Below are 56,593 nucleotides of genomic sequence, written 5' to 3' on the forward strand. Positions count from 1 at the left end.
CCTTCCGAGGGTGCGCGGCCACGGCCTTCTCGTTTCCGAAGCCGTTCGCCCGCACTCCGGTCCGACACCTCGACCGGCTCGACACCCCGACCGTCCCGGACAGCGCCCATCCGCGCCCTTCGCCCGCGCGGACCGTATGCTGACGAACTGTTAGGACTATTGACAGACCAGTGGTCTAGTCCAAACATAAGCATGTCGATCCGACCGGGATGCACTGTGGGGGTGTGACCACCGGCGGCTGAGGCATCGCCCTGCCCTGCTCCGCTCCACCCCCGCCCCGTACGGCACGCGCGCTCGCATCCGCGGCCCGCGTCCGCGCGAGTCGGTGGGCCTCCGCACCCCCGCACTCCCGATATCCGACCCCCCGGCCCGGGACCGCGCGGCCGACCCCACATGGCCGCCTCGCCCGGACCGACAGCACGCCCCCAACGTCCTGCCCCACCAAGTCTGTTGGAGAATCCATGCGCCTTCGCAGAGCAGTCCAGGCCGCGCTGACGGCCTGCGCCACGCTGGCCGCCTCGGCCGGTCTGGTCGCCGCCGGGACGGGCACCGCCCAGGCCGCCACGCCCATTCCCAGCCGGGTCTTCGCCCCCTACTTCGAGTCCTGGATCGGCCAGAGCCCGGCCCAGCTGTCCGCGCAGTCCGGTGCCAAGTACCTGACCATGGCGTTCCTCCAGACCGCCACCAAGGGCTCCTGCACTCCGCTGTGGAACGGCGACGCCTCGAAGCCGGTGTCCACTTCGACCTGGGGCGCCGACATCGCGACCATCCGCGCCAACGGCGGGGACGTGATCCCGTCCTTCGGCGGCTACACCGCCGACAACACCGGCACCGAGATCGCCGACAGCTGCACCGATGTCAACCAGATCGCGGCCGCTTTCGAGAACGTGATCACCACCTACGACGTCAGCCGGATCGACCTCGACATCGAGGACAACTCGCTGACCAACACCGCCGGGATCGACCGCCGCAACAAGGCGATCAAGATCGTGCAGGACTGGGCCGCCGCCAACGGCCGGAACGTCCAGTTCTCCTACACGCTGCCCACCACCACCTCCGGGCTGGCCAGCAGCGGCCTCGCCGTGCTGAAGAACGCGGTCAGCAACAACGCGCGGATCGATGTCGTCAACATGATGACCTTCGACTACTACGACAACGCCACGCACGACATGGCGGCCGACACCCAGACCTCCGCGCAGGGCCTGTACAACCAGCTGGCCAAGCTCTACCCGTCCAAGACCCCCGCCCAGCTGTGGGGTTCGATCGGGATCATCGAGATGATCGGCATCGACGACTTCGGTCCGGCCGAGACCTTCACCGTGGCGAACGCCAACACGGTGTACAACTGGGCGGTGTCCAAGGGCATCAGCACGCTGTCGTTCTGGGCGCTCCAGCGCGACAACGGCGGCTGCGTCGGCAAGGCCGGCGACGACAACTGCTCCGGGATCAACCAGAACACCTGGGACTTCAGCCACATCTTCGCGCCGTTCACCAGCGGCTCGACGGTGAGCAACGACTTCTCGATCTCGGCCAGCCCGGCCTCCGCCACGGTCACCGCCGGCGCTTCCACCTCGGCGACCATCGCGACGGGCGTGACGGCGGGTTCGGCGCAGAGCGTCAACCTGACGGTCAGCGGCGCCCCGGCCGGCGTCACCGCCACCGTCACCCCCGGCAGCGTCACCGCCGGCAACAGCGCCACGCTGAACATCGCCACCACGGCGGCCGCGGCCGCGGGCACCTACCCGCTGACCGTCACCGCCACCGGTGCCTCCGGCAGCCACACCGCGACCTACTCGCTGACCGTCACCGGGGCCGGCCCGACGACCGGCCTGGTCAACGGTGACCTGGAGACCGGCAGCCTGAGCCCGTGGACCTGCCAGAGCGGCGGCGCCGTGGTCTCCACCCCGGTCCACTCCGGCAGCTACGCGCTCCAGGCCGCGGCCACCGCGAGCCAGACCGGTGACTGCTCCCAGACCGTCACGCTGAAGCCCAACACCAGCTACACCCTGAGCGGTTGGGTGCAGGGCAACTACGCCTACGCCGGTGTCAGCGGCGGCGCCACCGCGAGCGTCTGGACCAGCTCCTCCGGCTGGACCAAGCTGTCCGTCCCCTTCACCACCGGCGCCAACGGCACCGTCACCGTGTACCTGCACGGCTGGTACGGCCAGGGCAACGTGTACGGGGATGACTTCTCCATCGCCTGAGTCCGCTTCGGGTGACGAATGACGGATGACAGCTGACAGATTTCAACATCTGTCAGCTGTCATCCGTTTTCTGTTCGCTGTCAGCCGTGCGCTGTCATCCGTTCGCTGTCAGCCGCACTCCGTCACCTGTCCGCCGGCGCCGGTCAGATCCCCGCCGCCCGCATGCGCTCGGGTCGGCACAGTGCCAGGTACGCGACCGTCGCCAGCACCCCGCAGACCAGGACCACCACCGCCAGCAGCACCGCCGACGGCTGCCCGCCGAGGCTGCTCAGCGGCGCGACCACGGCGCCGACCAGGAAGTTGCCCGTCCCGAGCAGCGCCGACGCCGTACCCGCCACCTTCGGCTCGACCATGCCGAGCGCCTGGGCGGCAGTGTTCGGCAGGAGCACCCCGAGACTGCCCATCATCACGAACAGCGGCGGGCAGAACCCGGCCAGCCCGAAGTCCCAGACCGTCGTCAGCAGCACGAGCGCCGCCCCGGCGGCCACGGCCACCGCCAGGCTGCCCAGCATCAGCGCCCGCGGCGTGAAGCGCGGTGCCAGCAGCCGCCCGTTCACCTGGGTCATCACCACGATCGAGAACGAGTTCAGTCCGAACAGCAGACTGTAGGTCTGCGGCGTGACCTGGTACACGTGCTGGAGCACCGTCGACGACCCACTGATGTAGCCGAACAGCGCGCCGAAGGCGAGGGAGCTGGTCAGCGCCAGCCCCAGGAACGGCAGGTCGCGCAGCAGCCTCCCCATCGTCCGCAGGGCCTCGCCCACTCCGCCGCGGTCCCGGGCCTCCGTCGGCAGCGTCTCGCGCAGCACGCCGAACGCGACCAGGGTGAGCAGCAGTCCGAGCGCCGTGAGCACGCCGAAGGTGCCGCGCCACGAGGTGAACCGCATCAGCTGCGCGCCGATGATCGGCGCGAGGATCGGTGCCAGCCCGGATATCAGGGCGATCGAGGCGAGGAAGCGCAGCAGCGCGACCCCCTGGAAGCGGTCCCGGGAGACGGCTCGTCCGATCACCAGTCCGGCGGACCCGGCCGCGCCCTGGACGAAGCGGGCGGCGATCAGCACCGTCAGGTTCGGCGCGAACACGCAGACCAGGCTGGACAGGGTGTAGAGGACGAGCCCCACGAGCAGCGGCGGACGGCGCCCGAAGCGGTCGCTGAGCGGTCCGAACAGCAGCTGACCGGCAGCCACCCCGAACATCGAGAAGGTCAGGGTGAGCTGGACGGCGGCCGGCTTGGCGACCAGATCGTCGGCGATCGCGGGCAGGCCCGGGAGGTAGAGGTCGGTGGTGAGGGGGCCGAGCGCGGTGAGACCGCCGAGGGCGACGATCACCGCCAGGCCGGGGCCGGCCTTCCCGACGACGGGCGTGGCGGCTGGCGAACTGCCGGGTGCGGCGGCGGGCGTGGTGCCGGGCGCGCCGGCGGGTGTGGGGACGGGCGTGACGGCGGGCGTCGCGGTGGCGGGTGCGGTCGCAGCGGTCGACGTGTCGTCGGTGGGGCCGACGGTCGGGCCGGGCATGGCTCTCCTTACGGGCGGGGTGACGTGGGGTTCGTTCGCGCTCCGTCCTATCGCAGCCGGGCCTGGTTCCGACAGCGGGGGTACGTCCCGACCGACAGCGGGGGTACGTTCCGACCGACCGCGGGCGCTCTGGAGGCGCTCGTCCGCCGGCGCGCTCCGGCGCGCACACGACGACGGCCCGCCCGCACCTTCCGGTGCCCGGCGGGCCGTCCGGCTCCTGCCCAGAAGCCGTTCAGTAGTGCTCGGCGGTGCTCAGTGACGCTCAGGAACAGTCAGGAGTCGCCAGGGGTGGCGGCCGGTCGGGCTGACGCCCGGTCGGCGGGTCCGAGGGCGCCCGCCCACCCGGCTCAGTGCTTGGCGACGCGCTCGGTGCGGAGCGCCGCCTGCAGCGCCGCTCCGTCCTGCCACGCGAAGAGCTGGTTGCCGGTCAGCGCCACGTTGTAGTGCCCGCAGGTGCCGGTGGCCTTGCTCGCGACGCCCTCGGGGAACCAGCCGGCCTTGAGTGACTCCGGCACCGGGTGCGCGCCCTTGCCCGGCAGCCCGGCGGTGCAGCCGACGGGCAGCCGGCCCTCGGGGAGGGTGGCGCGCAGCAGGCGGTCGTCTCCCCTGGTGGACATCAGGTACTGCACCCCGGAGGCGTTGTCGGGGAGCCAGGCCGGCATCGAGCGGCGCTCGGCCTTGGCCTGGCTGCCGCTCTGGTAGGAGGCCTGCTCCTGGTGGTGCCCGTCGTACCAGTCGGACACCCGCGGGCCGATTGCCACGGTGGCCACGGCGACGGCCATGCCGGTGCCCGCGACTCCCAGCGCGACCTTGCTCACGATGCCCTTCATGTCCGACTGCCCTCTCCGTGTGTGACCGATGCGGCCGCTGTCCCTGTGCCCGCGCGACACGTCCTGCACCGTGCCGTCGCCGACCCGGTCGGCGCGGTCCGCCGCCCGGTACAACCATCGTGGCCCGTACGGACCCGTCGGATCGTCACCACCAGGTCGCGATCCTGTCTCCAACCCACGGGGTAGCCTCTCCACCTTCAGACGTACGTCTCTCGGCGGAGACCCTGAGGGGCGCGGCCCGCGCGGGCCCGGGTCGTGCCGTTCCGGTGCTCAGGTTGGCGTGCCCGGCTCCGGCACGGCCCCGGCCCCGATCGAGCCTCGCTCAAGCCCGGCGCCGCCGCAGCCCGGCGTGCTGCACCCGGAGCATCCGCCCTCCCCCGTCCTGCCCCGCCCAGCCCGGCCCGGCCCGGCTCGGCCCCGCCCGGAACGCCCCCGTTCGAAGTGTCACCGGCTCGGGGCGCCGATGGTTTCGGGCCGCCGGCGCCTCAGGCCTCCGCCGGCACCGGCCGGGCGAGCGGGAACGGGCGGCCGTCGAGGGTCCAGTGCGGGTCGATCGGGCGCAGCAGCGAGGCGTACACCTGGGCGGCGACGTCGGGGTGGCGGATCTCGCCGGTGGGCGGGCCGGCCGGGATGCCGTGTCCGGCGCAGGCGACCCAGGCCGTGCGCTCCTCGACCGTACGGCCGCCGTGGCCGCCGGCCGCGACGTGCCCGTGGTCGGTGACGACGATGACCGTCCACTGCTCCTCGGCGTGGGTCGCCCGGCCGCGGACGGCGTCCAGGAGGCGGCCGAGGCGCTCGTCGGCGGTGCGCATGGACGCGCGGTACTCCTCGCCGCACCCCAGGAAGTGGGCGGTCTCGTCGACGGCGCCGAGGTAGACGAAGGAGGCCTCGGGGTCGGCGGTGCCGAGAACGTGGACGGCCTCCCGGGTGACCTCCTCGTCCACCGCCTCCCAGGCCTCGGGGGTGTCCTCGGCGGGGGCTATGTAGGAGAGCCGGCCGGGGGCGCGGAACAGCGGGCCGCCGGACTCGTTGATCACCAGCGGGTCCCAGCCCGCCGCGACGAAGGTGCGGCGGCGGTCGCCCCGGGCGAGCCGGGTGGCGAAGTCGGGGAACACGTCGAGCCGGTTGCCGCCCAGGTGGTTGCCCCAGACCCCGTGCTTGGCGGGCTCCACCCCGGTCACGATGGTGGCCCAGCACGGACCGGACATGGTGGGGGTGGTGTCCGCGACGGTGACCGGCACCAGGAACCCGGCCTCGGCGACCTCCCGCAGGCGGGGCATCGGCACCTGCGCCAGGTAGTCGTGGCGGACGCCGTCGATCCCGACGACGAGCACGCGGGGTCGGGGCCACTGGGCAGCGGACATGGTGGGGGTTCCTTTCGGTGGTGCGCTTCCGGCCGCGCCCGCCGAGGGCGCCGCCGACCGCGCCATGCTTCACCGCCCGCCGTACCGGCCGGCGTCCCGCCGTCGAACACCAGGTGTCCGAGGGGTGTCGGAAGGACGCCGACCGGTTGTCGGCCGGCGCCCTTCAGCGGCCGACGAGGCAGCGGACGAAACGGCGGTCGGCCCCGCCGAGTTCGGCGGCCGGTCCGGCGGCGCGCAGCACCACGTCCAGGACCCGGTCCGGGTCGGCGGCGTAGCACTGCGCGAACCACGGAAGGTTGGCCTCGACCACGGCCCAGTGCTCGGCCGGGTCGTACGGGTCGGCGAGCGGGCCGACGTCCAGCGCGACGGCGCTGGGCAGGGTGTCGCCGACGGCGTCGAGCAGGCGGCGGGCGAAGGCGACAGCGCCGTCGGTCGGCGGCGCCGGGTCGAGCCGCCCGAACCTGGCGTAGCGGCTGCCGGTGAGCACCTCTCCGTCGCGGACGAACAGCCGGTACTCGGCGGCGAACGTGACCGGTTCGCTGACCAGGACGGGCGTGTCCGGGCCGATCCGCTCGCCGGTGCGGGGCAGCCGGGAGCCGTCCGGGTAGACGGCGGGCGGGACCGACTTGTCGGCGGGCGGCTTGACGAACGCCGGGTGGCGCAGCGTCCAGGCCTCGGCGAGGGTGGTGAGTTCGATCCGGCGGCGGGTGAACTCCTCGGGGAGGCGGGCGAGCCAGTCGTCCTCGGGTTCGAGCAGGGCGAGGCCGAGCGGCGCGGCGATCCGGGCGCCGGCGAGTGGCCCGCCGTACCAGTGGACGGGCCGCCCGGCGAGCCGCTCGACCGTCGCCGGTCCGTCCAGGACGGCGGTGGTCAGGCCGCGCCTGCCGGCGGCCTCGGCGAGCAGGGTGGTGGTGCCGGTCTGCTGGGCGGAGGTGAGCAGGACCCGCTCGCCGGCGCCCCCGGGCGCCGTCACGGCTGGGGCCGGAACTCGTGGACGACCTCGATCGGGCCGACGATGTGCCGGTTGAACTCGGCCAACTCCTCGGCCGGCACCCAGAGTTCGAGGATGGTCCGGCCGCCGGCCCGCTGTACCGGGTAGCGGGCGAGGAAGGCGGTGTCCACCTTGAAGCGGGTGACGTAGCCGACGCCGGAGGCGGGCACGTTCCAGTCCCGGGCTATCCGGATCGCGTAGTCCTCGTTGAGGACGGGGTAGAAGATCGGCTGCTCGGGCAGGCGGGGCGGCCAGGCGCGCCAGTCGGCGGCCTCGACCAGGGCCAGTTCCTCGGGGCCGGTGGGGCGCCAGAGGGTGGTGGTCGGGGGTGCCTGCCGGGAGGTCGCGCTGTTCATGGCAAGGAACGGTAGCCGGGCCGGGGCGGGCCCGGCCACCGGTTTCCCACTGGTCGGCGGTGCGGACGGGCCGTCAGCGGTACGCGGACTCGCCGGTGATGGCCTCGCCGAGGACCAGGGTGTGGATCTCGCTGGTGCCCTCGTAGGTGAGCACCGACTCCAGGTTGTTGGCGTGCCGCAGCACCGGGTACTCGGTGGTGATGCCGTTGGCGCCCAGGACGGTCCGGGCGCTGCGGGCGATCTCCAGCGCGGTGCGGACGTTGTTGAGCTTGCCGAAGCTGATGTGCGGCGGACGGGCCGCACCCTGCTCCTTGAGCCGGCCGATCCGCAGGGCCACCAAGTAGGCCTTCTCCACCTCCAGCATCATCTCGACCAGCTTCTGCTGGGTCAGCTGGAAGCCCGCGATCGGGCGGTCGAACTGGATCCGGCTCTTGGCGTAGTCCAGAGCGGCGGTGTAGCAGTCGCGGGCCGCGCCGACGGTGCCCCAGAGGATGCCGTAGCGGGCCTCGTTGAGGGAGGAGAGCGGTCCGCGCAGGCCGACGACCCCGGGCAGCACCGCGTCCGCGGGCAGCACCACCTCGTCGAAGGCCAGCTCGCTGGTGACCGAGGCGCGCAGCGAGAGCTTGCCGTGCACGTCGGTGGCGGTCAGGCCGCGGGTGCCGCGCTCGATCAGGAAGCCGCGCACGCCCTCCTCGGTCTGCGCCCAGACCACGGCGACGTCGGCGATGCTGCCGTTGGTGATCCACATCTTGCTGCCGGACAGCACCCAGTCGCCGTTCTCGCCGCCCTTGCGGACCGCCCGGGTGCGCATGTTGGCCGGGTCCGAGCCGAAGTCCGGCTCGGTGAGTCCGAAGCAGCCGATCAGTTCGCCGGCGGCCATGCCGGGCAGCCAGCGCCGCTTCTGCTCCTCGGAGCCGAAGGCGTGGATCGAGCGCATGGCGAGCGAGCCCTGGACGGAGACGAAGCTGCGCAGCCCGGAGTCGGCTGCCTCCAGTTCCATGCAGGCCACCCCGTACGCCACCGCGTCGGCGCCCGCGCAGCCGTAGCCGTCGAGGTGCATGCCGAGCACGCCGAGGGCGCCGAGTTCGGGGGCGAGTTCGCGGGCCGGGAACACGCCGCGCTCGAACCAGTCGGCGAGGTGCGGCCGGACGCGTTCGTCGGTGAACCGGCGGACGGTGTCGCGGATCAGCCGTTCCTCGTCGGAGAGGAGGTCTCCGACGGCGAGCAGGTCGGAGGGGTCGATCCGGGGCGGCTTCGTCATTGAAGCTCCTTGTACTCTCGGCGGGATACCGGGGAGTATTCCGCACCCGCCCGGACGCCGGGCGGGTGCGAGCACGTGAGGATGGCGACACGTTCGGCGGTGCGCGCGTGGTCGTCGGGACAGCCAGACGGGAGCAGGGCATGGCGCGTTGGGCGCTGGTCGTCGAGGAGACGGTGGGCGTGGGCCAGGACCGGACCTGGGGCAACAAGGTGCTCGCCGAGGTGGAGGGCACCCGCGAGGAGGCCGTCGAGGAGCTGAAGCGGCTCGTCCCCTCCTACACCCCGCACCACCCGTTCACCAGTCGGCGGCGGACGCTGCTCCGGGACGGGGACACCTACCTGCTGATCTCGCAGGGGAGCATGCGCGACTACCACTGCGTGTTCAAGGTGTGGGAGCTGCTGTGGGACAGCAAGCGGCCAGAGGTCCAGGAGGAGCGCCTGGCCGAAGGGGGCGGAGAGGGCGTGTGACGGCGGACGGGTGACGGACGCCAGGCAACAGATGACAGATGACAGATAACAGATTTCAAATTCTGTCAGCCGTCATCTGTCATTCGTCAGGCCACCCCGCAGAGCCGCAGCAGCGCCGTCGTCGCCGCACCCCCGACGACCACCGCCGGGAACGGCGCCCGGCGCAGCACGAGCGCGCCCGCGACCAGGACGCCCGCCGGACGGGCCCACCCCGCGAAGCCGTGCCCCTGGGTCAGCGCACCGGTCGCGACCAGGGCCACCAGCAGCACCGTGGCCACGACGGCCAGCAGGTGCCGCAGCCGGTCCGAGAGGACGAGCCGGCCGCCGAGGAGCGGCCCGGCGATCCGGAAGGCGTACGTCCCGGCCGCGAGCAGCAGGACGGCGTAGAGCGGCATCATCGGACCGCCCCTTTCTCCGCGTTCTCCGCGTTCTCCGCGTTCGCACCACTCCGCCCGCCTGCCGCCTTCCGCGCCGCTTCGCCCGGCTCCGGCCGCCCCGCGAACAGCGGACCGACGAGCGCGAACAACACCGGCAGCCCGGCCGGAACGTAGGGCGTGACCACGACCGCGACCACCGCGCCGACCACCGCCGCCGTACGGGTGCGGCGGTCCGACAACGAGGGCAGCACGAGCGCGAGCAGCACGGCGGGGAAGGCCGCGTCCAGGCCGAACGCGTCGGTGTCGCCGATCAGTGCGCCCGCGACCGCGCCGAGCAGCACCGAGACGTTCCACACGACGTACAACGCGATCCCGCAGAGCCAGTACGCCGCCCTGCGCCGCCGTGGCTCATCGTGCCGCAGCGCGAAGGCGGCGGTCTCGTCCGTGAGCAGCTGCGCGCCGAGCAGACGCCGCCACAGCGGGCCGTCGAACACGTCGGCCACGGTGAAGCCGAAGGGCAGCAGGCGGGCGTTGAGCACCAGTCCGGTGGCGACCGCGGCGAGGGCGCCACCGCCGGAGAGCACCACGCCGACCGCCGCGAACTGGGAGCCGCCCGCGAACACGAGGACGGAGAGCGCGATCGGCACCCAGAGGGGAAGCCCGCCGGAGACGCCGATCGCACCGAAGGAGGCGCCGACGAGGGCGTCGGCCAGACAGACCAGAGCGATGTCACGGAGAGTGGCACGCCCCAGTGTTCGAAATAGCGAACGCATGTTCATCAGAGTGAACCCAACGCGCCCGTTCGTCAAGCCGAACGCATGGACCGATCAGGCGAACGAGCGGTCGTCGCGGCCGATCGTGGCAGCATGAACGGCACCGCCCGCACCGGGCGCACGGGAAGGGGCCAGGAGGAAGCGTGAGTGGCGAGCATGAGTGACCGGACCACCCCGACCGCGAGCCCGGGCGGCAGCGGCAACTCCAGCGGCAGCGGCAGCAGCAGCGGTGGCGGCGGTGGCGGTGGCGGTGGCGGTGGCGAGCTGATCGGCCAGATCGCCGCCTCGATCCGGCGCGAACGCGAGCGCGGCGGACTGTCGATGGCCGAGCTGGCCCGGCGCGCGGGCATCGCCAAGTCCACGCTGTCCCAGCTGGAGTCGGGTGCGGGCAACCCCAGCGTGGAGACGCTCTGGGCACTCGGGGTCGCGCTGAACGTGCCGTTCAGCCGCCTGGTCGACCCGCCCCGCCCTACGGTCAAGGTGATCCGGGCCGGCGAGGGTCCGGTGACCCACTCCGAGCACGCGGACTACGCCGCCACCGTGCTCTCCTCCTGCCCGCCCAACGCCCGACGCGACATCTACCGGATCGAGGCGCAGCCGGGCGAGACCAGGGCCTCCGATCCGCACATGCCCGGCACCGTCGAGCACCTGATGATCGGCGCCGGGCGGGCCCTGGTCGGGCCCGCCGAGGCGCCGGTCGAGCTGGGCCCGGGTGACTACGCGAGCTACCCGGGCGACGCCCCGCACGTGTTCCGGGCCCTGGCGCCGGACACCCTCGCGGTGATCGTGATGGAACACATCTGACGATCAGCGAGATCGCTCGAACCCCGCACCCGTTACTTCAACAGGCCGTCCAGGAAAGGGTTTCCGAACACCCGGTGCGGGTCGTGCCGGTCCAGCACGGCGACCGCCTCGTCCCAGCCCGGTCCGCCGCCGGCCCGCAGGCTGTCGGGAATGACCCGGCCGAGCAGGTCGGGATCCGACCACGCGGCGTCGTCGGTGTAGGCCCAGCCCTTGGACCACTCGACCCGCAGGCCCGCCCGGGTGCCGTCGAAGGTCCGCAGCAGCCACTGCTCCAGCTCCCGGGCGAAGCGCTCCAGTCCGGGGGTGCCGGGGAGGGCGAGGACGTCCAGCCAGACCGCCGTGTCCCATTCCGGGCGGTCGGCGCGCGGGCGCAGCGCGGACAGCAGCGGGGGCCGGGCGCCGGGGACTCCGGAGGAGGCCGGGTCGTCCAGACCGGTGACCCGGATCTCCACCGCGCCGTTCACCGGGAACTCACCCCTGGCCTGGTAGGCGGCGAGCAATCCGCGGTAGTGGGAGGCGAATTCACTCACCACCCACTGGAGGTCGGCGCGCCTGGTGAGGATCGCGTAGCCGTTGGCGGTCACCCGCAGGGTGGTCGGGCGCACGTACTGGAGCATGGTGCGCGAGGGGCCCCAGAGGTCGGAGCGCAGTCCGCCCGCGAGCAGGTGGGTGAGCACCTCTCCGCTGAGCAGCCCGCGCAGCAGCCCGCCGGAGAGCAGCACGTCCGTGAGGTCACCGGTGAGTGCCACCTTCGCGACCAGGTACTGGAGTTGGCCGAACAGCGGGGCCGATCCCCAGGTGCCGGAGACGATCTCGCCGACGAGTCGGGCGACCGGTTCCGGGATGCTGTCCGAGAAGGGGTAGTTGTAGGGGTGGTCGACGGCCAGCGAGGCGAGCGGTTTGTTCGGGGTGACGCTCCAGGTCTTGAGCCAGGGGTACTCGGTGTAGGCGAACCAGATCGCCTCGACCCGGCCGTCGCGCTCCACGAAGTCGGCCAGGGTCCGCGGCCCGCCGCCGCCTCCCCCACCGAGGACGCCGCCCAGCACCCCTCCGAGCACTCCGCCGAGTCCTCCGCCGAGTCCTCCGCTGCCCGAGCCGGAGCCCGTACCGCTGCCGCCCGGGCGGGCGAAGAGCTCGCTCGCCGGGATGTCGAGCCGGCTGACGCAGCGCAGTGGCCGGTCGGCGCCGGCGCGTAGCACCACCTCGGTGAGGAAGGCACGGCCCAGGTGCACCAGGAAGGCGGCGCTGTCGGCCTCGGAGCGGTCGAAGTCGCGCAGCGCGTAACGGCCGGTGGCCGGGTCCAGGACGACGGCGGTGAGCCGGACGACCTGGTTGCTGACCGAGCCGTAGCCGTGCCCCTCCGGCCGCACCTCCCCCGCGGCCGGGACGGCGGTGCCGTGGCCGCCGATGGCGAGCACGCCGCCGACGGTGAGCTCGCCGGGGGCCGGGCAGGCGGTCAGGCCCAGGCCGCGGCCGGCCAGGTGCGCGAGCAGGGACTCCATGGTGGCGCCGGTCTGCGCCCGGACGGTGGTGGGCGAGTCGGCGCTGATCGCGGTGAGGTACCGGCTGGTGTCCACGAGCAGCACCCGGGCGCCCTCCCGGGTCCCGGCGGCGACGGTGAGCGGTGCCCAGGTGTGCCGGTAGCCGGAGGCGCGCAGCCGCCAGCCGTTGGCGTGCGCCCAGTCGGCGAGCGCCGGGACTTCTTCGGGTGTGCGGGGCGCGCAGGTCCACAGCTGGTCGGTGCGGATCTCGCCGGACCAGTTCTGGAAGACCCGCTGGTACAGCTCGGTGCCCGCGGGCAGTGCGGGCGGTACGGGGGTGACGGCCTGGGCGCTGTCCGGGCCGATGGTGCCGCGCAGCAGCCAGGCCGCACCGCCCAGTGCCGCCGACGCGCCGAGCAGTTGTCGGCGGGTGAGGCCGCTCGCCGGGGTGGCCGCGCCGCTCGCCGGGGTGGCGCGACCGGTCGATGTCGCGCCGCTCCCCGGGCTGCTCCTCTCGTCCACCGCGCCGGCGACCGTTTCGCCCTTCCGGCCGTGTTCCGTGCTCATCCGTCCGTCCGCCCCTCTGTCCTCGTCCCTCCCCGGGCCGAGCTGCGACGATCCGGGTCCGGCCGGTGTCGACCCGGCCCACTGGGAGCGTATGAAGGTCCATATGACAGTCCGACGTATCTGCTCGGGATCTCACCCCTTCGAGTGAGATCGACTCGATCGGCCGACGGAGTCCCCGACCGCCTGCCTCGGTTCGTCCGCCTCGGTTCGTCCACCTCGGCCCGGCCGGCAGCACCGCCCCCGTTCGGAACGGAATCCTCCGATCCTTGCCCATCCGGTTCGCGGACTCATAGGTTGATCACGCAAACCCCACCCCACCCCACACCGCCCGCCGGAGGCCCTGCCGTACCCTCGCCCTCGCTCGCGGCCTCGTGCCCGCCGCTGACCGTCGCCGTCGCCCAGCCCGTGCGCGCCGCCGCCGGCCGTCCCGACACGGTCTCCGAGAACGTCGCCCGGCACGCCGCCGCGATCCGGGAGGCGGGCACCCGGCTGGTGGTGTTCCCCGAGCTGTCGCTGACCGGTTACGACCTCGCCGCACCGGCAATCGACCCCTCGGACGCCCGGCTCGCACCGCTGCCGGCGGCCTGCGCGGCGACCGGAGCCGTCGCCCTGGTCGGGGCGCCGGTGGCCGAGGCCGAGGCCGACGGACGCGAGCCCATCGCCACGCTGGCGGTCACCGGAGCGGGCGCCGAGGTCGTCCACCGGAAGACGCGCCTGCACGGCGCCGAGGTCGAGCGCTTCGCCCCCGGCGAGAAGCCCGTCGTCCTGGAGCTGGACGGCCTGCGGCTGGGCCTCGCCGTCTGCGCGGACGCCGCCGACCCGGCGCACGCCGAGGAGACCTCCGCGCTCGGCATCGACGCCTACGTCGCCTCCGCCCTCTACGGGCCCGGCGCCGCCCAGGCCGAACGCCGGGACGGCCACTTCCGCGACCGGGCCGCCGCCCACGGGGTCTGGTGCGTGCTCGCGACCTGCGCGGGCGCCACCGGCGAGTACCCGGACAGCTCGGGCGGCTCCGGCGTCTGGGCCCCGGGCAGCGGGCTCGTCGTCCAGGCCGGTACCGCCCCCGGCGAGCTGGTCCGCGCCGAGCTGCCCCGGCGGTAGGCGCCGGGACGGCTCCGGCGGCAGGCACCGGGACACCCCAGCGGCGGACGACGGATGGCGGATGGCGGATGCCCGCCGACGGGCCCGGCCCGGATCCGCCTTCCCCGGCGGAAATACCCGGGCCCCGCGCGCGGCTGTGGTGATCGGAGATCCGTTCCGGGCCGGTCAGGTCCGCACAGGAGGTGCAGCGCGTGATGGGTGGCGAGCAGGAGAAGCCGCAGGAGTACCGGATCGAGCACGACTCGATGGGCGAGGTCCGGGTGCCGGCCGACGCGAAGTGGCAGGCGCAGACGCAGCGGGCGGTGGAGAACTTCCCGGTGTCCGGCCAACGGCTGGAGCGCGCGCACATCGCCGCGCTGGCCCGGATCAAGGCCGCCGCGGCCCGGGTGAACGCCCGGCTCGGGGTGCTGGACGGGGAGACGGCGGAGGCGATCGAGGCGGCAGCCGAGGAGGTCGCGCAGGGCCACTGGGACGACCAGTTCCCGGTGGACGTGTTCCAGACCGGCTCGGGCACCTCGTCCAACATGAACACCAACGAGGTGATCGCCACCCTGGCCGGCGAGCGGCTGGGCCGTCCGGTCCACCCGAACGACCACGTCAACGCCAGTCAGTCGTCCAACGACGTGTTCCCGTCCTCGATCCACATCGCCGCGACCGCCGCCGTCACCCACGACCTGGTCCCGGCGCTGGAGCACCTCGCCGAGGCGCTGGAGCGCAAGGAAACCGAGTTCGCCCAGGTGGTCAAGTCGGGCCGCACGCACCTGATGGACGCCACGCCCGTCACCCTCGGCCAGGAGTTCGGCGGCTACGCGGCGCAGGTGCGGCACGGGCGGGAGCGACTGCTGGCCACCCTCCCCCGAGTGGCCGAACTCCCGCTCGGCGGAACGGCGGTGGGCACCGGCATCAACACCCCGCCCGGCTTCCCGGCGGCCGTCATCGCGGAGGTCGCCAAGGCCACCGACCTGCCGCTGACCGAGGCCCGGAACCACTTCGAGGCACAGGGCGCGCGGGACGCCCTGGTCGAGTTGAGCGGCCAACTGCGCACGGTGGCGGTCGGGTTCACGAAGATCGCGAACGACCTTCGGTGGATGGGCTCCGGTCCGCGCACCGGACTCGGCGAGATCAACCTGCCGGACCTCCAGCCCGGTTCGTCGATCATGCCGGGCAAGGTCAACCCGGTGCTGCCCGAGGTGGTGCTCATGGTCGCGGCCCAGGTGGTGGGCAACGACGCGACGGTCACGCTGGCCGGCGCGAGCGGCAACTTCGAGCTGAACGTGATGCTGCCGGTGATCGCCCGCAACGTCCTGGAATCGGTGCGGCTGCTCGCCAACAGTGCCCGGCTGCTGGCCGACCGGACGGTGGACGGCGTCACCGCCAACGTCGAACGGGCCCGGGAGTACGCGGAGTCCTCACCCTCGGTGGTGACCCCGCTGAACCGCTACATCGGGTACGAGGAGGCGGCGAAGGTCGCCAAGCAGGCGCTGGCCGAGCGCAAGACGATCCGCCAGGTGGTGCTGGAGCGCGGCTATGTCGAGCAGGGCAGGCTCACCGAGGAGCAGTTGGACGAGGCCCTGGACGTGCTGCGGATGACGCACCCGTAGCGTGGGCGGCGCCCCGCCCACGCTCGACGCCCCGCCCACGGTGGACGCTCTGCCCACGGTGGACGCTCTGCCGAAGGGCCCGGCGCCTTGCCGAAGGACGGGGCCGCGCACAGGCGGGCGTGCGCAGGCGAGCGTGCGCCGGGGCGCGGTGGGCGGTCGAGCCCTCCGCGCCCCGGCCACGGGCTGCGGGGAAGATCAGCCCTTGGCTCGGCCGGCCCGGCCGCGCCGCATCGACGCCCCGTTCGACGTCATGGTCGCCATCGAGATGGCCGCGAGGCCGAGCAGGAACATCACGGCGCCCACGATGACGCAGGTGACGATGTTCTTGCCGTGCGCGACGGACCCGGAGACGACCCACGGCGAGATGATCGTCCAGACACCGAGCACCGCGGCCGCCCAGGCCCGTGCGTGGGTGCGCTCGTAGGCCGATCCGTAGCCGGCCATCAGGGCCGTGTAGGCCAGACCCACGATCAGGCAGGTCACGGTCAGAGTGGTGTACGCGGTGAAGCCGACGATCCATGGCGATGCCGCCAGGAAGAGGCCGGCCAGGACGGCCAGGGCTTCGATGCCCTGGGCGCGGGGGGTCGAAGTGGCCCGCTCGTAGCGTTCGCGCAGTTCGACGATGTCCGGATGGTGCTCCATGCCCGTGACCGGGATATGGGTTGCCACCGATACCACCTCCTGTGGTCGGAACCGGTAAGGCGCTTGCCCCGTACCCATTCTGGCCCTTATCCATTGATTTGCACCCGATGGAACGGAATGACCGATAACCATCGGATCACGCCGGTGACCTGCGTCTCAACCGGCCGGGTCGGCATTGCCTATGCAACTCGTTGCATAGCAGGATGCGAGCCATGGCACTGGAGCACGCGATCCTCGTCTCGCTGCTGGAGCAGCCCGGTTCCGGCTACGAGCTGGCCCGGCGCTTCGACCGCTCGATCGGGCGTTTCTGGACCGCCACCCATCAGCAGATCTACCGGGTGCTGCGGCGGATGGAGGCGGACGGCTGGGTGTCCGCGCGGGAGGTCCCCCAGGAGGGGCGGCCGGACAAGAAGGTCTACTCGGCGGCCGAGGCCGGACGGGCCGCGCTGGCCGGCTGGCTGCGCGAACCGGTCGAACCGGAGACCGTCCGGCACGAGCTCGCGGTCAAGATCCGGGCCGCCGCCTTCGACGACCCGGCGGCGCTGGTCGCCGAGGTCGAACGGCACCGCGAGAGCCACGCCGCCCTGCTCGCCCGCTACCTGCACGGCGAGCAGCGGGACTTCCCCGACCCCGCCGCGCTCGACGCCCGGCAGGAGCTGCAGCACGTGGTGCTTCGCGGCGGGATCGAGTACGAGCGGATGACCCTCGCCTGGCTCGACGACGTACTCGCCACCCTGCGCCGCCTCGCCGGGGACCGGGCCGCGGGCGGCGAGCCCGTCGGACAGCCGGCAACCGATGGCTGACAACTTTCAGATGACAGACGACAGATGACGAATGACAGATAACAGATTCTGAAATCTGAAACCTGTTACCTGCCGTACCGCCCGCCCCGCCCCGCCCCGCCCCCAAACCCTCGACCCCCGGGAGCCCCTCGATGCTCTTCAACCCGCGCAGCTACGACCCCGTCCGGTTCGACGAGCCGACCCGCCGACTGCTGCGCGCGACGGTGGACTGGTTCGAGTCCCGCGGCAAGAAGGCACTGATCGACACCTACGTCGACCGCAGCTGGTACGCCGACTTCCTCGACTTCGCCGCCGGGGAGGGCCTGTTCGCGGAGTTCCTGACCCCCACCGCGGCCGACCCCGACAAGCGCTGGGACACCGCGCGGATCGCCGAGCTGAACGAGATCCTCGGCTTCTACGGCCTCGGCTACTGGTACACCTGGCAGGTCACCATCCTGGGCCTCGGCCCGGTCTGGCAGAGCGAGAACGAGGCCGTCCGCGCCCGCGCCGCCAAGCTCCTCGCCGAGGGCCACGTGATGGCCTTCGGCCTCTCCGAGCGCACCCACGGCGCCGACATCTACTCCACCGACATGGTCCTCACCCCTGACGGCCAGGGCGGATTCACCGCGACCGGTTCCAAGTACTACATCGGCAACGGCAACGTGGCCGGCCTGGTCTCGGTGTTCGGCCGCCGTTCGGACGTCGAGGGTCCGGAGGGCTACGTCTTCTTCGCCGTCGACAGCCGCCACGAGGCGTACCACCTGGTCAAGAACGTGGTGAACGCCCAGATGTACGTCAGCGAGTTCCGCCTGAAGGACTACCCGGTGCGCGCGGAGGACGTGCTGCACACCGGGCAGGCCGCCTTCGACGCCGCGCTCAACACCGTCAACGTCGGAAAGTTCAACCTCTGCACCGCCTCGATCGGCATCTGCGAGCACGCGATGTACGAGGCCGTCACGCACGCCCACAACCGGGTGCTGTACGGCAAGCGGGTCACCGACTTCCCGCACGTCAAGCGGGAGTTGACCGACGCGTACGTCCGCCTGGTGGCGATGAAGCTGTTCTCCGCTCGCGCCGTGGACTACTTCCGCACCGCCTCCCCGGAGGACCGCCGCTACCTGCTGTTCAACCCGATGACCAAGATGAAGGTCACCACCGAGGGCGAGAAGGTCATCGACCTGATGTGGGACGTCATCGCGGCCAAGGGCTTCGAGGCGGACACCTACTTCGACAAGGCCGCGAAGGACATCCGCGGCCTGCCGAAGCTGGAGGGCACCGTCCACGTCAACCTGGCGCTGATCCTCAAGTTCATGGGCAACTACCTGTTCGCCCCGGCCGACTACGCGCCGGTGCCGACCCGCCTGGACGCCGCCGACGACGCCTTCCTGTTCCGGCAGGGCCCGGCCCGTGGCCTCGGCGCGATCCGCTTCCACGACTGGCGCGCCGCCTACGACCGCAACGCCGGGCTGCCCAACGTCGCCCGCTTCCGCGAACAGGCCGACGGCTTCTGCGAGTTGCTGATCGAGAACGCGCCGAGCAAGGAGCAGCAGGCGGACCTGGACTTCCTGCTGGAGATCGGCCAGCTGTTCGCGCTGATCGTCTACGGCCAGCTGGTGCTGGAGCAGGCCGAGCTGACCGGCCTGGACACGGAGGTCGTGGACCGGATCTTCGACGCGCTGGTCCGCGACTTCTCCGCGCACGCCACCGAGATGCACGGCAAGGCCTCCGCCACCGAGGAGCAGGCCGCCTGGGCGGTGGCGAACGTGCGCCGTCCGGTCGCCGACGCGGCGCGGGACGCGCGGGTGTGGGCGCGGGTCGAGGCGCTCTGCGGCGCGTACGAGATGCGGCCGTAGCACGCGGCGACGCGGCCCCCCGGGGGGTGCCGGCCGGCGGGCCGGCACCCCGGTTCACCTCTCCGGAGAGGTCCGGCCGTCGCCGAGGCCCATGTCACGGGCCCGGGCGACGGCCTCGGCGCGCGTGGCCACGTGGAGCTTCTCGAAGATGTGGGTGATGTGGTTGCGGACGGTCTTCTCCGCGACCACCAGTTCCCGGGCGATCCGCCGGTTGTCCAGCCCGCGCGCGACCAGGTCCAGCACTTCGGCCTCGCGGGCCGTGAGCTCGGGGAAGAGCTGCCCCGCCTCGCGCATCCTCGCCCCGGCCAGCAGGGCGGTGATCCGCCCGGCCACCTCGCCGCCGAACACCGCGCCGCCGGCCGCGACCGTCCGCACCGCGTGCAGCACCTCCTCCCGCCCGGCGCCCTTGACCAGGTAGCCGCGCGCGCCCGCCTGGAGGGCGGCGAGCAGGTTCCCGTCGTCGTCCGACATGGTCAGCATCAGTACCGGCGGCGGCGCCTCCTGGGTGGCCAGGTGCCGGACGGCGTCCAGTCCGGAGCCGTCGGGCAGCGAGAGGTCCATGATCACCACGGTCGGGCGGGACCGGGCGACCGCCTCCGGGACCTCGCCGACCCGCTCGGCCTCGGCGACCACCGCGATGCCTTCCGCGCTCTCCAGCGCCGCCTTGAGCCCCTCCCGGAAGAGGGGGTGATCGTCGACGATCAGCACACGGACGGGCCTGTCCCCGCTGGGATCCGGGGGATCCACCGGCTCTTCTTCATCCACGCGGGCGACACTATCAGCGTCGATCGCGTGACTTTCCGTGACATGCGCGTGAACCCCTCCGCGTGTCGGCCCCCCGTGCGCCAGGATCCGGGACCGGCGGATCGGGCACCCGGGACACCGGACCGTCCGCGCTCGGGACTCCCGGGACCGGCACCCCGCCGACCGAACCCGTCCCGAGGGATGGCGCCATGACCACGGCGATCCCTCCCCCGCACCGCACGCGGGCCGAGCGGCAGCCGACCTGCGTGGCGGCGGGCGCGGCGGTGCGCTTGGCCGTCGGGACCGTCTGGACCTGTTACGCGCTCGTCCACCTCGGCGGACCGGGCGCGTCCCACCCGCGCGACGAGCTCGTCGGCCTCGTCGACCTGGTCGATCACCTTGTTCTCAGCTCTGCGGATCGGCCTGCCCCGAGCGCGTGGGCCTGCCGTCCCGGTCTGGTCCCGGGACGGTGCCGGGGGCGCCGACGCGACCCAGGACGGCGGTGGCCGGGCCGCGGCGGCCGGTTCTCAGGCCGTACCGCTCGCCCGCCCGGACGTAGACCAAGTCGCCGGGGCGAAGCGGTACTTCGCCGAGGTCTCCGAGGAAGACGGCGGGCCCGTCGAGGAGCAGCAGGAAGGCGTCGGCCGCCCGGTCCGTGTACGGGCCGCACGTGGCGCCGGGGTCGAGGCGGACGGTGCCCACGTCCACCTGCCGCCAGTTCCGGGCGGGTGTCGAGTCCGATCGCTGGGCGGGAATGGCGACCCGGGGGGCCGTGGAGGTGGGACGGACGGTGAGCACGGTGGTGGGGGTGCCACGGACGGCGGCGAGTCGGCAGGAGGTGCCGGGGCGGTGGTGCAGGGCCTCGCCCGGGGAGAGGACTCGGCCGGCCGCGAACAGCCGGCCGGAGAGCACCACGGTCACCGACTCCACCGATTCGTAGGGGAGTTGGTCGATCCTGACGCCCGGGGGCAGCGCCTCGACGGTGAGTGCGGCGCGGACGGCGGGCCGCTGCTCGGGGTCGATCAGCCGTTGGAAGGCGGGTGCGGTGCGGGGGATGGCGGCGGGGACGAGTATCACGACGGGGCTCCTCGGTCAGGTCCGGTCAGGGCCGGTCAGGGCCGGTCAGGGCCGGTCAGGGCCGGTCGCGGCGGGCGGCGCGGCGGGCGGCCAGGGCCGCGCGGGTGCCGGCGCAGTGCCGGGGGACGGCGAGGGTCAGACAGAGCAGTTCCACGCCGAGCGGCCCGGCTTCGAGGTGCAGCGCGCGGCCGCGGCGGGCCAGCAGCAGGTCTCCTTCCGAGGCCAAGTGGTCCGGTTCGTCGGAGAGTTGGCCGATGATGGCGGCGCCGCGCAGCACGTGCAGGGCGGTTTCGGTGTCGGGTCGGCCCGGGAGGGTGTGGTGGGCTCCCGGGCTCAGCCGCAGGTGGTCGAAGGCCTCGCAGGCGCTGGCGAGCATCGCTCGCCGGGCCAGGGAACGGATGCGGACGCGTTCGCCGTTCGGGCCGATGACGACCATGGCGGCGCCGGTGTCGGTGGTGACGATCACCTCGGGTCGCCTCCTTCGCGGGAGAGCGGGACGGCGAGCACGGCGTGGAAGTACTCCAGTCCGGCCGTCCCGGCGGTCAGGACGGTCCGGGTGCCGAGCGGCAGCACGACGGCGGTGCCCTCGACGAGCGGCAGGCCGGCGTCGGCGCGCTCGGAGCGGTCCGGATCGTCGGGACCGTCCGTCCCGTCCGGACGTACGGCGCCCTCGGGCGGTTCGGCGAGCCCGGAGCCGGTGGTGACGTACAGGGCGTGCTCGACTCCGTCGGCGGCCACCTCGACCTGGCGGCCCGGGTCGAGTCGTTGCAGGCCGACCCCGCGCAGCGGTCCGGCGAGCAGGCGGCCGGGGTCGACGGCGCCGCGGCGGCGCAGGTCGGTGATGACGGTTCCCGACATGACGGGCGCTCCTTCCGGTCGCGGGCGGGCTCTGCGGTCCGCCTCCGTGATCCACGGTGCGCCGCCCGCTGTCCCGGCCACACGGGGGTGTCGTCCCGTCCCGCTCCCGGCCCGATCCCGGGTCCCGTCCCGGCCGGTTCCCACGCCGGTTCCCACGTCGGTCCGGGCCGGTTTCCGACGCCCTTCCCGCCCCCGCCCGCTCCCCGGCCGGTGACCGCCCCGAGCCGCCCGGGACGACGTACGGTGGAACCGGAGGCCGTGTCGTGCACGTCACCGGAACCCCGTTCACCCGCTTCGCCGACCGCACCGAGGCGGGCCGTCGGCTGGCCGCCCTCCTGAACCGCCTGGCCGGCCCCGGCACCGTGGTCGTGGCGCTGCCGAGAGGTGGCGTGCCGGTGGCCGCCGAGGTCGCGGCGGCACTCGGCGCCCCGCTGGACATCTGTGTGATCCGCAAGCTCGGCGTGCCCTACCAGCCCGAGTTGGGCATGGGGGCGATCGGCGAGGACGGCGTCCGGGTGCTGAACGAGCAGGTCATCCGGTTCTCCTCGGTCACCGACGCGCAGTTGGCCGAGGTGGAGCGCGAGGAGCGCGCCGAGTTGGAGCGCCGGGCGCGCCGCTACCGGGGCGACCGGCCGCCCGCCGACCTGCGCGGGCGCACCGTGATCGTGGTGGACGACGGCGTCGCCACCGGGTCGACCGCCCGGGCGGCCTGCCGGATCGTCCGGGAGCGCGGCGCGGCCCGGGTGGTGCTCGCCGTGCCGGTCGCTCCACCGGACTGGACCGAGCGCCTCGACGAGGTCGCCGACGACCTGGTCTGCGTGGCCACGCCGTCGCCGTTCTTCGCGATCGGCGAGTTCTACGCCGACTTCTCGCAGACCGAGGACGCGGAGGTCCTGCGACTGCTCGCCGCGGCCGACGACGATCCGCTCCCCTCCTCCGCCGGGGTCGACCGCGAGCTGCCGCTGCCCGTCGCCGGGGTCCGCCTCGCGGGCCGGCTGACCGTCCCGGCCGGGGCGCGCGGGGTCGTCGTCTTCGCGCACGGCAGTGGCAGCGGGCGGCACAGCCCACGCAACCGGTACGTCGCCGACCACCTCAACCGCACCGGGCTGGCCACGCTGCTGTTCGACCTGCTCACCGAGGCCGAGGAGGCCGACCGGCGGAACGTGTTCGACGTGGCGCTGCTGGGTGCCCGGCTGACCGCCGTCGCCCGCGAACTGGGCGGGGACGGTGCCGGGGACGGTCATGGGGCCGGTCGTGGGGACGCCGCCGTGCCCGAGACGCCGGGCCTGCCCCTCGGCCTGTTCGGTGCCAGCACCGGCGCGGCCGCCGCGCTGCACACCGCCGCCGAACTGGGGCCGGCCGTGCGCGCCGTGGTCTCCCGGGGCGGTCGCCCGGACCTCGCCCCGCCGGACGCGCTGGCCCGGGTGCGCGCCCCGACGCTGCTCGTCGTCGGCTCGCTGGACCCCGCCGTGCTCGACCTCAACCGGCGGGCCCGGAGCCTGCTGCGCTGCGAGACCGGGCTCGCGGTGGTGCCGCACGCGAGCCACCTGTTCGAGGAGCCGGGGACGCTGGACCGGGTCGCCGAGCTGGCCTCGGACTGGTTCCTCCGCCATCTCCCGCGCCCCACCGGCCCCGGAAGCAGCTGAGTGTCCCATTGCGCAGACCTCGGACATCACCCCCGGTCAGCAGCGCATTTTGCGCAGCCGACAGCGGGATTTTCTGATCAGCTTGTACACATTGAGCAGTCAAAAAACGACCTGTTGCCCAACCCCTCGGACAGTAGCAAGCTCTCCGCAACCACACCGCCCACCCGTTCGCGGTGCGGTCGCGATCCAGCGGAAGCCTCGACGACGAGGCCCGAAGTGGAGGAACGAGCGATGACCCCGCAGTCCCACGCCCTTGAGTTGACCCCCGAGGAGCGCGAGGCCGGTCTTGACGCCGACCAGCTGCGCCGCCTCGTCGGCCTCGTCGAGCACGACGCGGCCGCCGACCCGTTCCCGGTGACGGCCCAGGACGCCGTCGTCTTCGTCGTCGGGAACGCCACCCAGACGGCCCAGTTCTACCAGGTCGTCTTCGGCATGGAGCTGGTCGCCTACTCCGGCCCGGAGACCGGCCGCCGGGACCGCAAGGCCTACGTGCTCCGTTCCGGTTCCTGCCGCTTCGTGATCAAGGGCGGCGTCCAGCCGGACAGCCCGCTGCTCGACCACCACCGCCGCCACGGCGACGGCGTCGTCGACCTCGCCCTGGAGGTCCCGGACGTCGACAAGTGCATCGAGCACGCCCGCGCGACCGGCGCCACCGTCCTGGAGGAGCCGAACGACGTCTCGGACGAGAACGGCACCGTGCGCCGCGCGGCCATCGCCACCTACGGCGAGACCCGCCACACCCTGATCGACCGCTCCCGCTACAACGGCCCGTACCTTCCGGGCTACGTCGTCGCGCAGAGCAAGGTCACCCACCCGGAGGGCACGCCCAAGCGCCTCTTCCAGGCCCTCGACCACGCCGTCGGCAACGTCGAGCTGGGCCGGATGAACGAGTGGGTGACGTTCTACAACCGCGTCATGGGCTTCGTGAACATGGCCGAGTTCGTCGGCGACGACATCGCCACCGACTACTCCGCGCTGATGTCCAAGGTCGTCGCCAGCGGCAACCACCGGGTGAAGTTCCCGCTCAACGAGCCGGCCATCGCCAAGAAGAAGTCCCAGATCGACGAGTACCTGGAGTTCTACACCGGCCCCGGCTGCCAGCACATGGCACTCGCCACCAACGACATCCTCACCACCGTGGACGTGCTGCGGGCGCGCGGCGTGGAGTTCCTCTCCACCCCGGACGCCTACTACGACGACCCGGAGCTGCGCGAGCGGATCGGCAAGGTCCGGGTGCCGATCGAGGAGCTGAAGAAGCGCGGCATCCTGGTCGACCGCGACGAGGACGGCTACCTGCTCCAGATCTTCACCAAGCCGATCGGCGACCGCCCCACCGTCTTCTACGAGTTCATCGAGCGGCACGGTTCGCTCGGCTTCGGCAAGGGCAACTTCAAGGCGCTCTTCGAGTCGATCGAGCGCGAGCAGGACCGCCGCGGCAACCTGTGAGCGTCGGCCGACCCTGATTCGGCGCCGGCACTGACGAACGGTCGAGGAGGACCACGGAGATGGCGTACTACCGGCAGCTGGGCAGTATCCCGCCCAAGCGGCACACCCAGCACCGCACCCCCGAAGGCGGGCTCTACTACGAGGAGTTGATGGGCGAGGAGGGGTTCTCCTCGGACTCCTCACTGCTCTACCACCGGGGCATCCCCTCGGCGGTGGTCAACGCGGTGCCCTGGGAGCTGCCGGACCAGTCCACGGTGCCCAACCATCCGCTCCTCCCCCGTCACCTCAAGCTGCACTCGCTGTTCGCGGACCAGGACTGGAAGTCCGCGGACGTCGTCGGCAGCCGTCGGCTCGTCCTCGGCAACGGCGACGTACGGCTCTCGTACGTCGCCGCCGGGGCCCCGAGCGAGCTCTACCGCAACGGGCTCGGCGACGAGTGCGTGTACGTCGAGTCCGGCTCCGGCACGCTCGAGACGGTGTTCGGCTCGATCGAGGTCGGGCAGGGCGACTACGTGATCATCCCGCGCGCCACCACCCACCGGTGGGTGCCGGCCGGCGACGAACCGCTGCGCGCGTACTGCATCGAGGCGAACAGCCACATCAGCCCGGTCAAGCGCTACCTGTCCAAGTACGGGCAGCTGCTGGAGCACGCGCCGTACTGCGAGCGGGACTTCCGCGGACCGGTCGGACCGCTGCTGGTCGACGCCCCCGGGGACGTCGACGTGCTGGTCAAGCACCGCGGCGCGAACGGGGTCTCGGGCACCCGCTACACCGTGCCGCACCACCCCTTCGACGTGGTCGGCTGGGACGGCTGTCTCTACCCGTACGCCTTCAACATCAAGGACTACGAGCCGATCACCGGCCGGGTCCACCAGCCGCCGCCGGCCCACCAGGTGTTCGAGGGCGACGGCTTCGTGATCTGCAACTTCGTTCCGCGCAAGGTGGACTACCACCCGCTGTCGATCCCGGTGCCGTACTACCACGCCAACGTGGACAGCGACGAGGTCATGTTCTACTGCGGCGGCGACTACGCGGCCCGCAAGGGCTCGGGCATCGGCCAGGGCTCCATCTCGCTGCACCCGGGCGGGCACACCCACGGGCCGCAGCCGGGAGCCTACGAGCGCAGCATCGGCGTGGAGTTCTTCGACGAGCTGGCCGTCATGGTGGACACCTTCCGCCCGCTCGAGCTCGGCGAGGGCGGCCGGGCCGGCGAGGACCCCGGCTACGCCTGGACCTGGTCCGGTCGGGGGCCCGGACGATGAGCGCGCCGTCTCCGGGGATCACGATTCCCGAACTGTTCCGCGGCCTGTTCGACGACGCGGCGGTGTTCCCCCCGGGGAACCTGCCCATCGTCCGGGCGGTGCCCGCGCACCGGGCGCACCGCGCCGCCTGGTACGCCGAGGCGGTCGGCCCGCTCCTCTGCGGGGCGGGCCGGCTCGGCGAGCTGGCCGCCGCGGTCAAGAACTCCCCCGAGGCCACGGGCACTTCCACGGTCGGAGGCGCCACGGCGGTGACGGCCGCCGGGGTCGAAGGGGGCACGGCGGGGGCGGACGGATCGGTGGTGGCGGGCGACCCGCCGCTCAAGGTCGGGCTGGTGCTGCCGGGGGGCAGCGCCGAGCTCGCCCCGGCGCTCGCCGCCGCCGCACCGTTCGAGCCGGCCGGTGTCGAGCTGGCCACTCGGGACGTCGCCGAGGCGGTGGCCGCCCTGGACCGGCTGCTGCCGCCGGACGTCCCCGCCGCCATCGAGCTGCCGCGCGAACTCCTGCGCGGCGACGGGCTGGACGCCGTCCTGGACGTGCTGGTGGACAGCCCGTACCGGGCGAAGTTCCGCACCGGGGGACTGGTCGCCGAGGCGTTCCCCGACGAGGAGGAGCTGGCCGCCTTCCTCACCGGCTGCGCCCGGCGCGGACTGCCCTACAAGTGCACGGCCGGGCTGCACAACGCCGTCCGGCACACCGATCCGGAGACCGGCTTCGAGCACCACGGCTTCCTGAACGTGCTGCTGGCCGCGCAGGAGACCGACCGGGCCGCGGCCGCGGCGGTGCTGGCGGAGCGCGACGGCGAGGCGCTGGCCAAGGCGGTACACGCGCTGACGGATCGTCAGGTCACGGTGATCCGCAACTCGTTCACCGCGTTCGGCACCTGTAGCATCGCCGAGCCCCTGGACGACCTGGCCGCGCTCGGCCTGCTCCCGTCGCCCAGTCCACTGCACCAGGAGGACCGTTGACCACCCCCCGTTGCTGGCTCGCCAGCGCCCAGGACTCGCCGTTCGGCGTGCACAACCTGCCGTACGGCGTCTTCACCGCCGCCGACCAGCCCGGGCGGCGCCGGATCGGCGTGCGCGTCGGGGACTTCGTCCTGGACGCCGGGGCGGCCGCCCGCGCGGCCGGCGCGCCGTCGGAGCTGCTGGACGCGGACTCGCTCAACCCGCTGATGGCGGCCGGCCGGCCGGTCTGGACCCGGGTCCGGGCGGACCTCACCACCTGGCTCACCGACGAGTCCTTCCGCGAGGCGCTGACGCCCGCGCTGCTGCCGGCGGACGAGGTGGAGCTGCACCTGCCGTTCGAGGTCGCCGACTACGTCGACTTCTACGCCTCGGAGCACCACGCCACCAACCTGGGCCGGATTTTCCGCCCCGGCTCGGAGCCGCTCACCCCCAACTGGAAGCACCTGCCGATCGGTTACCACGGGCGGGCGGGCACCGTCGTGGTCTCCGGCACCCCGGTGGTGCGGCCGCACGGGCAGCGCAAGGCGCCCGCCGACGCCGCTCCGACCTTCGGGCCGACGCGCCGACTGGACATCGAGGCCGAGGTCGGCTTCGTCGTGGGCACCCCGTCGGAGCTGGGCCGGCCGGTCGCGCTGGACGACTTCCGCGAGCACGTGTTCGGCGTCTGCCTGGTCAACGACTGGTCCGCGCGTGACATCCAGGGCTGGGAGTACGTGCCGCTCGGCCCGTTCCTCGGCAAGTCCTTCACCACCTCGGTCTCGCCGTGGATCGTCCCGCTGGACGCCCTGGAGCACGCCCGGGTGGCGCCGCCGCGGCGCGACGTCGAGCCGCTGGCGTACCTGGACGACCGGGGCGGCGAGCCGTGGGGCCTGGACCTGGCGATGGAGATCCGGCTGAACGGGCACCCGGTCTCGCGGCCTCCGTTCGCCACCATGTACTGGACGGCGCAGCAGCAACTGGCCCACATGACCGTCAACGGCGCCTCGCTGCGCACCGGCGACCTGTTCGCCTCCGGGACGGTCAGCGGACCGGAGCCGGAGACCCGGGGCGCGCTGATCGAGCTGACCTGGAACGGCGAGGAGCCGCTGAAGCTCCCGGACGGGACGACCCGGACCTTCCTGGAGGACGGCGACGAGGTCGCCATCACGGCCACGGCGCCCGGACCGGACGGTGCGGTGATCGGCTTCGGCGAGGTCACCGGGCGCGTGCGGGGCTGAGGGGCCTCGGGCGGGGCCGCGGGTGACGGGCGGCGGGTCGCCGGTAACGGATGACGGGTAGCAGCTGACGGATGACAGCTGACAGATTTCAGATGTTGAAATCTGTCAGCTGTCATTTGTTCGTCCGGTGATCACGCCTCCCCGCCTCCCCGGTACGGTGGGCCCAGGAATCGGCTGACATCGACCGGCGCCGACGGGTGTCGGAGCCGCCGAGGGACGGGAGCGGGCCCGATGAGCGCACAGGTGGCGGAGGTCCGGACGTTCCTGGACGGCGGCGTCGGACGGATCGTGCTGAACCGCCCGCGGGCACTCAACTCGCTCACCCGCGACATGGTCATCGCCCTGCGCGCCACCCTGGACGACTGGGCCGAGGACGACCGGATACGGGCCGTGGCGCTGACCGGCGCCGGCGAGCGCGGCCTGTGCGCGGGCGGCGACGTCCGCATGATCCACGACGAGGCCAAGGCCGGAGGGGCCGGCGCCCGGGCGTTCTTCCGCGACGAGTACCGGTTGAACGCGCTGATCGCCCGCTACCCGAAGCCGTACGTCGCGGTCCTGGACGGCGTCACCATGGGCGGCGGCGTCGGCGTGTCCGCCCACGGCACGGTGCGGATCGTCACCGAACGCTCCCGGGTCGCGATGCCCGAGACCCGGATCGGCCTCGTCCCGGACGTCGGCGGCAGCCGTCTGCTCGCCCGCGCTCCGGGCGAGTTGGGCACCCACCTCGGCCTGACCTCCGCCTCGATGGGCCCGGGCGACGCCCTGCTGTGCGGGTTCGCCGACCACTTCGTCCCCTCGGCGCGCGTCCCGGAGCTGCTCGCCGCCCTGGGCCGGAGCGCCGCGGCCACGACCGCGACCGCGACCGCCGACGGCACCGCCGAGGTCGACGCCCGAGTCACCGCGCTGGTCTCCGCGCACACCGAGCCCGCGCCGCCCGCCGAACTGGCCGCCCAGCGGGCCTGGATCGACAGCTGCTACGCGGCCGACACCGTCGAGGAGATCGTCGACCGCCTGTTCGACTCCGGCGTCCCGGAGGCGAAGGAGGCCGCCGAAGCGGTCCTGGCGAACTCCCCCACCGCCGTCAAGGCCACCCTGGCCGCGTTGCGCCGCGCCCGCGGGCTCCCCTCGCTGGAGGCGGTGCTCGACCAGGAGTACCGGGTCTCGTGCGCCGCCCTGGACAGTCACGACCTGGTCGAGGGCATCCGCGCCCAGGTGATCGACAAGGACCTCGCTCCCCGCTGGAAGCCCGCCACGCTCGCCGGGGTGACGGAGGCGGACGTCGCGCGCTACTTCGCCCCGCGCGAGGGCGACGAGCTCGGCCTGGCCTGACCCCGCGGCCCCGACTCCCCCACCGGCACACCTGGAGCCCGCCGTGAACCACCCCGTCCCGCCGTCCACCCCGACCGACGCCGCCACCCCCACCGGCTACGCCGAACCGACAGGCCCCACCGGCCGCACAGGCCACACCGGCCGCGTCGCCCCGGAAGCCGACCCGGGCAACGCCCCGAACGCCGACCCGAACGCCGACCCGCTGTCCCGGGTGCCGTTGGGCGAGCAGGTTCGCGGGCTGCTGCTGGAGGGCCTGCTGACCGGCCGCTGGCAGCCGGGCGACCGGATCGTCGAGCGGCGCCTGGCCGTCGAGTTGAACGTCAGCCAGGCACCGGTCCGCGAGGCGCTGCGCGCGCTCCAGGCGCTCGGGCTGCTGGACGCCGAGCCCAACCGGGGCGTACGGGTGCGCGAGATCGGCCCGGCCGAGCTGCGCGAGGTCTACCAGGTGCGGGCGGCGCTGGAGCGGCTGGCCGCCGAGTCGGCGGTGGTCCGACTGGCCGGGGACACCACCGCCCTGGAGCGGCACGCGGAGCGGATGGCGGCGGCCGCGGCGGCCGGCGACGCCCTCGGCCAAGCCCGGCACGGCGTGGCCTTCCACCGCGAGGTCGTGGCCGCGTCCGGCAACGGGACGCTGCTGCGGACCTGGGAGGGCCTCGGGGTCGAGGTGTGGACGGTGCTGTCGCTGCACCGGATCCGGCCGGAGCTGCACGAGAACGCCGCCGACCACCGGCCGCTGATCGAAGCCTTCCGTCGCCAGGACCCGGAGGCGGGGCGACTGCTGGCCGAGCACGTCCTGGCGTACGCCCGGCACTCCGACTGAGTCACCGGCGCGCCCGTTCCAGATGACCATGAGTTCGCACAAAGATGATCGATCATCGCTCAAACTACCCGCGAGTACCCATTGACGGACGACTCCAGCGCTCTCTACCGTCCAGATAGTTCCATGGAGAGAAAAACTATTCCGCATCCCGGAATAGGTATCTGAAGCGCACCGATAAAGGGGAACCACCCGTGTCCCAGCTCGACCAGCTTCCCGACCAGGACCCCGAAGAGGTCGCCGAGTGGCGCGCGTCCCTGGACGCCGCCCGCGACTTCGGTGGACCGAACCGTGCCGCCCACCTGCTGCGCCGCCTCGTCGAACACGCGGAACTGCGGCGCCTCGACGTCCCCCCGCTACTGGACACCCCGTACGTCAACACCATCCCCACCGCCGCCGAACCGGAGTTCCCCGGCGACGAGGAGATGGAGCGCCGGATCACCGCCTGGAACCGCTGGAACGCCGCCGCCATGGTGACCAGGGGCAACCACCGCGGCGGCCTGGGCGGCCACATGGCCACCTACGCCTCCGCCGCCTGGCTGTACGAGGTCGGATTCCAGCACTTCTTCCGCGGCAAGGAGGCCGACGGCTCCGGCGACCAGCTGTACGTGCAGGGCCACGCCGCACCCGGCGTCTACGCCCGCGCGTACCTGGAGGGCCGGATCTCCGTGGACCGGCTGGACCACTTCCGGCAGGAGGCCGGCGGCGACGGCCTGCCCTCCTACCCGCACCCACGCCGGCTGCCGTGGTTCTGGGAGTTCCCGACCGTCTCGATGGGCCTCGGGCCGCTCTCGGCCATCCACCAGGCCCGGTTCAACCGGTACTTGACCGCGCGCGGGATCAAGGACACCTCCGGCTCGCACGTGTGGGCCTTCCTCGGCGACGGCGAGATGGACGAGCCGGAGGCCACCGCCGCGCTCACCCTGGCGGCACGGGAGGAGCTGGACAACCTCACCTTCGTGATCAACTGCAACCTGCAACGCCTGGACGGACCGGTGCGCGGCAACGGCAAGATCGTGCAGGAGCTCGAACGCCGGTTCCGCGCGGCCGGCTGGAACGTGGTCAAGTCGCTCTGGGGCGAGGCCTGGGACGGCCTGCTGGCCCGTGACACCACCGGAGCGCTGATCCGCCGGCTGGGCGAGGTACCGGACGGGCAGTTCCAGACCTACGCGGCCTCCGACGCCGGGTACATCCGCGATCACCTCTGCCGCGACTCGCCCGAACTGCGGTCGCTTCTCGACTCCTTGGACGACCGGCGGCTCGTCGAGACCGTCGCCACCTCCCGGGGCGGCCACGAGCCGCGCAAGGTGTACGCGGCCTACCGTGCGGCGCTGGAGCACCGGGGCGCGCCCACGGTGGTGCTGGCGCAGACCGTCAAGGGCTGGACGCTCGGCCCCGGCTTCGAGTCCCGCAACGCCAACCACCAGATGAAGAAGCTCTCCGGACCGGAGTTCCGGGCCATGCGGGACCTGCTCGAACTCCCCATCCCGGACTCCGCGTTGGACGGTGAGCTGCCACCGTACGCGCACCCCGGCGCGAACTCGCCGGAGGCCCGCTACCTGCGCGAACGCCGCGCCGCCCTCGGCGGCCCCGCACCCGCCCGCCGGGTGCGCTTCACTCCGCTGCCCGAGCTGCCGGACAAGCCGTTCGCGGCCCTGTTCAAGGGCTCCGGCAGCCAGGAGATCGCCACCACCATGGCCTTCGTCCGACTGGTCAAGGACTTGATGCGGAACAAGGAGACCGGCCACCGCTGGGTGCCGATCGTGCCGGACGAGGCACGCACCTTCGGCATGGAGTCGCTCTTCCCGACCGCCGGGATCTACTCCCCGCTGGGGCAGACCTACGACCCGGTCGACCGCGACCAACTGCTCCACTACAAGGAGTCGGCCACCGGCCAGATCCTCAACGAGGGCATCACCGAAGCCGGTTCGATGGCCTCGCTGACCGCCGCCGCGACCGCGTACGCGACCCACGGCGAGCCGGTCGTCCCGTTCTACATCTTCTACTCGATGTTCGGCTGGCAGCGCACCGCCGACCAGATGTGGGCGCTGGCCGACCAGCTGGGACGCGGTTTCCTGATCGGCGCCACCGCCGGACGCACCACCATGACCGGCGAGGGCCTGCAACACGCCGACGGCCACTCGCAGTTGATCGCCTCCACCAATCCGGCGGCGCTCTGCTACGACCCGGCCTTCGGCTACGAGGTGGCCGCGATCGTCCGCGAGGGCCTGCGCCGGATGTACGGCGGCAGCGAGCAACACCCGCTGGGCGAGGACGTGTTCTACTACCTCACCGTCTACAACGAGGCGCTGCCGCAGCCGGCGCTCCCGGCCGGCGACGAGGTCCTGGACGGCATCCTCCGCGGCCTCTACCGCTACCGCACCGCGGACGCCGCGGACGCCGCGGACGCCGCGAACCTTCCGACCGTACTGCCCGCCGACGCCCCGAGGCTCCAACTGCTCGCGTCCGGCACCGCCGTGCGCTGGGCCCTGGCCGCGCAGCGACTGCTCGGCCAGGAGTGGGGCGTGGCGGCCGACGTCTGGTCCGCGCCCTCCTGGACGGAACTGCGCCGCGAGGCCTTGCACTGCGACGCGGCGAACCTGGCGCAGGCGGCGGCCGGCACCGGTGCGGCAGCCCGGGTCCCGTACGTCACCCGGGCGCTGGCAGGGGCGCCCGGACCCGTGCTGGCGGTCAGCGACTGGATGCGCGCGGTACCGGACCAGATCCGCCCCTGGGTGGAACAGGACTGGACCTCGCTGGGCACCGACGGCTTCGGCCTCTCGGACAGCCGGACGGCGGCGCGACGCCACTTCGGGGTGGACGCCGAGTCGGTGACGGTCGCGGCGCTCGCCGCGCTGGCCCGTCGGGGCGAGGTCAGGGCGGAAACCGTACGGCGGGCCGCCGAGCGCTACGGCGTTCGGTTCTGACCGACACCGCGCCCGCCCCGCCACCTGGTGACCGGCGTCTCGCATACCAAGACTGGCGCGAGGCGGGGCGCGTCGTAGATCGTTGGGTGGTCAGGGCGCGCCCGTACGGCGCCTAGCAGCGGACATGGGAGTCGACGGCGATGACCGAGACCGAGACCTACGAAACGATCCTGGTCGAGCGCAAGGGCCGGGTGGGGCTGATCACGCTCAACCGGCCCAAGGCGCTCAACGCGCTCAACACCCAGCTGATGAACGAGGTGGTGGCCGCCGCCACCGCCTTCGACCGGGACCCGGAGATCGGTTGTCTGGTGATCACCGGCTCGGAGAAGGCCTTCGCGGCCGGCGCCGACATCAAGGAGATGCAGGGCAACCGGTTCCCGGACGTCTACCTCGACGACTGGCTGGGCCCGTGGGACCGGCTCGGCGCGCTGCGCAAGCCGGTGGTGGCGGCGGTGGCCGGGTTCGCGCTGGGCGGCGGGTGCGAGCTGGCGATGCTGTGCGACATCCTGCTGGCGGCGGACACCGCCAAGTTCGGGCAGCCGGAGATCAAGCTCGGCGTCATCCCCGGCATCGGCGGCTCGCAGCGCCTCACCCGGGCGGTCGGCAAGGCGAAGGCCATGGAGCTGTGCCTGACCGGGCGGATGATGGGCGCCGAGGAGGCGGAGCGGGCCGGGCTGGTCTCCCGGATCGTCCCGGCGGACCAGCTGCTGTCCGAGGCGCTGGCCACCGCCGAGACGGTCGCGGCGATGTCCGCCCCGGCGGCGGTCATGATGAAGGAGAGCGTCAACCGCGCCTTCGAGACCACCCTCGCCGAGGGCGTCCGCTTCGAGCGCCGGCTCTTCCACGCGGCCTTCGCCACGGCGGACCAGAAGGAGGGCATGGCGGCCTTCGCCGAGAAGCGCCCGCCGGAGTTCACCAACCGCTGACGAGGACGGACGGCGGACGGCGGACGGATGACAGTCGACAGAGTTCAGCTTTCAGGTTTCAGATGTTGAAATCTGTCAGCTGAACTCCGTCACCTGCCGGCTGTCCGCCGCCCCGCCATCAGCCGCCGGCCGCCGCCCCTCTCCCCTCCCCCGCGCTCACTCCTCGACCGCCACCGTGTTCAGTCGGGCGAGCCCGCTGCGGGTGGCGGCGACCACGATCTGGTCACCCGGGGCGAGCCGCCGGGTGCGGTCCGGGAAGTTCCACTGCAACGGCCCGCCGTGCGAGAAACGCGCGGCGATCACCCGGACGCCGCCCGGGTCCTCCAGGTCGTGCCGGTTCAGCCCGATCAGCCTGCTGCCGTCCTCCACCTTCAGCTCGGCGATCAGCAGCACGTGCCGGAGCACCGACAGCGTGCCCCGCACCTCGCGCCCCATCAGCGCCGCCGCGAAGGCGGGCGCGGCCAGGTAGGACACCGACCGGGAGGCCGCGTTGTCCAGCGTCCGGTAGAAGTGACTGGCGAAGTCGTCCTCGAACAGCCGCACCACCACCCGGACTTCGGGATTCCCGTGGCGTGCCTCGAGAGCCGCTTCCAGATTGGTGGCGTCGTCCCCGCTGACCGCGACCAGCGCCCGGCTGTGCTTCAGCCGCGCCCGGCGCAGTTGCTGCTCGAACGGACCGTCGCCGATCACCACCGGAATCCCCAGGGCCCGTACGGCGGCGATGCCGCGCGCCTGCGGGTCCCGCTCCATGCAGACCACCGGCACTCCCATGTCGTGCAGTTGGGTCGCCACCCGGGTGCCGACGTTGCCGAGGCCGACGACGATCACGTGGTCCCGGGTGCCCGCCCCGGGGTTGCGCGGCTGCCCGCGCCTCCCGGAGCCCAGCACCTCGACCGCGATGGCGGTGGCCACCGGCGCGAAGGTGATCCCGCAGATGGTGATCACCACCTGCGCGACCCGCTGCCAGAACCCGCCGGTGCCCGTCCCGGAGGCGATGTCGGAGAGCTGGTCCGGCTGAGCGGCGCCGGCCAGGTCGAGCAGCGCGATGTAGACGGTCCAGCCGAAGTTCCGGTTGAGGTACCAGAGCACCCCGAAGGCCAGCAGCACCGCCGCGAGGGCCGTGAGCAGCACCAGCCGCATCCGGGCGCTGGTGAAGAAGCGCATGGTGTCGAGCAGCCGCCAGCGCAGCCGCCGTGTCCAGTCGATCGGTTCCCGGGGCTCGATCCGCAGCGCCTGGAGCGCGGCCCTGCCGCCCTGCTCGGGCTCCGGGGCGGCCGGCGGCACCGGTTCGCGCCGCGCACCGCCCGCGCGGATCGGGCCGTCGTCGCCGAACTCGCTGGCGAGCCGCACGAAATCGGCCGAGTCCCCCCGCTGCTCGGGCAGCAGCCGCATCCTGCCGACGTCCTGCCGGTCGATGTGGTCGGCGACCACGCAGATCCGGTCGGAGGTGATGTCGTCGTCGAACGCGATGTGCAGGTAACGCCCTTCCACCTCCACCGAGTTGGGCCGTCCGAGTGCGGCCGAGGCGAAGGCCGGGGCGGCTGTGGCGGATCCGGAGAGCGCGGCTCCGTTCTTGAGCAGCCGCTCGATGTTCTCGCCGAGCCGCTGGTTGAACATCCGGAACACGATGCGGATGTCCGGGTTGTGGTTCTGGGCGCTGAGCGCGGCGTGGATGTTCTCCTGGTCGCTTCCCTCGACCAGGGCGAGACCGCGTGCGGTGCCGATGGACACCGCGCGCAGCGCCTCCTCGGTGACACTGGCGTATTCCACGACCGCGGCGACGCCGGCGAGTTGCTCGATCTGCGGCGCGTGGTCGCGGGTCCGGTCGGCGACCAGGACGACGACCGGCACGTCGTAGTGTTCGACGAGTTCCAGGACCAGTCGATGGGCCAGCGCGTTGCCCCCGCAGACGATGTAGTGCTGGCTGATCGGTTCGACCGGAGGGGTCCCCCACCCTTCAGAAGTCATATCGAAGGATGGTATCGGCAGAAAATGTCCGGAACATGACGTTCCGGCGACCGCCGTGAATCACCCGAACGGCCGTATCCGGCGCGCGGTCCGATGTCGGCGCGGAGAGGCTGGGGTTCGTTCCCTGCCCAGCAGCCGGCCGTCCCGTACGCCTCGTGAGTCGCGCGCGTCACCCGACCCGCACGTCACACGTCAGCCCCGACCCGTCGACCGGCGCCAACCCGAGGAGTGCGCCACCGTGGTCTCCCCGATCATCACCCCCGACGGTTCCCCGGTCCAGGGTCCGCTCGGACTGCTCGCCAAGGCCGCCTGGCAGGTCCTGCTGGTCGCCGGACTCGCCTCGCTCGCCCTCGGGATCGTGGTCTTCGCCTGGCCCAAGGAGACGCTCCTGGTGGTGGGTGTGCTGTTCGGCCTCTATCTCCTGGTGATCGGCATCGTGCAGTTGGTCGCCGCGTTCGGCACCCACGCCACCACCGCCTTGCGGGTACTGGCCTTCATCAGCGGCGCGATCTGCGTACTGCTGGGGCTGCTCTGCTTCCGCAGCGCCGTGCAGTCCCTGCTGCTGCTCGCCCTCTGGATCGGGATCGGCTGGCTCTTCCGCGGCATCACCCAGCTCGCCGCCGCCATCTCCGACCCGCTGATGCCCGCCCGCGGCTGGCAGGCCTTCGCGGGCGTGGCCAACACCCTGGCCGGCGTGCTGCTGATGGTGTGGCCGGTCGGGTCGATCGCCGCGCTGACCGTGCTGGCCGGGTGCTGGCTGGTGATCCTCGGGCTGGTCGAGATCGTGACGGCGCTCCAGGTCCGCAGCCGGGCCAAGCAGATCCCGTCGGGGGTCTGACACCTCCACCCCGTGCCGCTGCGAGGCCGTGTCCCACCGGGGCACGGCCTCACTGTTGGGCGCAGCGGGTCACGGGCGCAGCGGGTCACGGGCGCAGCGGGTCACGGGCGCAGCAGATCACAGGTGCACCGGGTCACGGGTGAGGGGCGTAACCGATCCGGAAAGTGGCGGCCTCCAGGCGTTCCGGATCGAGCCGGACGCCGGTCAGCCGCTCGGCGAGGGCGAACGTGGCCGCGGTGTGCAGGTCGTACGCCTCCGTCTCCGGCTCGAAGCCGCAGGCGGTCAGCAGTTCGGGGACGCCGGGAGCCTCGGCGTCCGAGCCGTCCCGCCGGCCGGGGAAGAGCGGCTCGAAGTGAAGTCGCCGCGTGCCGTGCTCCCACCAATGGAAGTGGTCGACCGCCATGGAGTTGCGGAAGTGCGAGACCAGCCGGGTGCCCTCGCCGAGCCGGGGAACGACCTCGTCCAGGGTGCCGAGGTAGCCGAACGGTTCCACGCCGAGCGCCCAGCCGCCGAGTTCGGCGACGGCTACGAGCAACCGGTCGTCCTCGGAGTCGAACAGGTCCCTGGCCCCTCCGTCGGCCTCTCCGTCCCTCTCGTCCTCCTCGTCCTCCTCATCCCCCTCGTCCCCCTCGTCCTCCCCGTCCTCGAAGGACTCCCAGGCCGCGATCACCGCGTCCAGCCCGATGACCTCACGGCCGGGCAGGGCGTCGAAGCGGTGCAGCAGCTCGTCGGCGGAGATCCCCTGGACCTGGGTGAGGCAGTACGCCTCACCCAGGACGGGGTAGCGCTCGGCGAACCAGGTGTAGTCCGTGGCGTGTGCGGTCATGACGGGGATGCTGCCAGGCGCCTCGGACACCGATCACCCGAGGCCGTCCCAGCCGGACCGGCTCGTCACAGCCAGACCGGCTCGTCCGTTCCCCAGCGCCCAGGGGGGCGCGACCAGCCGGAGGGCGCGCCCTCGTACCCGATCGGCGGCAGTGCGTGGCGCAGCCGCCCGTACGCGGAGTCGGTCTCGGTCAGCCAGCGGGAGGGGTCGTACGGCTCGTCCACAGTCCCCTGTAGCGCCTCCGGTTCGATGCCGTGCAGCAGCCAGGCGGCCGTACCGGCGAGGGAGAAGCGCAGGTGGCGGCCGCCGGGGTGGCGGGTGCGCTGGTCGGTGAGGGCCCGCAGGACGGCGGCGGCGATGAGGTAGCCGGTGCCGTGGTCGAGGGCCTGGGCGGGCAGCACGCCCGGACGGCCGTCGGGGGCGGCCTCGTGGCCGGCGATGCCGACGCCCGCCTGGACCAGGCTGTCGAAGCCGCGCCGCCCTGCCCAGGGGCCGGTCCAGCCCCAGGCGCAGAGCTGGACGAGGATCAGGTCCGGCCGGCGGGCGAACAGCGCGTCGGGGCTGAGGCCGTGGGTGTCGAGGGCTCCGGGGCGGTAGCCGCTGACGACGACGTCGGCGGTGGCGAGCAGTTCCTCGAAGAGCGCGCGGTCGGCCGGTTCGGCGAGGTCGAGGCGGGTGGAGCGCTTGCCGAAGCCGGTGTCGGCGTGGGCGTCTTCTGCCTCGGGGAGCCGGGGCGAATCGATCCGCAGGACGTCGGCACCGAGCAGGGCGAGGGTCCGGGTGGCCACCGGCCCGGCGATCACCCGGGTGAGGTCGAGGACCCGGATCCCGTCGGCGGGCCGGTCCACCGGGGCTTCGGTGAGCGGGCGGACGGGCGCGGACCTGGCCGTGGCATCGATCTCCAGGTGCTCGACAAGGGGGTGTCCGATCGGACGCACCGGCGCGACTGCCACCGCGAGCGCCCCTGCCTCGTACGCGCGCTCCTGGATCTGCCCGGCCGGCAGCTTGCCGAGCTCCTCGGCGAGCCGCTCGGGCCCGGCGTCGGCGGCGAGTCCGAGGGCGGAGAGCAGCCGGGTGCGGTGGTGCGGGTAGTTGGCGTGGGTGCGCACCCAGCCGTCGGCGGTGCGCCAGAAGCCGGAGTGCGGGGCGAAGGTGACGGGCGTGCGGCCGTCGATCGTCAGGTGTCGCTCGCTGATGAAGGCGGTGGCGACCGCGCCCTGGTTCACCCGGACGGCGGGGACGGGCGCGGGGACGGGGACGGGGCCGGGAACGGGGCCGGGAACGGGCTCCGGGCCGCTCCCGGTAGCGGGAGCCGGGCCGCCGGCGCGGTGGGCGGCGAGTTCGGCGGCGGCCAGCGAGCAGACCGCCACGGTGGCCCGGGCCAGCTGACGCACCGGCAGCCCGGAGGGCAGGACGTCCTCCGGGCCGTGGAAGGCCACCCGCTCCAGCAGTTCGGCCGGTCCGCCGAGGGCCGCCCAGGCGTGGGCGGTGGGGCGGTCGGCGGCACCGGCCGCCCCGGAGATCTCGGCGGTTCCGACCGTCCCGGCGGTTCCGGAGGTTCTGAAGGCTCCGGCGGGTCCGGCGGTGTCTGCGGGTAGCGGACGTTCTGTCATGCCCGGCATTGTGCTCCCCTTCTCAGGCGGTCGCTGTGACGCCCGCCACCAGCATCAGCAGCACCGCCGAGACCATGGTCATCCGGCGGGCCGCCTTCGGGGTGCCGCCGAACCGGCCGCCGAGGCGCCCGCTGGCGTGCGCGACCAGCCCGTACACCACCGCGCAGGCCAGCACGTTCAGCGAGCCGAGCGCGAGCACCTGCCCGCCGACCGGCAGCGCGGCCTCCGGGTCGACGAACTGCGGCACCAGGGAGAGGTAGAGCAGCAGTCCCTTGGGGTTGAGCAACGCGGTCAGCATGCTCTGGCGCAGCACCGTCGCGGTGGGCTGCGGCTTGGGCTCGGCGAGAGCGGACGCGCCCCCGCCCTTGCGCAGTGCGAGCAGCATCATGACGGCCAGCACCAGCAGGTACGCGGCGCCGGTGAGGCGCAGCACGGGCAGGGCGGCCGGGACGGCGCGCAGCGCGGCGGCCAGTCCGGCGCTGGAGAGCAGGGTGTGGACGGCGTACCCGGCGCAGACCCCGCCGACCGCGATGAGCGCGGCGCGCCGGCCCTGGCCGAGGCCGCGGGCGGCGATGTAGAGCCAGTCGGGGCCCGGGGTGCAGACCAGCAGCAGGTCGACTCCGAGGAAGAGGAGGAGGGCGTGGGTGTCCATGGGCGTGGGCGTGCCTGTCGTGCTCGTCGTGGTGGGTGTTCCGGCGGTGGGCCGGGGGTGTTCCGGCAGTCGGCCGGGGACGCCGCGGCGGATGATGACCGAGGACGGTCCCGGTGGTGGGCCGCGGCGGCCCGGCAACCGGTGCGGTCACTGAAGGTAGCCGGATCGGGCTGGCACACGATGGCCACTTCATGCTGGTCAGGGCGGCGCTTTGGCAGAATGTTGCGCCATGGACCGAATCGACCGCAGAATCCTCCGCGAGCTCCAGCAGGACGGCCGCCTGACCAACGCCGAGCTGGCCTCCCGGGTGGACCTCACCCCCTCCCCCTGCCTGCGCCGGGTGCGCCAACTGGAACAGGACGGCGTGATCCGCGGCTACCGGGCGGTGCTGGACGGCGCGGCGGTCGGGCGCGGCTTCCAGCCCTTCGTGACGATCACCATGCGTCACGAGGACCAGGTGACGGTCGCCGAGTTCGAGCGCCGGGTGGCCGAGTTGCCCGAGGTGGTCGAGGCGCACCGCCTGTTCGGCGAGCCGGACTACCTGCTGCGGATCGCGGTGGCCGACATAGCCGCGTACGAGCGCTTCATCACCGACGTGCTCTCCGGTCTGCCGGGCATCGCTCAGGTCAACTCGCACCTGACGATGAAGCAGGTGAAGGCGGACCGGGGGCTGCCGGTCGGCGGGTAGGGTGCGAACCGGGGCCTGCGCGGCTGCCCGTACGGGCAGCGCGACGCACTGCGACATGGGGGCTGAATTGCGTGTGATCCGCCGTCTCGACCTGGGGTACTTCGTCCGGCCGGCCGCCGAGGTGGGAGGTCCGGAGCCGCGGGTGGAACCGGTGCTCGCGTACCTGGTCCGGCGCCCGGAGGGACTGCTGTTGTTCGACACCGGGATCGGCAGCGGCGAGCCGGAGACCGAGGCGCACTACCGTCCGGTGCGCCGCCCGCTGCCGGAGGCGCTCGCCACGGCCGGGGTCGCCGTCACCGACATCGACCTGGTGGTCAACTGCCACCTGCACTTCGACCACTGCGGTGGCAACCCGCTGTTCGCCGGCACGCCCGTCCTGGTCCAGGCCGAAGAGCTGGCCACCGCCCGACGCGGCGGTCACACCATCGACGCGCTGGTCGACTTCCCCGGCGCCGAGTACCGCGAGCTCGACGGCGAGGAGGAGGTCTGGCCGGGCGTACGGGTGCTGCCCACTCCCGGCCACACCGCGGGTCACCAGTCGTTGCTCGTCGACCGCCCGGGCGGTGGGCCGGTCCTGCTGGCCGGGCAGGCCTACGACTTCGCCTCCGAGTACGGTCAGGCGCTGCTCGCCCGGCGGGCGGCGCACGAAGGCGTGGCCGCACCGCTGCCCGGGTACCGGGCCTGGCTCGACCGGGTCGCGGAGCACGCGCCGCTGCGGGTGCTGTTCGCGCACGACCACGCGGTGTGGGAGCCGACCGGGTAGGGGCGGCCCCGCACCGGGGCCGGGCCCTGCTCCGGACCACGGCCCGATCCCGCACCGCCTCACGGCCGGGCACGGCTCGGGCCCGGCACGGCACGGCACGGACCCGGCACGGCTCACGCCCGGCGTGGCCCGACTGGAACCGGTCCGGCCGTCAGAAGGTGAAGCGCAGCGAGCGGACCCGGTGGTCGAAGCTGGACGGGACGAGCTCCGGCTCGCCGACCGACCGCGCCTCGGGCAGTCGCGTGAACAGCTCGCGGAACAGCACCGTCATCTCCTGCCGGGCCAGGTGCGCGCCGAGACAGTAGTGCGGGCCGCCCCCGCCGAAGCCGAGGTGGGGGTTGGGCGTGCGGGTGATGTCGAAGGCGTCCGGGTCGGGGAAGACCTCCTCGTCCCGGTTGGCCGAGCCGTAGAACAGGGCGACCTTCTCGCCCGCCCGCAGCAGGTGGCCGCCCGGGCCGCCCAGCTCGTGGTCGACGGCGAGGGTCCGGTTGAACTGGATGATCGGCGCGGAGTGGCGGACCATCTCGTCCACCGCGCCGTCGAGCGCGCCGTCGAGGTCGGCGAGCAGCAGCTCGCGCTGCTCGGGGTTGACGGTCAGCAGGTGCAGGCCGTGAGCCAGCGCGTTGCGGGTGGTCTCGACCCCGGCCACCAGCAGCAGGCTGAAGAAGGCACCCAGCTCACGCCCGGTGAGCCGGCGGCCGTCCACGTCGGCGGTGACCAGCGCGGAGATCAGGTCCTCCTCCGGCCGCCGACGGCGCTGGCGGCCGATCCCGGCGACGACGCCCTGCATCCGGGCGAGCGCCCGCAGCCCGCGCCCCGGCACCCGGAGCCTGCGGCGCAGCGGGCGGCCCACTCCGATGTCCTCCGAGGTGCGGTTGACCAGGTCGAGGATGGTGCGGCGCGGCTCCTCGGGGATGCCCATCATGGTGCAGATCACCTGGAAGGGGAGTTCGGCGGCGACCGCGGTCACGAAGTCCTCCGGCCGCTCCCGCTCGATCCGGTCGACCAGCTCGGTGCTGATCCGCCGGACGTCCTCCTCGACCCGGTCGAGCAGTCGCGGGGTGAAGGCCCGCGAGACGATCTTGCGCAGCTGGGCGTGGCGGGGGTCGTCCAGGTTGACCATCGAGTCACCGAACAGCAGCCGGACCCAGCGGGCCGGGACGGGGGTGGTCACGCCGGGGCCGCTGAGGAAGACGGCGGGGGTGCGGCTGGCCTCGACCACGTCGGCGTGGCGCACCAGGGCGTGGAAGCCCCTGCCGGCGGCGCGGTCGCCGAAGAACACCGGGGCGGGGCGGCGGCGCAGCTCGGCGAAGGCGGCGGCGCGGTCGGCGGCGGGCAGCTGCCAGAAGCGGGGGTCGGCGAGGTCCGCGGGAGCGGCGGGCTCGGGCTCGGTGGCGGGCTCGGCCTCGGCCTCGGGGTCGGTCGGTTCCTCCGCCTCCGACGGGTCGGTGGACTCGGCCGAATCGGCGGGCACGGCCCGGTCGGCGGGTTCAGCGGCGTCGGTTCGCCGGGACGGGTCGGCGGCTTCGGCTCGTTCCGGCTGCTTCTCGGCCTTCACCGCGCCCTTCACCGCACCGCTCTGCTCAGCCGGTTCGGTGGCCTCGGCCGCGTCGGTCGGTTCGGCGGGTTCGGCGGAGACGGCCTGCTCGGCGGAGGCCGTCTGATCGAGGACCTCGCCCTGCTCGACCTGCTCGGTCGGCGCCCCGGCCTCGTTCTTGGCCTCGTTCCTGTCCTTGGCCTTGGCCTTGGCCTTGGCCTCGGCCTCGGCCGGAGCGGGCTCGGGCTGTTCGACGAGGTCCTCGGCCTGGGCCGGGGCCTTCGCCTGTTCCGGGGCGGTCGCCTGTGCCGGGACCGTCGGCTCCGTGGTGGCAGCGGACTCGGCAGTGTCGGCGATGGGCGCCGAGGCATCCGTCGGGGTCTTCAAGACCGGACCTCCCTACTTCTGGATGGCATCGTCCCGGTACGCACCGCACTGGGTGGAGCACATTTAGTGAGCAGGCGATCGGCGCTGTCAAACCGCCCCGATGGTCCTACGAGCGGCTGGTCGGGTCGGCGCGCCGGTGCGACAGCCGGGCCGAACCCGGGTCGAACCCGGTCGAACGGGTCGACCGACGGGCCGCGCGGCGAGTGGCCGGGCATGGTCTCACGCCACGGAACCGGCCATGACCGGAGGGTGCGGTACGGGCCGGGCCGTGTGGGTGCGACGATGAGTGCCATCGTGATGACCGACCGGATCCGCCTGCTGCGCGCCGTGGTCTTCGCCGCGCTGTGCGTGGCGATGGCCGCCACCGCGCACGTCGCGATGGCCGGATCCGGCGTGTCCCCGGCCGTGCTGACCGGAGCGCTCGGGGCGGTCCTCGGACTGACCTGGCTGCTCGCCGGGAAACGGCGCGGGCTCGGGGTGATCAGCCTCTGGATGGTGGTGGCGCAGATCGCGCTGCACCAGCTGTTCGAACAGGCCGGGGCGATCTCCCGGGGGGACAGCGGCTTCGGCCGGTTCGCCACCACGGATTGGGCCGCCCTGCTGCTCTGCAATCCCGACCGTGTGCCCGGTGGGCTCTCCCCGGCGGAACTGGCGCGGATGGCGGGCATCGACCCGGACGTCCCGCCGAGCGCCGGCAGCCTGCGGCCGACCGCCGGCACGCACCACGCGGTCTCGGGGACGACGGCCCTGGGGCCGGACCTTCCCGGGCCGGCGGGAATGCCCGCCGGGCCGCATCTGATGCCCGACGGGACTCTTCACGGCGGCGGATCGTACGAATTGGCGCAGGATCTGGTGGGCGGACCGGCGCACGCACCGGCGCGCGCCATGGCGCACGGGATGTCCCACGGCTTGTCACCGGGGATGACCGCCGCCCACGTGCTCGCCGCGCTGGCGTGCGCGCTCCTGCTCTGGCGCGGTGACGCGGCGCTGGTCCGGCTCTTCGAGCTGCTCGGCGCGCTCGGCTCGGTGGTCGCGGGGGCGCTGCTGCTCCCGCTGGTGGCGCTGTTCGCGCGCCCCTTCGGCCACCGGGCCCCGGCGTCTCCCCGCCCGACCGACGACCGGGCCCGGCCCTGCCGGTCGGTGCTGCTGACGCACGCCGTGGTCCGGCGTGGGCCGCCGGCGCTCGCCCTCGCCTGCTGACGCGCCCGCCGCTCCTCACCTCACCCCCGGCCGCCTCCGGTCGCCGGGACGTTCGCGACGGGCAGGTCGCCCTGCCGTACGGCCGTGCCTTCGCGCCGCCGCGCCGTCAGGGCCCGGGCCCGCGCCCGCCGCCGTGACTCCCCCGGGGTCCGGGTGTGCCGCGCGGCTGCCCACGGACACCTACGGCGCCGCCTTGCGCGGTGCCGTTCCCCCGCCTTCCCTCGGGACCTTCCCATGCCTGACTTCGACGGCGCATCGGCTCCGGCCCGCGCTACCGTCCCACCGTTCACACTCCCCCGCGCGCCCCGGCCTCGGCTACCGCGGCCCGGGGGGCTGTTCTCCCGTCCGGTCTTCACCCAGTCGGACCAGCAGCCGCGCCGACCACTCGGGCGAGGGCCCGTCGGCGGTGCCCGTCCGCACCTGAGCGCGCAGCCGTTGCGCCCGTGCCAGCCAGTCCCGGCAGCCGGTGCAGCGCGCGACGTGCTTGTCCAGCCGGACCTCCGGCAGACCGCTCGGTTCGCCGTCCAGCCGGGCGGACAGGGCCGTGCGAAATTGCGCGCATCTCATATGACCATCGTTCCGCATGGCCCTGGCACCGGGACCGACCGGGTCGGGGGCCGCCGTGGATGACGAGCAGCTCACCGCGCTGGCGCTGACCGCCCGCTCCGGGCGGTCAGCGGACGTCGAGGCCTTCGTCCGCGCGACCCAGCGGGACGTCTGGCGATTCGTCGCCCACCTGACCGACGTGCAGTCCGCCGACGACCTCGCCCAGGAGACCTTCCTGCGCGCGCTGCGCGGCCTGCCCTCGTTCGCCGGGCGTTCCTCCGCCCGCACCTGGCTGCTCTCGATCGCCCGGCGCACGGTGATCGACCGGTACCGGATGGCGGCCGCCCGGCCTCGCTGCGCGGTGCTGCCGGACTGGCAGGAGGCCGCCGAGCGGCAGGGCGGCGCGCCGACGGCCGGGTTCGAGGACGGCATCGCGCTCGGCGACCTGCTCGAACGGGTGCCCGCTCAGCGACGGGAGGCCTTCGTCCTGACACAGGTGGTCGGCCTGAGCTACGCGGAGGCCGCGGCGGTCGCCGGCTGCCCCGTCGGAACCGTGCGCTCCCGGGTCGCCCGGGCGCGGGAGGAGTTGGTGGCACGCCTGCGCGCCGCCGAGGCCGGGGAGCTCGCGGCCGCCTGCTGAGTGACGGTCGCCTGCCGAGTGGCGGTCGCCGTCAGCGGGCGACGGATGACAGATGACAGCTGACAACTGACAGATTTCGAAATCTGTCAGTTGTCAGCTGTTCGCTGAAGCGCGCCGCCCACCAACCCCCGCCGGGCCCCGGAAAAAAATTCCGCCACGTGTTCGGAACCGGAGCCCCCACGCCCCCGACTGCTGTACCGGAGCCCGCCGCCGAGGCGGTGTCCGGAACGACAGCACGGGAAACGGAGGGACTCGATGGCGGCGCCACCGCACCCGACCACCACATCCCTGACAGATCGTCAACAACCCTCGGCCGACCGCTGGATCCTGGTCATAGCCGCCGGCCTGCTGTCGTTCGTCGCGATGCTCGACATGAACGTGGTCAACCTCGCGCTGACCGACATCTCAACCGGCCTGCAGGTGTCCCCCGGAGTGGCCCAGTGGGCCGCCCTTGGCTACCAACTCCCGCTCGTCGCCCTGCTGTTGCCCGCCGGACGCTGGCTGGACCAGGTCGGCACCCGGTCGGCCCTGCTGCTCGCCGTCGGCGGCTTCGCCCTGTGCGGCGCCCTGGCCGCCTGTGCCCCCTGGGTCGGCTGGCTGATCGCGGCCCGGCTGTCGCAGGGCGCCTTCGGCGCCGTGCTCTTCGTCCTGATGCCGGTGCTCGCCGCGACCTCCGTCCGGCCCGAGCTGCGCGGTCGGGCGATGAGCGTGCCCGCGACGCTCGGTCCGCTCGGTGCCATCACCGGGCCGGTGGTCGGCGGCCTGCTGCTGGACCACCTCGGCTGGCGGGCGATCTTCCTGGTCAAGCTCCCGGTCTGCCTGGCCGCCTTCCTGATCGTCCGGCGCCACGCCCCGCGTCGCGGCGGGCTGCGGCCGCCCGACCGGGCCTCGCTCGGCGACGCCGCGCTGATCGGCGCCGCGGTGGCCGCCGTCCTGCTCGGGCTCACCCTGGCCCCCAGGGCTCCGCAGTGGCTGCTGCTCACGCTGCCCGCCGCACCGCTGGTGCTGCTCTGGCTGCGCCGCCCGGGCGGTCGGCCCGTCGCGGAGGTGCTGAGGGCCGCCGGAACCACCGGAGTCAATGCCTCCGTCCTGGCACTCGCGGCCGGCTTCGCCGCCTGCCACTACCTGCTGGCCCAGCACCTGCGCGGTCCCCGGGGCGAGAGCGCCACCGCCACCGCGCTCACCATGCTGGCGTTCCCGCTCGGCATGGTGCTGGCCGGCCGGGTCGGCGGGCGGCTGGCCGACCGCTGGGGCGCCCGCCCCACGGCGCTGACCGGCGCCGCCGTCACCACCCTCGGACTGGCCCTGCTCGTTCCCCTCGACAGCGGCTGGTCCGCGCCCGAGATCGCCGCGCGCCTCGCCCTCGCCGGGGCCGGGATGGGCCTCAACGGCGGCCCCACCCAGGCCCTGGTGATGTCCGCCTCCCCGCCCGGAAAGCTCGCCACCGCCGGTTCCGCCGTCCAACTCGCCCGCAGCCTCGGCTTCGCGCTCGGCCCGGCCCTCGCCACCGCCGCCGCCCTGGCCGACGACCGCGCCGTCACCGGGACGCGCGCCGGCATCGCCCTGGCCGCCCTGGTCGCGTCGACGGCCGTCGCCCTGCTCACCCTGCACCGCCCCCGCCCCCACGCCCACGCCCACGCCCGCGGCTGACCACGCCACCCGACACGCCGGACCCCTCCCCTCCAAGGATCACCCCAGATGAGCGACACCACCCCCGACAGCCCGCGTTGCCCGTACGGCGAAGACCCCCTTCCCTCCCCCGTGCCGCTGTACGGCCAGGCGTACAAGAGCGATCCGTACCCGCTCTACCGGCGGATGCGCGAGGCCGGACCGGTGCACCGGGTGGAGTTCCCGAGCGGCATCCACGCCTGGCTGGTCACCGGATACCGGGCGGCGCACGCGACCCTCAACGACCCCCGATTGGGCAAGAACCACGCCCTGGGCAACGACGACTGGCGCCGACGCGCGTCGATCATGCCGGAGCCGCAGCACTCACAGCTCCAGGTCCACCTGCTCCACCAGGACCCGCCCCAGCACACCTCGATGCGCCGCCTCGTCCTGGACGCCTTCGCCCCGCGCCGGGTGGAGTCGCTGCGCCCCCGTTTCCGGGCGCTCGCCGACGCCCTGGTGGACCGGCTGCCGGAGTCCGGAGGCGCGGACCTGGTGGCCGGCTTCGCCGCCCTCTACCCCTTCCGCGTCCTCGCCGAAGTCATCGGCCTGCCGCCCGAGTTGGCGGAGCGATTCGACCGGGACTGGGGCAAGGTCGTCCAGCCGGTCGGCCCGCAGGACCCCGGCCGCCCGGCCTACGAGGCCCGGCTGCGCGGCCTCCAGGCATACATCGCCGACGTGGTCGACCGTAAGCGCGCCGACTGCCGGGAGCCCGGTTGGGCGGCGCCGGAGGACCTGCTGGGCCGGCTCGTCCGCGCCCATGACGAGGGCGAGTTGAGCCGGTCGGAACTGGACTCGATGGTGTTCCAGCTGCTGGTCGCCGGGCAGGAGCCGGTCACCAACCAGATCACCACCATGCTGATCACCCTGCTGCGCCACCCCGAGCAGCTCGCCCGGCTGCGCGAGGGCGTCGACGACCCCGGCCGCCTCGCCCGAGCGGTGGAGGAACTGCTGCGGCACGACGCCGCGTTCGAGCTCACCACCTGGCGGTTCCTCGCCGAGGACGGCGAGCTCTTCGGCACCACCGTCCCGGCCGGCGACTCCGTGATCGTCTCGCTCTGCGCCGCCAACCGCGACGACGAGCAGTTCCCCGAGGCCGACCGCCTCGACCTCGACCGCACCCCCAACGCCCATCTGGCCTTCGGCCACGGCATCCACTACTGCCCCGGCGCCGCGCTGGCCCGGGCCGAACTCCAGGTCGCCCTCGCCACCCTGCTCACCCGGCTGGCCGGTCTGCGCCCCGCCGGGAACCCCGGGGACGGACTGGACGAACTCACCTGGATTCCGGCCGTCCTGGCGCGCGGGGTGAACCGGCTTCCGGTCGCCTACGACCGCCGCCACTGACCCCGGATCACCGGATCACCGGATCACCAGACTCCCCTGCCCGCCGCCCGTACCGCACCACCTTCCCTGGCGCGCCACCTTCCGTGGAGGACCCACCATGCCGCCCGTCGGCACCGCCCCCGCCCCCGCCGTCACCACCACCGCCCTGGAGGACCGCCCCTCGCCCGACCGGCTCGCCGCCCGCGTCCTCGGCCTGCTGCTCCCGCACCGCCGCGCCGCCGACCCGGAGTTCGACGCCCGTCCCGAGCACTTCCCGCTCCAGCTCTCGCAGTTGGCGGAATTCATCGCCGCCGACGAGCCCATCGTCCTCACTCTGCCGGGCTTCCCCTGCAAGTCGCCGAACCCGGCGAAGGTCCTCGGCCACCTGCCCGACGAGGGCGAGCGCCTTTCGCTGTCCTTCCTCGACGGGCTCTGCGCCGAGATCGGCCGACTCCACGCCCCCGGCGCCCGCATGCTGATCTGCTCCGACGGGCACATCTTCGGCGACCTGATCAACGTCCCGGACGACCACATCGACGCCTACTCCGACGCCCTGACCGCCATGATCGCCCGCGAGGGGCTGACCCACCTCGACACCTTCGACCTGCGGGCCGTCCTCGGCGACCTCCCGTACGACGAGAAGCGCGCCCGGGTGCACGCCCGGTACGCGCCCAGCGTCGAGGAGTTGCGCGAACAGGTGCTGGCCGAGGAGGAGACGCTGCGGCTGTACCGGGGCATCACCCGCTTCCTCACCGAGGACACCGTCGGATTCACCGGCACCCGCTCCGCCCTCCAGCGGGAGTGCCGCCGCCGCGCCTACGGCGTGATCCAGCGCAGTCGCGCCTGGGGCGAGTTGATAGCCGAGCACCACCCGCGCGCCGTCCGGCTCTCCATCCACCCGCAGCCGGCCGGCGCCGCCAAGTTCGGCATCCGGCTGCTGGCGGCGGCCGACGCCTGGACCACGCCCTGGCACTCATCGGTGCTCAACCGGGCGGACGACGCAAGGGAGTTGCTGCGCAGCGACGAGGCCGCCCGGCTCGGCCGGCTGGTGCTCCGGGACGGCCGGCCGAGCCACTACGAGGGGCACCGCGAGAGCCACGGCCAGGGCCTCGCCGAGAACTTCGCCGAAGGTCCCGCCGAGATCCTCGGCGAGCGTCTCGGCGAGCGTCCCGGCGAGACCCACCGGAGCCGTTAGGTCCTGTCCGGTCGATCGCGGGCCCGGCTAGATCGGCCGGACAGGGCCCTAGCGCGGGCCGCCCGCACAGTCCAGCGCGCCGGCGCCGGCGGCGGAGTCCGCGGCCGCCGGGCCGCGGTGGTCGATGGCGATCAACGGGTCCCCGGTGAGCGGGTGTTCGACCACCGCCGCCCGCACCCCGAAGACCTCGGCCAGCAGCTCGGCGGTCAGCACCTCGCGCGGCGGACCGGAGGCCACCAGGGCGCCCCGGTGCAGGACGTGCAGCCGGTCGCAGACCGAGGCGGCGGCGTTGAGGTCGTGCAGGGCGACCAGGGTGGTGCGGCGCTGCTCCCGGAGCAGGGCGAGCAGTTCGACCTGGTGCCGGACGTCCAGGTGGTTGGTCGGCTCGTCCAGCACCAGGACGTCCGGCTGTTGGGCGAGCGCCCTGGCCAGCAGCACCCGTTGCCGTTCGCCGCCGGAGAGCCGGGCGAACCGCCGGTCGGCGGCTTCGGCCAGGCCGACCCGGTCCAGCGCCTCGGCGGTTATCCGGTGGTCCTCGGCGTCATCGGCGGCGAAGGCCCGCTTGTAGGGCGTGCGGCCCATCGCGACCACCTCCAGGACGCTCAACTCGAAGTCCCCGCCGCGCTCCTGGGGCAGTGCCCCGATGTGCCGGGCGGACTCGGCGGGGCGCAGCTCCGCCAGGTCCCGCCCGGCCAGCAGCACCCGGCCGGCGCTCGGCCGCAGGTGCCGGTAGACGGTGCGCAGCAGGCTGGACTTGCCGCTCCCGTTGGGCCCGACCAGTCCGGCGATCTCCCCCTCCTCGGCGATCAGACTCGCCCCGGCCAGCACCGTACGGCCGGCCAGGGCGACGCTCAAGTCCTCGACGGCGATCTTCAATTGCGCTCCAGTCGTCGGTCCAGCAGGTAGAGCAGGGTCGGGGCGCCGATGACGGCGGTGACCACGCCGATCGGCAGTTCCTGGCCGTCCAGGGCGGTGCGGGCCGCGGTGTCGACGACGACGAGCAGCAGGGCCCCGGTGAGCGCGGACAGCGGCAGCAGCCGCCGGTGGTCGCCGCCGACGAGCAGGCGGCACACGTGCGGGACCATCAGTCCGACGAAGCCGATCGCGCCGGAGACGGCGACCAGCACCCCGGTGAGCACGCTGGTGACGACGAAGACCTCGCGGCGCAGCCGGGTGACGTCGACCCCGAGCCCGGCGGCCGTCTCGTCCCCCATCAGCATCGCGTTGAGTCCCCGGGCGCGGGCCTGGAGCAGGGCCAGTCCGAGCGCCACGGCGACCGCCGGGACGGCGAGTTGGGCCCACACGGCGCCGCCGAGGCTGCCCATCAGCCAGAACAGCACGCCCCTGGTCTGCTGCTCGTCGCGGGTCTGGAGGACCAGGTAGCTGGTGATGCCGCCGAGGAACTGGGCGATGCCGATGCCCGCGAGGACCAGGCGCAGCGGGGCGAAGCCGCCGCCGCGCCGGGCCATCAGCCAGACCAGCGAGAACGCGGCGAGCGCGCCGGCGAACGCCGCCAGGGAGACGGTGAGGCCGAGCGCGCCGCCGAAGGAGAGCTGGAGCCCGAGGGTGGTGCCGAGGACGATGGCGGCGACCGCGCCGAGCGAGGCGCCGGAGGAGATGCCCAGCAGGTAGGGGTCGGCGAGCGGGTTGCGGACCAGTGCCTGCACGGCGGTGCCGACCAGGCCGAGTCCGGCGCCCACCAGGGCCGCCAACAGGGCCCGGGGGGCCCGCAGTTGCCAGATGATGAGGTCGCGGGTGCCGGGTTCGGGGGCCCGTCCGGTGAGCCGGCGGGCGACCACCGACCAGACCTCGCCGGGCGGGACGTCCACCGATCCGAGTGAGACGGCGGCGGTCAGCGCGAGCACCAGGGCGGCGGCGAGCACCACGGCCAGCGGCCCGGCCCGCAGGGTGCGGGCCGGACGGGGCTGGTCGCGTCGCTGCCGAGTGACGGCCGGGGTCACCGGCTACTGCCCGTTCTCGGCGGGGGCGGCGGCGGCGCCCCCGGGCGTAGCACCCTTCCCAGGGGTGGCGCCCTTCACGAGGTCGGGGTGGACGGTGGCGGCGATCTGCCGGACGGCGTCGGCGTTGCGCACGCCCGCGATGGTGGTCACCTCGGAGCCGAGTCGGACGAAGTGGCCCTCCTGGACGGCCTTCAGGCCCTGGGTCGCGGGGAAGCCCTTCAGGAAGGCCTCGGCCTCGTCGAAGGCTTTGCGGGTGGCCTCCTCGCTGCCCCGGTTGCGCACGGCGAGCTGGATCCAGTCCGGGTTCTTGGCGACCACGTCCTCCCAGGAGCCGGGCTTGAAGTCGGCGTCGCAGTCGGCGAACACGTTGCGGGCCCCGGCCTGGGTGATCACGGCGTTGGCGATCTGGCGTCCGCAGACCGCCACCGGCTGCTTGGTGCCGGCGTCGAAGTCGAAGACGAAGTAGCTCGGCCGCTGCCCCTCCGGCACGGCGGCGAGCGCGGTGCGGACCTCGCCGAGTTGCTTGTCCATCCCGGCGACCAGCTCCTGTGCCCGCGCGGCGGTCCCGGTGACGGCGCCGATCCGGCGGACGTCGTCCGCGATCGCGGTGAGGTCGGTGCGCGGGGCCTTGGCGGCCTTCGGTGTCCCGGCGCAGGCGGTGGAGAGCAGGTAGACGTGCCGGATGCCGGCCGCCGCGAACTCCTCCTCGCTCGGGCCGGTGGCGCCACCACCCATCATCGGCATCGCGCCGAAGGTGTCCAGGTAGAGGTCGGCTCCGGAGCCGAGCAGCTTCTCCTTGGGGATGCCCTTGTCCCCGAGCGCCGGCACCTTGGCGCCCTGCCCGGCCACGGCGGCGGGCAGCGTGCCCTTGCCGGGCGGGAAGCCGGTGCCGATCACCCGGTCGCCCGCGCCGAGTTGGAGCAGCAGCTCCAGGCCGGCCGCGTTGCTGGTGACGATCTTCGTCGGCGCCTTGGCGATGGTGGTCTCCTGGCCGGCGCAGTCGGCGACCTTGACGGGGAACCCGCCGTCCGGCGCGGCCTGGAGGGTGACGGAGGGGCTCTGCCCGCCCCCGGCCCCGCTTCCGCAGGCCGTGGCGAACAGGGCGACGGCGGCCGCGATTGCGCAGACGACTCGAGGGCGCATGACAACTCTCTCCTGGTCGGTGATCGTGCTGGGCCCGTGCTGCGGACCCGGACCAGGTAGTCGGCCGGCCCGGGCGTCGGGTTCCCGGGCAATCGCGTCGGATCCTGGCGGGCCCTGACAGGTCTCGCCCGGTTCCGCCCGGTCTCGGCGAGGCTCGACGGGGGCGACGGGGCACGACCGGTCGTCAACCGGTCCGCGACCAGCCCTCGACCGGTCCGCGACCAGTCCGCGACCGGTCCGCGCGAAGACCCCCGGACGTAGGGTGGCCGGATGGCCGACCCCACCGCCCCGCGCGACGACCTCGACGTCCCCGTCCGGCTCGGGCCGCACCCGCCCCGCCGAGTGGTCTCCCTGGTGCCCTCGCTGACCGAGGCACTCGCCGTCACCGCGCCCGGCCTCCTGGTCGGCGCCACGGACTGGTGCAGCCACCCCGCCGGCCTGTCCGTCACCCGGGTCGGCGGCACCAAGAACCCGGACGTCCGGCGCGTCCTCGCGCTGGCGCCGGACCTCGTCCTCGCCAACGACGAGGAGAACCGCCGCCCGGACCTGGACGCGCTCAGGGCGGCCGGTGTGCCGGTCTGGGTCACCGACATCCGCACCCTGGACGGCGCCTTCCGCTCCCTGGACCGACTGCTGACCACCGCCTGCGGGCTGCCCCGCCCGGCCTGGCTGGGCGAGGCGGAGGCGGCCTGGTCCCGGCTCGGAAGCGACACCCCCCGCCAAGGGCACGACGGCCCGCGGACCGTCGTGCCGATCTGGCGCCGCCCGTGGATGGTCCTCGGCCGCGACACCTTCGCCGGGGACCTGCTGCGCCGGCTGGGCCCGCGGCTCGTCCACGCCGACCACCCCGAGCGCTACCCCGCCATCCCGCTGCCCGAACTGATCGCCTGCCGGCCCGAGTTGGTGGTCCTGCCGGACGAGCCGTACCGCTTCTCGGCCGAGGACGGCCCGGAGTCGTTCCCCGGCACACCGGCGGCTCTGGTCAGCGGACGGCACCTGACCTGGTACGGGCCGTCCCTGGTGACCGCCCCGGCCGTCCTGCGGCGAGCACTGGACCACCCGGTCGGGCCGGGCCGCACGAACAGCACAGGCGGCACGGGCGGCACGGGCGGCACCTAGACTCCCCGGGTCATGAAGGTTCTGATATCCGTCGATGTGGAGGGCATCTCGGGGATCGTGCATCCCACCGAGACGAATCCGGGCCACTACGACTACGAACGCGGCCGTGTGTTGGCGACGGCCGAGGCGAACAGCGCGATCGCCGGTGTGCTGGACGCCGAACCCACCGCCGAGGTGTGGGTCGCCGACTCCCACGGGCCGTTCCGCAACCTGCTGCCGGAGGAACTCGACCGACGGGCCTGCCTGGTCCGCGGCAAGCCGCGTCCGCTGGGCATGCTCGGCGGGCTCGACGACCGGACGGACGCGCTGCTGCTCGTCGGCTACCACGCCCGGCCCGGCCGCGGCCCGGCCGTGCTCGCACACACCATGAACGACGGCATCCTCGACGTACGCGTGGCCGGGCGTTCCATGGGCGAGATCGGTCTCAACACCGCCATGGCCGGACACCTGGGCGTGCCGGTCGTCCTGCTCAGCGGCGACGACAGCGCCTGCGCCGAACTCAGGGATCTGGTGCCCTCCGCGGCCACCGTCGCGGTCAAGCAGGCCCTCGGCCACGGCGCCGCCGTCGCCCTCCACCCCGAGGAAGCCCGGGAGCGGCTGCGCCGTGCGGCCACCGAGGCCGTCACCCGGCGCGCGGACGTCTCCCCGTTGGCCCTTGCCGGACCCCTGAAGATCGAGGTCGACCTCTCGGCGCCGTTCACGGTCGACCTGGCGACCCTCGTGCCGGGTGTCTCGCGCGTCGGGGGCGGACGGACGGTCGCCTTCACCGTCGCCGACTTCGCCGAGGCGTACCGGCTGGTCCTGCTGCTCGCACAGCTCGCGACCGTCAAGCCCGGTTAGGCCACGATCGATCCGAACGGCGTAGGTCGCGGTGTGGGACGGCGACCGACGGACATCACTCCGGCACGGCCGGAACACGGCAGGGCCCGGGACACGCGTCCCGGGCCCTGAGCCTCGCGGTGGTAGGGCGTCAGCCGCGCGCGGTGGCGACGGCGGCGCCCAGTGCCTCCTTGATCCGCGGACCGAGGCGGGCGAAGCCCAGCTCCTTCATGGCCGCCCGCAGCAGTTCCTCGTCCGTCCGCTTGACCCCGTCGCCGTCCAGCCACCGCACGACGGCGAGCAGCTCGTCGGCGGAGTAGGCGGTCACGGGACGACCGGGCGTGAAGTCCGGCTTCGCGGGACGGGCGTCGGCCACCGGCTCGGGCTCGGGCTCGACAACCGCTTCGGGCTCGACGACGGGCTCGGGCTCAGCGACGGGGGCCTCGGCGACGGCAGCGGGCTCCTCGGCGAGGGGCTCAGGCTCGGGCTCGGGCTCCACAACCGGCTCCAGCTCGGCAGCGACAGCCTCAGGCTCGACAGCCTCCGCAGCCGGCTCCTCGGCCGCCGACTTCTCCACCTCAGCCTCAGCCGCCTCGGCGGCAACCTCGGCCTCGGCGGCAACAGCCTCAGGCTCTGACTCGGCAGCGTCCCCGGCAGACTCGGCTTCAACCGCCTCCGCCTCGACGGCAGGCTCCACCACAACGGCCTCGGGCTCGGGCTCGACCGCCGGCTCGACCTCAGCGGCCACCTCGGCGACCTTGGCCGCAGGGGCGTCAGCCTCGACAGCCGGCTCCTCGACCGCGACCTCAGCAGCAGCCTCCCCTACCTCGACGGTCTCGACAGCCGTCGACTCATCCCCGGGCACGGCCTCGGCCAAGGCGGCGGTGGCGACGGCCACCAGGTCGTCGGCCGCCGGGGAGGGCGCCGGGAGGGAGACCACAGCCGCCGGGGTCTGCGCCTCGGTCTGCTCCGCCTCGGGCTCGGCGTCGGCGACAACCGCGTCCGGAGCCGCTTCGGCGTCAGCCTCAGAGTCGGCCTCGGTCTCGGCCTCGGTAGCCGTCACCGACACCGGGACCTCCTCCACAAGGCCGTCCCGCTGACCGCCGGCCAGCGCCTGCAGAGCAGCCACCTCGGCGTCGGCCCGATCGGCCGGCTCCTCGGGCCCGGTCTCCGCAGCCTTGGTCTCCGCAGCCCCGGTCTCCGCGACGATGGACTCGATCTCGGCGTCAGCCCCGGCCGTGGCCACGGCCTCGCGACCGTTCTCGACCCCGGCCTCGACCACAGCCTCGGACTCGGCCGCCTCCTCGGTATCCGTCTCCTCAACCACCGTCTCCTCGGTGACGGTCTCCTTCGCCAGCCCGTCGCGCTGCCCGGCCACCAGCGCCTGGCGGGCCGTGTACGCGGCCTCGGCGGCGCGGCGGTCGGCCTTGGCGGCGGCGAGTTCGGACAGCAGGTCGGCGAGGCCGGCCTCCTCCAGGCCGGCACGCAGGCCGCGGATGGTGGGCAGGCGGTACAGGGTGCCCTC

Annotated in this window: 50 protein-coding genes (1 of these 50 cut by a window edge); 26 read left to right on the plus strand and 24 right to left on the minus strand. The window is 73.5% G+C overall.

Annotated elements, in window-relative coordinates; translation table 11 throughout:
- Positions 1–461: 461 nt before the first annotated feature.
- Positions 462–2,204: a glycosyl hydrolase family 18 protein gene (locus tag ACFRMQ_RS01220; RefSeq protein WP_380725560.1), complete on the plus strand. Its 1,743-nt coding sequence runs from the start codon at positions 462–464 to the stop codon at positions 2,202–2,204.
- Between the two features lie 143 nt (positions 2,205–2,347).
- Here the strand turns inward: ACFRMQ_RS01220 and ACFRMQ_RS01225 are convergent, their stop codons facing one another.
- The 6 genes from ACFRMQ_RS01225 to ACFRMQ_RS01250 form a co-directional block, all read right to left on the minus strand.
- On the minus strand, positions 2,348–3,718 hold the full coding sequence (locus ACFRMQ_RS01225) for a multidrug effflux MFS transporter (RefSeq protein WP_380725562.1): 1,371 nt from the start codon (positions 3,716–3,718) through the stop codon (positions 2,348–2,350).
- A 347-nt stretch (positions 3,719–4,065) separates the two neighbouring features.
- The gene (locus ACFRMQ_RS01230; protein ID WP_380725564.1) at positions 4,066–4,548 is read right to left on the minus strand and encodes a hypothetical protein; all 483 of its coding nucleotides are present in this window, start codon (positions 4,546–4,548) and stop codon (positions 4,066–4,068) included.
- 485 nt (positions 4,549–5,033) lie between these two features.
- On the minus strand, positions 5,034–5,912 hold the full coding sequence (locus tag ACFRMQ_RS01235) for an alkaline phosphatase family protein (RefSeq protein WP_380725566.1): 879 nt from the start codon (positions 5,910–5,912) through the stop codon (positions 5,034–5,036).
- Between the two features lie 163 nt (positions 5,913–6,075).
- Positions 6,076–6,885, minus strand: a complete 810-nt coding sequence (locus ACFRMQ_RS01240) for an ATP-grasp domain-containing protein (RefSeq protein ID WP_380725568.1) — start codon at positions 6,883–6,885, stop codon at positions 6,076–6,078.
- Positions 6,882–7,259 (minus strand): ADP-ribosylation/crystallin J1, encoded by a 378-nt coding sequence (locus ACFRMQ_RS01245; protein ID WP_380725570.1) that lies wholly within the window; start codon positions 7,257–7,259, stop codon positions 6,882–6,884. The genes ACFRMQ_RS01240 and ACFRMQ_RS01245 overlap by 4 nt, the downstream gene beginning before the upstream one ends.
- A 73-nt stretch (positions 7,260–7,332) precedes the next feature.
- Positions 7,333–8,520 (minus strand): acyl-CoA dehydrogenase family protein, encoded by a 1,188-nt coding sequence (locus ACFRMQ_RS01250; RefSeq protein ID WP_380725572.1) that lies wholly within the window; start codon positions 8,518–8,520, stop codon positions 7,333–7,335.
- 140 nt (positions 8,521–8,660) lie between these two features.
- On the opposite strand from ACFRMQ_RS01250, the gene ACFRMQ_RS01255 reads away from it, so the two are divergent.
- The gene (locus ACFRMQ_RS01255) at positions 8,661–8,987 is read left to right on the plus strand and encodes a hypothetical protein (RefSeq protein WP_380725574.1); all 327 of its coding nucleotides are present in this window, start codon (positions 8,661–8,663) and stop codon (positions 8,985–8,987) included.
- An 86-nt stretch (positions 8,988–9,073) separates the two neighbouring features.
- Here the strand turns inward: ACFRMQ_RS01255 and ACFRMQ_RS01260 are convergent, their stop codons facing one another.
- Both ACFRMQ_RS01260 and ACFRMQ_RS01265 read right to left on the minus strand, forming a co-directional pair.
- Positions 9,074–9,382, minus strand: coding sequence for an AzlD domain-containing protein (locus tag ACFRMQ_RS01260; protein WP_380725687.1), 309 nt, complete (start codon positions 9,380–9,382; stop codon positions 9,074–9,076).
- Positions 9,382–10,137, minus strand: coding sequence for an AzlC family ABC transporter permease (locus ACFRMQ_RS01265; protein ID WP_380725576.1), 756 nt, complete (start codon positions 10,135–10,137; stop codon positions 9,382–9,384). Before ACFRMQ_RS01265 ends, ACFRMQ_RS01260 begins: the two co-directional genes overlap by 1 nt.
- A gap of 147 nt (positions 10,138–10,284) precedes the next feature.
- On the opposite strand from ACFRMQ_RS01265, the gene ACFRMQ_RS01270 reads away from it, so the two are divergent.
- On the plus strand, positions 10,285–10,941 hold the full coding sequence (locus ACFRMQ_RS01270) for a helix-turn-helix domain-containing protein (RefSeq protein WP_380725578.1): 657 nt from the start codon (positions 10,285–10,287) through the stop codon (positions 10,939–10,941).
- 32 nt (positions 10,942–10,973) lie between these two features.
- On the opposite strand, the gene ACFRMQ_RS01275 is transcribed toward ACFRMQ_RS01270, so the two are convergent.
- Positions 10,974–12,989: a cholesterol oxidase substrate-binding domain-containing protein gene (locus tag ACFRMQ_RS01275; protein WP_380725580.1), complete on the minus strand. Its 2,016-nt coding sequence runs from the start codon at positions 12,987–12,989 to the stop codon at positions 10,974–10,976.
- 294 nt (positions 12,990–13,283) lie between these two features.
- On the opposite strand from ACFRMQ_RS01275, the gene ACFRMQ_RS01280 reads away from it, so the two are divergent.
- Together ACFRMQ_RS01280 and ACFRMQ_RS01285 are read left to right on the plus strand one after the other, a co-directional pair.
- Entirely contained in the window at positions 13,284–14,090 is an 807-nt protein-coding gene (locus tag ACFRMQ_RS01280; protein WP_380725582.1) for a carbon-nitrogen hydrolase family protein, read from the plus strand.
- Positions 14,091–14,284: 194 nt separating this feature from the next.
- A complete protein-coding gene (locus tag ACFRMQ_RS01285) occupies positions 14,285–15,691 on the plus strand; it encodes a class II fumarate hydratase (RefSeq protein ID WP_380725584.1) in 1,407 nt (468 codons plus the stop codon).
- 195 nt (positions 15,692–15,886) lie between these two features.
- Here ACFRMQ_RS01285 and ACFRMQ_RS01290 read toward each other — a convergent pair whose 3' ends face one another.
- Entirely contained in the window at positions 15,887–16,360 is a 474-nt protein-coding gene (locus ACFRMQ_RS01290) for an SPW repeat protein (protein WP_380725586.1), read from the minus strand.
- Between the two features lie 185 nt (positions 16,361–16,545).
- On the opposite strand from ACFRMQ_RS01290, the gene ACFRMQ_RS01295 reads away from it, so the two are divergent.
- Both ACFRMQ_RS01295 and ACFRMQ_RS01300 read left to right on the plus strand, forming a co-directional pair.
- Positions 16,546–17,136 carry a PadR family transcriptional regulator gene (locus ACFRMQ_RS01295; RefSeq protein ID WP_380725588.1) on the plus strand — a complete coding sequence of 197 codons (591 nt, stop codon included), beginning with the start codon at positions 16,546–16,548 and terminating at the stop codon, positions 17,134–17,136.
- A 131-nt stretch (positions 17,137–17,267) separates the two neighbouring features.
- A complete protein-coding gene (locus tag ACFRMQ_RS01300) occupies positions 17,268–18,968 on the plus strand; it encodes an acyl-CoA dehydrogenase family protein (protein ID WP_380725590.1) in 1,701 nt (566 codons plus the stop codon).
- A gap of 54 nt (positions 18,969–19,022) precedes the next feature.
- Here ACFRMQ_RS01300 and ACFRMQ_RS01305 read toward each other — a convergent pair whose 3' ends face one another.
- The 4 genes from ACFRMQ_RS01305 to ACFRMQ_RS01320 form a co-directional block, all read right to left on the minus strand.
- Entirely contained in the window at positions 19,023–19,733 is a 711-nt protein-coding gene (locus tag ACFRMQ_RS01305) for a response regulator (RefSeq protein WP_380725592.1), read from the minus strand.
- A 384-nt stretch (positions 19,734–20,117) separates the two neighbouring features.
- Positions 20,118–20,789, minus strand: coding sequence for a cupin domain-containing protein (locus tag ACFRMQ_RS01310; RefSeq protein ID WP_380725594.1), 672 nt, complete (start codon positions 20,787–20,789; stop codon positions 20,118–20,120).
- 55 nt (positions 20,790–20,844) lie between these two features.
- Entirely contained in the window at positions 20,845–21,255 is a 411-nt protein-coding gene (locus tag ACFRMQ_RS01315) for a hypothetical protein (RefSeq protein ID WP_380725596.1), read from the minus strand.
- On the minus strand, positions 21,252–21,647 hold the full coding sequence (locus ACFRMQ_RS01320) for a hypothetical protein (protein ID WP_380725598.1): 396 nt from the start codon (positions 21,645–21,647) through the stop codon (positions 21,252–21,254). Before ACFRMQ_RS01320 ends, ACFRMQ_RS01315 begins: the two co-directional genes overlap by 4 nt.
- Positions 21,648–21,910: 263 nt before the next feature.
- Here ACFRMQ_RS01320 and ACFRMQ_RS01325 point away from each other — a divergent pair, with 263 nt between their 5' ends.
- The 9 genes from ACFRMQ_RS01325 (at position 21,911) to ACFRMQ_RS01365 (ending at position 34,182) form a co-directional block, all read left to right on the plus strand.
- The gene (locus tag ACFRMQ_RS01325) at positions 21,911–23,293 is read left to right on the plus strand and encodes a phosphoribosyltransferase family protein (RefSeq protein ID WP_380725600.1); all 1,383 of its coding nucleotides are present in this window, start codon (positions 21,911–21,913) and stop codon (positions 23,291–23,293) included.
- Between the two features lie 231 nt (positions 23,294–23,524).
- On the plus strand, positions 23,525–24,739 hold the full coding sequence (gene hppD, locus ACFRMQ_RS01330) for a 4-hydroxyphenylpyruvate dioxygenase (protein WP_380725602.1): 1,215 nt from the start codon (positions 23,525–23,527) through the stop codon (positions 24,737–24,739).
- 59 nt (positions 24,740–24,798) lie between these two features.
- Positions 24,799–26,001 carry a homogentisate 1,2-dioxygenase gene (locus ACFRMQ_RS01335; RefSeq protein ID WP_380725604.1) on the plus strand — a complete coding sequence of 401 codons (1,203 nt, stop codon included), beginning with the start codon at positions 24,799–24,801 and terminating at the stop codon, positions 25,999–26,001.
- A complete protein-coding gene (locus ACFRMQ_RS01340) occupies positions 25,998–26,966 on the plus strand; it encodes a hypothetical protein (RefSeq protein ID WP_380725606.1) in 969 nt (322 codons plus the stop codon). Before ACFRMQ_RS01335 ends, ACFRMQ_RS01340 begins: the two co-directional genes overlap by 4 nt.
- Positions 26,963–28,183 carry a fumarylacetoacetase gene (fahA, locus tag ACFRMQ_RS01345; protein WP_380725608.1) on the plus strand — a complete coding sequence of 407 codons (1,221 nt, stop codon included), beginning with the start codon at positions 26,963–26,965 and terminating at the stop codon, positions 28,181–28,183. The genes ACFRMQ_RS01340 and fahA overlap by 4 nt, the downstream gene beginning before the upstream one ends.
- A gap of 231 nt (positions 28,184–28,414) precedes the next feature.
- The gene (locus tag ACFRMQ_RS01350; protein ID WP_380725610.1) at positions 28,415–29,512 is read left to right on the plus strand and encodes an enoyl-CoA hydratase/isomerase family protein; all 1,098 of its coding nucleotides are present in this window, start codon (positions 28,415–28,417) and stop codon (positions 29,510–29,512) included.
- 202 nt (positions 29,513–29,714) lie between these two features.
- Complete coding sequence (locus tag ACFRMQ_RS01355; protein WP_380725689.1) at positions 29,715–30,332, plus strand: GntR family transcriptional regulator; 618 nt, start codon at positions 29,715–29,717, stop codon at positions 30,330–30,332.
- A gap of 191 nt (positions 30,333–30,523) precedes the next feature.
- Positions 30,524–33,256 carry a pyruvate dehydrogenase (acetyl-transferring), homodimeric type gene (aceE, locus tag ACFRMQ_RS01360; RefSeq protein WP_380725612.1) on the plus strand — a complete coding sequence of 911 codons (2,733 nt, stop codon included), beginning with the start codon at positions 30,524–30,526 and terminating at the stop codon, positions 33,254–33,256.
- Between the two features lie 140 nt (positions 33,257–33,396).
- Positions 33,397–34,182 carry an enoyl-CoA hydratase gene (locus tag ACFRMQ_RS01365; protein ID WP_380725614.1) on the plus strand — a complete coding sequence of 262 codons (786 nt, stop codon included), beginning with the start codon at positions 33,397–33,399 and terminating at the stop codon, positions 34,180–34,182.
- A 156-nt stretch (positions 34,183–34,338) separates the two neighbouring features.
- Here the strand turns inward: ACFRMQ_RS01365 and ACFRMQ_RS01370 are convergent, their stop codons facing one another.
- Entirely contained in the window at positions 34,339–36,150 is a 1,812-nt protein-coding gene (locus ACFRMQ_RS01370) for an NAD-binding protein (RefSeq protein WP_380725616.1), read from the minus strand.
- A 238-nt stretch (positions 36,151–36,388) separates the two neighbouring features.
- Between ACFRMQ_RS01370 and ACFRMQ_RS01375 the strand changes: the two genes are divergently transcribed.
- Complete coding sequence (locus tag ACFRMQ_RS01375; protein WP_380725618.1) at positions 36,389–36,988, plus strand: HdeD family acid-resistance protein; 600 nt, start codon at positions 36,389–36,391, stop codon at positions 36,986–36,988.
- Between the two features lie 133 nt (positions 36,989–37,121).
- Here ACFRMQ_RS01375 and ACFRMQ_RS01380 read toward each other — a convergent pair whose 3' ends face one another.
- The 3 genes from ACFRMQ_RS01380 to ACFRMQ_RS01390 all read right to left on the minus strand — a co-directional run bounded on the left by ACFRMQ_RS01380 (position 37,122) and on the right by ACFRMQ_RS01390 (position 40,079).
- The gene (locus tag ACFRMQ_RS01380) at positions 37,122–37,814 is read right to left on the minus strand and encodes a DUF6461 domain-containing protein (protein ID WP_380725620.1); all 693 of its coding nucleotides are present in this window, start codon (positions 37,812–37,814) and stop codon (positions 37,122–37,124) included.
- Between the two features lie 65 nt (positions 37,815–37,879).
- Positions 37,880–39,427 carry a CoA transferase gene (locus ACFRMQ_RS01385; RefSeq protein WP_380725622.1) on the minus strand — a complete coding sequence of 516 codons (1,548 nt, stop codon included), beginning with the start codon at positions 39,425–39,427 and terminating at the stop codon, positions 37,880–37,882.
- Between the two features lie 22 nt (positions 39,428–39,449).
- Positions 39,450–40,079 carry a LysE family translocator gene (locus tag ACFRMQ_RS01390; protein WP_380725624.1) on the minus strand — a complete coding sequence of 210 codons (630 nt, stop codon included), beginning with the start codon at positions 40,077–40,079 and terminating at the stop codon, positions 39,450–39,452.
- Between the two features lie 229 nt (positions 40,080–40,308).
- Between ACFRMQ_RS01390 and ACFRMQ_RS01395 the strand changes: the two genes are divergently transcribed.
- Both ACFRMQ_RS01395 and ACFRMQ_RS01400 read left to right on the plus strand, forming a co-directional pair.
- Positions 40,309–40,767 carry an Lrp/AsnC family transcriptional regulator gene (locus tag ACFRMQ_RS01395; protein ID WP_049652743.1) on the plus strand — a complete coding sequence of 153 codons (459 nt, stop codon included), beginning with the start codon at positions 40,309–40,311 and terminating at the stop codon, positions 40,765–40,767.
- 55 nt (positions 40,768–40,822) lie between these two features.
- Positions 40,823–41,530: an N-acyl homoserine lactonase family protein gene (locus tag ACFRMQ_RS01400; protein ID WP_380725627.1), complete on the plus strand. Its 708-nt coding sequence runs from the start codon at positions 40,823–40,825 to the stop codon at positions 41,528–41,530.
- 151 nt (positions 41,531–41,681) lie between these two features.
- Here ACFRMQ_RS01400 and ACFRMQ_RS01405 read toward each other — a convergent pair whose 3' ends face one another.
- Positions 41,682–42,869 (minus strand): cytochrome P450, encoded by a 1,188-nt coding sequence (locus ACFRMQ_RS01405; RefSeq protein WP_380725691.1) that lies wholly within the window; start codon positions 42,867–42,869, stop codon positions 41,682–41,684.
- Between the two features lie 867 nt (positions 42,870–43,736).
- Between ACFRMQ_RS01405 and ACFRMQ_RS01410 the strand changes: the two genes are divergently transcribed.
- Positions 43,737–44,654, plus strand: coding sequence for a hypothetical protein (locus ACFRMQ_RS01410; protein WP_380725629.1), 918 nt, complete (start codon positions 43,737–43,739; stop codon positions 44,652–44,654).
- Between the two features lie 315 nt (positions 44,655–44,969).
- On the opposite strand, the gene ACFRMQ_RS01415 is transcribed toward ACFRMQ_RS01410, so the two are convergent.
- A complete protein-coding gene (locus ACFRMQ_RS01415; protein WP_380725631.1) occupies positions 44,970–45,221 on the minus strand; it encodes a zf-HC2 domain-containing protein in 252 nt (83 codons plus the stop codon).
- Positions 45,222–45,237: 16 nt separating this feature from the next.
- On the opposite strand from ACFRMQ_RS01415, the gene ACFRMQ_RS01420 reads away from it, so the two are divergent.
- From ACFRMQ_RS01420 to ACFRMQ_RS01435, 4 genes are all read left to right on the plus strand, one after another.
- Entirely contained in the window at positions 45,238–45,840 is a 603-nt protein-coding gene (locus ACFRMQ_RS01420) for a sigma-70 family RNA polymerase sigma factor (RefSeq protein ID WP_380725633.1), read from the plus strand.
- 255 nt (positions 45,841–46,095) lie between these two features.
- Entirely contained in the window at positions 46,096–47,490 is a 1,395-nt protein-coding gene (locus ACFRMQ_RS01425) for an MFS transporter (RefSeq protein ID WP_380725635.1), read from the plus strand.
- Positions 47,491–47,538: 48 nt separating this feature from the next.
- Positions 47,539–48,852, plus strand: a complete 1,314-nt coding sequence (locus ACFRMQ_RS01430) for a cytochrome P450 (RefSeq protein ID WP_380725637.1) — start codon at positions 47,539–47,541, stop codon at positions 48,850–48,852.
- Between the two features lie 97 nt (positions 48,853–48,949).
- On the plus strand, positions 48,950–50,026 hold the full coding sequence (locus ACFRMQ_RS01435; protein WP_380725639.1) for an L-tyrosine/L-tryptophan isonitrile synthase family protein: 1,077 nt from the start codon (positions 48,950–48,952) through the stop codon (positions 50,024–50,026).
- A gap of 48 nt (positions 50,027–50,074) precedes the next feature.
- Here ACFRMQ_RS01435 and ACFRMQ_RS01440 read toward each other — a convergent pair whose 3' ends face one another.
- The 3 genes from ACFRMQ_RS01440 to ACFRMQ_RS01450 are packed head-to-tail and all read right to left on the minus strand — an operon-like array spanning position 50,075 to position 53,130.
- Positions 50,075–50,902, minus strand: a complete 828-nt coding sequence (locus ACFRMQ_RS01440) for an ABC transporter ATP-binding protein (RefSeq protein ID WP_380725642.1) — start codon at positions 50,900–50,902, stop codon at positions 50,075–50,077.
- Positions 50,899–51,987, minus strand: coding sequence for a FecCD family ABC transporter permease (locus ACFRMQ_RS01445; RefSeq protein WP_380725644.1), 1,089 nt, complete (start codon positions 51,985–51,987; stop codon positions 50,899–50,901). Before ACFRMQ_RS01445 ends, ACFRMQ_RS01440 begins: the two co-directional genes overlap by 4 nt.
- Positions 51,988–51,990: 3 nt before the next feature.
- Entirely contained in the window at positions 51,991–53,130 is a 1,140-nt protein-coding gene (locus tag ACFRMQ_RS01450) for an ABC transporter substrate-binding protein (RefSeq protein WP_380725646.1), read from the minus strand.
- 270 nt (positions 53,131–53,400) lie between these two features.
- Between ACFRMQ_RS01450 and ACFRMQ_RS01455 the strand changes: the two genes are divergently transcribed.
- Both ACFRMQ_RS01455 and ACFRMQ_RS01460 read left to right on the plus strand, forming a co-directional pair.
- Entirely contained in the window at positions 53,401–54,249 is an 849-nt protein-coding gene (locus ACFRMQ_RS01455) for a helical backbone metal receptor (protein ID WP_380725648.1), read from the plus strand.
- 12 nt (positions 54,250–54,261) lie between these two features.
- Complete coding sequence (locus ACFRMQ_RS01460) at positions 54,262–55,089, plus strand: M55 family metallopeptidase (RefSeq protein WP_380725650.1); 828 nt, start codon at positions 54,262–54,264, stop codon at positions 55,087–55,089.
- A gap of 130 nt (positions 55,090–55,219) precedes the next feature.
- Here ACFRMQ_RS01460 and ACFRMQ_RS01465 read toward each other — a convergent pair whose 3' ends face one another.
- A protein-coding gene (locus tag ACFRMQ_RS01465) for a hypothetical protein (protein WP_380725652.1) crosses the window boundary here: on the minus strand, positions 55,220–56,593 show its 3' portion. 777 nt of this gene lie beyond the right edge of the window; the window shows 1,374 of its 2,151 coding nt (coding positions 778–2,151); its start codon lies beyond the right edge, outside the window; it ends in the stop codon at positions 55,220–55,222.

This window comes from Kitasatospora sp. NPDC056783, assembly GCF_042789895.1.
Lineage (GTDB): Bacteria > Actinomycetota > Actinomycetes > Streptomycetales > Streptomycetaceae > Kitasatospora.

Coding starts and splice junctions, on each gene's coding strand:
- ACFRMQ_RS01220 (WP_380725560.1), top strand. CDS start 462: ATGCGCCTTCGCAGAGCAGTCCAGGCCGCGCTGACGGCCTGCGCCACG.
- ACFRMQ_RS01225 (WP_380725562.1), bottom strand. CDS start 3,718: ATGCCCGGCCCGACCGTCGGCCCCACCGACGACACGTCGACCGCTGCG.
- ACFRMQ_RS01230 (WP_380725564.1), bottom strand. CDS start 4,548: ATGAAGGGCATCGTGAGCAAGGTCGCGCTGGGAGTCGCGGGCACCGGC.
- ACFRMQ_RS01235 (WP_380725566.1), bottom strand. CDS start 5,912: ATGTCCGCTGCCCAGTGGCCCCGACCCCGCGTGCTCGTCGTCGGGATC.
- ACFRMQ_RS01245 (WP_380725570.1), bottom strand. CDS start 7,259: ATGAACAGCGCGACCTCCCGGCAGGCACCCCCGACCACCACCCTCTGG.
- ACFRMQ_RS01250 (WP_380725572.1), bottom strand. CDS start 8,520: ATGACGAAGCCGCCCCGGATCGACCCCTCCGACCTGCTCGCCGTCGGA.
- ACFRMQ_RS01255 (WP_380725574.1), top strand. CDS start 8,661: ATGGCGCGTTGGGCGCTGGTCGTCGAGGAGACGGTGGGCGTGGGCCAG.
- ACFRMQ_RS01260 (WP_380725687.1), bottom strand. CDS start 9,382: ATGCCGCTCTACGCCGTCCTGCTGCTCGCGGCCGGGACGTACGCCTTC.
- ACFRMQ_RS01265 (WP_380725576.1), bottom strand. CDS start 10,137: ATGCGTTCGCTATTTCGAACACTGGGGCGTGCCACTCTCCGTGACATC.
- ACFRMQ_RS01275 (WP_380725580.1), bottom strand. CDS start 12,989: ATGAGCACGGAACACGGCCGGAAGGGCGAAACGGTCGCCGGCGCGGTG.
- ACFRMQ_RS01285 (WP_380725584.1), top strand. CDS start 14,285: ATGGGTGGCGAGCAGGAGAAGCCGCAGGAGTACCGGATCGAGCACGAC.
- ACFRMQ_RS01295 (WP_380725588.1), top strand. CDS start 16,546: ATGGCACTGGAGCACGCGATCCTCGTCTCGCTGCTGGAGCAGCCCGGT.
- ACFRMQ_RS01300 (WP_380725590.1), top strand. CDS start 17,268: ATGCTCTTCAACCCGCGCAGCTACGACCCCGTCCGGTTCGACGAGCCG.
- ACFRMQ_RS01320 (WP_380725598.1), bottom strand. CDS start 21,647: ATGTCGGGAACCGTCATCACCGACCTGCGCCGCCGCGGCGCCGTCGAC.
- hppD (WP_380725602.1), top strand. CDS start 23,525: ATGACCCCGCAGTCCCACGCCCTTGAGTTGACCCCCGAGGAGCGCGAG.
- ACFRMQ_RS01335 (WP_380725604.1), top strand. CDS start 24,799: ATGGCGTACTACCGGCAGCTGGGCAGTATCCCGCCCAAGCGGCACACC.
- ACFRMQ_RS01340 (WP_380725606.1), top strand. CDS start 25,998: ATGAGCGCGCCGTCTCCGGGGATCACGATTCCCGAACTGTTCCGCGGC.
- ACFRMQ_RS01350 (WP_380725610.1), top strand. CDS start 28,415: ATGAGCGCACAGGTGGCGGAGGTCCGGACGTTCCTGGACGGCGGCGTC.
- ACFRMQ_RS01365 (WP_380725614.1), top strand. CDS start 33,397: ATGACCGAGACCGAGACCTACGAAACGATCCTGGTCGAGCGCAAGGGC.
- ACFRMQ_RS01370 (WP_380725616.1), bottom strand. CDS start 36,150: ATGACTTCTGAAGGGTGGGGGACCCCTCCGGTCGAACCGATCAGCCAG.
- ACFRMQ_RS01380 (WP_380725620.1), bottom strand. CDS start 37,814: ATGACCGCACACGCCACGGACTACACCTGGTTCGCCGAGCGCTACCCC.
- ACFRMQ_RS01385 (WP_380725622.1), bottom strand. CDS start 39,427: ATGACAGAACGTCCGCTACCCGCAGACACCGCCGGACCCGCCGGAGCC.
- ACFRMQ_RS01390 (WP_380725624.1), bottom strand. CDS start 40,079: ATGGACACCCACGCCCTCCTCCTCTTCCTCGGAGTCGACCTGCTGCTG.
- ACFRMQ_RS01395 (WP_049652743.1), top strand. CDS start 40,309: ATGGACCGAATCGACCGCAGAATCCTCCGCGAGCTCCAGCAGGACGGC.
- ACFRMQ_RS01400 (WP_380725627.1), top strand. CDS start 40,823: ATGGGGGCTGAATTGCGTGTGATCCGCCGTCTCGACCTGGGGTACTTC.
- ACFRMQ_RS01410 (WP_380725629.1), top strand. CDS start 43,737: ATGAGTGCCATCGTGATGACCGACCGGATCCGCCTGCTGCGCGCCGTG.
- ACFRMQ_RS01415 (WP_380725631.1), bottom strand. CDS start 45,221: ATGAGATGCGCGCAATTTCGCACGGCCCTGTCCGCCCGGCTGGACGGC.
- ACFRMQ_RS01420 (WP_380725633.1), top strand. CDS start 45,238: ATGGCCCTGGCACCGGGACCGACCGGGTCGGGGGCCGCCGTGGATGAC.
- ACFRMQ_RS01425 (WP_380725635.1), top strand. CDS start 46,096: ATGGCGGCGCCACCGCACCCGACCACCACATCCCTGACAGATCGTCAA.
- ACFRMQ_RS01430 (WP_380725637.1), top strand. CDS start 47,539: ATGAGCGACACCACCCCCGACAGCCCGCGTTGCCCGTACGGCGAAGAC.
- ACFRMQ_RS01435 (WP_380725639.1), top strand. CDS start 48,950: ATGCCGCCCGTCGGCACCGCCCCCGCCCCCGCCGTCACCACCACCGCC.
- ACFRMQ_RS01450 (WP_380725646.1), bottom strand. CDS start 53,130: ATGCGCCCTCGAGTCGTCTGCGCAATCGCGGCCGCCGTCGCCCTGTTC.
- ACFRMQ_RS01455 (WP_380725648.1), top strand. CDS start 53,401: ATGGCCGACCCCACCGCCCCGCGCGACGACCTCGACGTCCCCGTCCGG.
- ACFRMQ_RS01460 (WP_380725650.1), top strand. CDS start 54,262: ATGAAGGTTCTGATATCCGTCGATGTGGAGGGCATCTCGGGGATCGTG.